Source organism: Pseudomonas sp. ES1 (assembly GCF_050586605.1).
GTDB classification, from domain to species: domain Bacteria; phylum Pseudomonadota; class Gammaproteobacteria; order Pseudomonadales; family Pseudomonadaceae; genus Aquipseudomonas; species Aquipseudomonas sichuanensis.
This window is the reverse complement of sequence record NZ_JBOBDM010000012.1, coordinates 54553-100033: the sequence shown is the minus strand read 5'-3', so window position 1 is coordinate 100033 and position 45481 is coordinate 54553. Positions and strand designations below refer to the sequence as shown.

Here is a 45481-nt window from a genome sequence, read left to right as displayed (position 1 = left end):
CGTTGCCCGACAACTTCAAGCGCGCCGCCTGGGTGAAATCAAGCATGCGGTTGAGCGGCTTGATCGCCTTGGGGATCAGCGCCGGCTCGACGAAGATTTCGTTGCTGCCAGTGCGCAGGCAATCCAGCACACGCTCAAGGGTATTCATGGCCATCCACGGGCAGTGCGCGCAGCTGCGGCAGGCCGCGCCGTTGCCGGCGGTGGGGGCTTCGACGAATTCCTTGTCCGGGCACAACTGCTGCATCTTGTAGAAGATGCCGCGGTCGGTCGCGACAATGAAGGTCTTGTTCGGCAGGGTCTGCGCAGCCTTGATCAGCTGGCTGGTGGAACCCACCGCGTCGGCCAGCTCGATCACCGCTTCCGGCGACTCCGGGTGAACCAGGATCGCCGCGTCCGGGTACAGCGCCTTCATGTCGGCCAGTTGGCGCGACTTGAATTCTTCGTGGACGATGCAAGCACCGTCCCACAGCAGCATGTCGGCGCCGGTCTGCTTCTGGATGTAGCGACCCAGGTGCTGGTCCGGGCCCCAGATGATGGTCTCGCCGTTGTCCATCAGGCTTTCGACGATTTCCAGTGCGCAACTGGAGGTCACTACCCAGTCGGCCCGCGCCTTTACTGCGGCGGAAGTGTTGGCGTACACCACCACGGTGCGCTCGGGGTGCTGGTCGCAGAAGTCCGAGAACTCCTTGACCGGGCAACCCAGGTCGAGCGAGCAGGTGGCTTCCAGGGTCGGCATCAGCACGCGCTTTTCCGGGGTGAGGATCTTCGCCGTCTCGCCCATGAAGCGCACCCCGGCCACGATCACCGTGTCAGCGGGGTGGTTCTTGCCGAAGCGGGCCATTTCCAGCGAGTCGGACACGCAACCGCCGGTCTCCTCGGCCAGGGCCTGGATCACCGGATCGCAATAGTAGTGGGCGACCAGCACGGCATTCTGCTTCTTCAGCTCGGCGGCGATGGCCGCACGGTACTCGGCCTCCTGCGCGGGCGTCAGCGGGTGGGGCTGCTTGGCGTCGAGGTGGGCCTGTACCAACAGGCGTTCGGAAATCTGGGTCATGATCGCAGGACCTGCAGGGCGCGTACGCGCGTCAATCGAGTGTATCACCCGGCCCTGACAGATCGGCTAGCGGTGCCGGACGGCCAGCTGGGCAGGCCCTCGCGGCCCCTCTGCGGGCGCGGATTATTATCGGACGGCGAAGGCTACAGGCAATCGCAGCGATGCAAAAGGGGTTTTTGCGTGGCGGGGCTGAATGCAATCGCGGGGCAACCCCGCTCCCACGCTGCGATCAACGTGGGAGCGGGGTTGCCCCGCGAATTGGGCCTTGAAGCCGCGATCAGCCCTGAGGCTGCAGTGCCTCCAGGTGCCCGCTGATCAGCATGGCGAACTCTTCGACGGTCATCTTCTTGCCGTTGAAGTCGACCATGCCATCGGCATACTTCAGGCTCGAAACCACGTCAGTGCCCTGCACCGTGGCCATACCGCTTTGCACCGCCATCATGCCGACCATTTCACCGGCCTGGCTGGATTGCTGGGCGATGGCCTGGGCGTCGGTCTCGCCACCCAGCAGTGCCTGCAGGGTGGCCAGGTCACCGACCATCGGCTTGGACACGCTCAGCTTGCTGTGCAGGCTGCTGACCAACTGCTTGCCCAACTGGTCAGGCGGCAGGTCGAACGAGGTCGGGTTGGCGAAGTCCATGGCCAGGCTGAAGTGGCTCTCGCCGTTGGCAGTCTTGAACGACAGCTTTTCCAGCGCCAACTGCGGCTTGCCGGCCAGCATCTTTTGCAGATCGCCCTGGACTTTGGCCTGTTCTTCAGGGGTCATGTCGAGCGACGGCAGCGCCTGCCCTTCGGCGGCAGCCTGCTGAACCTGCGGCATCTTGGTCTGGTACCACTCCAGCAGTGCCTGCATGGCCTGGATGTCGATGGACTTCATGGTGAAGACCATCTCGCCGCTGCCCACCTTGCGCCCGGCATAGCTGATGTCGGCCACCTTGTACTCCAGGCGCCCGGACAGCTTGTCCTTGGCTTCGCCTTCGGCGCTGTACAGGTTGTTCTGCTGCAGCCCCTTGAGCACCAGCACTTGCTGATCGGCACCGCTGGTGATCTGCGTATCAGCCAGGGCCAGGTCGATGTTGCCGAGGTAGATCATGTCATGGGCGGACTGACTGAGCTTGCCACCGACCTTGAAGCCGCTGAGCAGGATCTTCACCGGCGTCTCTTGCGCATCGGCGAAATTCAGCTCCAGGCGGTCGGCATTGGCGTGAATTTCGGCAGCCTTGCCCTCGCGGTCACCGCTCACCAGCAATTGCATGCCGGAGAAGTCCAGAACCTTTTTGCCATCCTCCTCGAGCTTGACCGGCGCCAGGCGGATATCGCTTTCGACCGTGCCGCCATAGCCCAGGCTGACTTGGCCGGTGACGGGCGCTTTGTCACCCGCCGCAGCGAACCACGACGCGGTGAAATCGTCCTTTTCCAGTGCGCTGTTGCTGGTGGCCATCACCGGCATCAGCTTGAATGCCTTGACCCGCGACCAGGGGAAGGGGCCGTGCTCGATCTGGTCGACCACGCCGACGTCGAAGTTCAGCTTCTCGACCTCGCCCAGTTGAATGTCCTTGGCTTTTAGGCGGTAGTGCGCCGTGCTGGTGAAGAAATGCTGCTCCAGCGAAGCCAGTTCGATGGTCATGCTGCCGCCAGTGCCGACCAGGGCTTTCTTCAGCTCTTCGTTACCCTGGGTGATGGAGCGCTCCAGCTCCGCCGGCAATTGTTTGCCGGTGTACCAGGCGCCAGCGGTGGCTGCGACGGCAATGGCGACGGCCAGGCCGGAAAGGATGCTTACTGATTTCTTCATGAATAGAACCGATTGCTGTCCATAAGGGGCTGCGCGTGGAGGTACGCGAGGACGCGCAGAATACCACTGTCAGGGTGAGCGCATGGCATAGCAGCAGCACACACGCAGGCGAGGCACCGTACCACCGCCCGCCAAATCGTAAATATTTATAGACACGAAAATCCGCACAAAACAGGTAAAGCGCCAAGAAAAGGCCGAAAACCCCTTTCAATGTAGATAAAAAACAACATGACCAGGCAGTCTGTCATGTTTAACTTGACACCCTAATGACCATCGTTTTTTATTTCACCCACCTTGCAAGCGCCCATTCCACGAAGAAGAACAATCGCGCCGCCATCATGCCCAAACGCCCCTGCCCACACGCGCCGCCTTCCTCGTCCCGGCGCTTGAAGCCCTGACACCCGCGCCCTCTCCGCGCACTTCGCAGCTCCAACATAAAAGGTGAACAACATGGAGCCCACCCGCTCGACCTTGCCGTGCCCGCCGCACGCCGTGCCTGCCGTCCAACGCCAGGAGTACCACGCGCATGCAGCCTGACCACCGCGCCACCGGCAACGGCCAGTTCCGTAAATCCCTGCGCCTCTGGCACGTGGTGATCATTGGCCTGGCCTACCTCACCCCGATGACCGTGTTCGACACCTTCGGCATCGTCTCCGGCATCACTGCCGGGCACGTGCCCAGCGCCTATATCCTGGCGCTGGCGGGCATCCTGTTCACCGCTGTGAGTTATGGCACCCTGGTGCGGCGTTTCCCGCAGTCCGGTTCGGCCTACACCTACACCCAACGCGCGATCAACCCGCACGTGGGCTTCCTGGTGGGCTGGTCGTCGCTGCTGGACTACCTGCTGCTGCCGATGGTCAACGCGCTGCTGGCCAAGCTGTACCTGTCGGCGATGTTCCCCGAGGTACCGGCCTGGATGTGGGTGGCCGGCTTCGTCACCGTGATCAGCCTGATCAACATGCGCAGCATCAACCTGGTGGCGCATTTCAACCTGCTGTTCGTGCTCGTCCAGGTGGCGATCATGAGCGTGTTCGTCTACCTCTGCGTGCGTGGCCTGGATCAAGGAGAGGGCCTTGGCACCGCGTGGAGCCTGGTGCCGTTCGGCGACGAGCAGACCCAGTTCGCCGCCTTGGCCGCGGGTGCGACCATCCTGTGCTTCTCGTTCCTGGGCTTCGACGCGGTTACCTGCCTGTCGGAAGAAACCCGTAATCCAGGCAAGACCATCCCGCTGGCGATCTTCCTCACCGCACTGATCGGCGGCGTGGTGTTCATCGGCGTGTCGTACTTCATCCAGGCCTACTTCCCGACCATGCAGCGCTTCCACGACCAGGAAGCGGCGCTGCCGGAAATAGCCCTGTATGTCGGCGGCAAGCTGTTCCAGTCGGTGTTCATCGCCTGCACGGTGATCAACACCATCGCCTCGGGCCTGGCGTCGCAGACCAGCGTGTCGCGCCTGCTGTACGTGATGGGCCGCGACAAGGTGATCCCGGCCAGCGTGTTCGCCCGCCTGCACTCGCGCTACAAGACCCCGGTGCTGAACATCGCGATTGTCGGCCTGGTGGCGCTGTCGGCGATCTTCTTCGACCTGGTCACCGCCACGTCGATCATCAACTTCGGCGCGCTGGTGGCGTTCAGCTTCGTCAACCTCTCGGTGATCAACCACTGCTACCTGCGCGAGGGCAACCGCCAGGGGCTGGCCAACAAGATGAAGTACCTGGTGCTGCCGACCATCGGCTTCTGCATCATCGTTTCGCTGTGGCTGGACCTGAATGAACACTCATTGCTGTTCGGCGGCGTCTGGGCGGCACTTGGCGTGCTGTACCTGGGCTGGCTGACCAAAGCCTTCCGGGTTGCGCCACCGAACTACATCGCTGAATGAACCACACCCGACGCCCGCCTGACCGCGGGCGTTCTGTTTTGATCGAGAAGGAAAAGCCCATGTCGCTGCGCCGCCTCTCCATCCAGTGGAAGATCACCCTGCTCGCCGGCCTGTGCCTGCTGGCCATCGTCGCCCTGCTGGTGGCCACCTCGCTCACCCAGGCCCGGCGCAACGCCGAGCAGGTGTTCCAGGCCAACACCGAGCTGCTCGACCGCAGTGCCCGCCTGCGCCTGCAGGCCCACGGCGAAACCCAGGCGCTGCGCATCCAGCGCTACTTCATGGACGCCTACCAGTACGGCAACGGCTTCGCCCGCCTGGTGCAGGCGCTCAAGGCCCGCGGCGGCGCCGACCTGCGCAACCAGCTCAACCACGAAGCCCGCGCCGCACTGGCCGGCAACCCCGACCTGATCGGCCTGTACCTGGTGTTCCAGCCCAATGCCCTGGACCAGCGCGACGCCCAGTTCGTCGGCCAGGCCGATGCCGGCAGCAACGACAGCGGGCGCTTCTCGCTGTACTGGTCGCAAAGCAGCCCCGGCGCGCTGGAAACCGAGGCCATGCCCGAGTCGATGCTCGCCGACGCCAGCATCGGCGCCAACGGCTCACCCTACAACCGCTGGCTGACCTGCCCGCTGGAAACCGCCAAGGCTTGCGTGCTCGACCCGTACTTCGACGAGATCAACGGTCATAAGGTGCTGATGACCAGCATTGCCCTGCCGCTGCTCGAAGGCGGCAAGGTAGTTGGCGTGATCGGCCTGGACATCGGCCTGGACAACCTGCAGCAGCTGGCCCTGGCCGGGCGCCAGGAACTGTTCGACGGCCAGGGCCAGGTGAGCATCGTCAGCCCGGTCGGGCTGTTGGCCGGGCATAGCCAGGACGCCCGGCAACTGAGCCAGACCGTGGAACAGGCCTTCGGCAGCGCCGCCAGCGCCTTTACCGCCCCCCTGCGCGCCGGCCAGCCGGTCGAGCGCCTGGATGGCGGCATGATGCGCATCTCGCGCCCCTTCACCCCGATCCCTGGCGCCGCGCCCTGGCAGGTGCTGCTGGAGCTGCCGGAGAGTGTGCTGCAAGCACCGGCGGTAGCCCTCAACCAACGCCTGGACGATCACAACCAGCGCGCCAACCTGACCAGCCTGCTGATCGGCCTGGGCGCCGCCGTGCTGGGCCTGCTGCTGGTGTGGCTGACCGCCCGCGGCGTGACTCGGCCGATCCTGGCGGTGGCCGCGCGCCTGAAAGACATCGCCAGCGGCGAAGGCGACCTGACCCGGCGCCTGGACTACGCCCGCGACGATGAGCTGGGGCAATTGACCGGCTGGTTCAACCGCTTCCTGGACAAGCTGCAGCCGGTGATCGCCCAGCTCAAAGGCTCGGTGCAGGAGGCCCGTGGCACCGCCGACCAGTCATCGCTGATCGCCAGCCAGACCAGCACCGGCATGCAGCAGCAACACCGGGAAATCGAACAGGTGGCCACCGCCGCCAACGAAATGAGCGCCACCGCCCAGGACGTCGCCCATAACGCCGCGCAAGCCGCCCAGGCCGCACGCGGCGCCGACCAGGCCACCCGCGAAGGCCTGGCCCTGGTCGCGGCCACTCGCCAGGCCATCGACCAGTTGGCCGGCGGCATGGATGCAGCCATGGAGCAGGCACGCTCGCTGGAAAGCCGTGGCGAGCAGATTGGCTCGGTGCTTGAGGTGATCCGCGCCATTGCCGAGCAGACCAACCTGCTGGCACTCAATGCCGCGATCGAGGCCGCCCGCGCCGGCGAGGCCGGGCGTGGCTTCGCGGTGGTCGCCGACGAAGTGCGCAGCCTGGCCCAGCGCACCCAGGTCTCGGTGGAGGAAATTCGCCAGGTGATCGAAGGCCTGCAGCAGGGCACCCAGGATGTCGTTGGCGCCATGCACGGTGGCCAGCGCCAGGCCCGCGAGAGCGCCGCGCAGATGGAACAGACCCTGCCCGCGCTGCAACGCATCGACCAGGCGGTAACGGTGATCACCGACATGAACCTGCAGATCGCCTCCGCCGCCGAGCAGCAGAGCGCGGTGGCCGAGGAAGTGAATCGCAATGTCGCGGGGATTCGCGATGTGACCGAATCGCTGGCCGGGCAGGCCGATGAATCGGCACGGATCAGCCAGGCGCTCAACCGGCTGGCCAACCAGCAACAGGGTTTGATGGAGCAGTTCCGCGTTTAGGAACGGCTGTGCACTAGAACTTTGAGGGCCGCTCAGCGGCCCAGACAACGTTTCTCGATGCTTTCATTTCCTGTTGACGATCTTTTCACTTCACCTGCTCTAGCGTCGCCTCCTTTATGCAGCCGCCAGCCTGATGGCGGCTATCTGGCTCCTGAGGCGCACGTGACCACCCCATCCCCCTCCGCTAAAAAAACCATGGACTGGGCAGGCCTCGGCTGGCTCCTGCTGTTTTTCTGGTATTTCTCCGGCGTCACCCAGGCGCTGTTGCTGTTCAGCGGCACCACCGGTTTCGCCGGGTTTCGCGACGCCTTTATCCTCAGCAGCCTGTGGCTGGCGCCGGTACTGTTGCTGCCACGCCTGACCCGCGGGCTTGCGGCCGTCATCGGCCTGGTGTTGTGGGCCAGCTCGCTGGTGGGCCTGAGTTACTTCGGCATCTACCATCAGGAGTTCTCGCAGAGCGTGATCTTCGTGATGTTCGAGTCGAACACCGCCGAGGCCAGCGAGTACTTCAGCCAGTACTTCAGTGTTTCGCTGTGCCTGGCGCTGCTGCTGTACACGGCGGTTGCAGTGCTGCTGTGGACCCGCATTCGCCCGGTTACCCTGCCTCTGCGCAGCCGCATCCCCGTGGTGGCCTTGCTGCTGGTGTCGCTGCTGGTCCTGCCGTTCTACAAACAGCTCGTCACCCAGCAACGCACCTTTGCCGAAGCCCGGGAGAAGGTCGAACAGCGCATGGAGCCGGCGGTCCCCTGGCAGTTGGTGGTCGGCTACCGGCAATACCGCCAGCAGCTCGACAACATGCAGGAACTGCTGCAACAGAACGCCGCCCTGCCGCCGCTGCAGAACCTTGCCGACAGCAGCGGCGACACGCCGCGCACCCTGGTGCTGGTGCTGGGTGAGTCCACCACCCGCGAGCACATGCACCTGTATGGCTACAACCGTGACACCACGCCGAACCTCGACGCCCTGGCCGCCAGCGACAAGGGCCTGACGGTGTTCCGCAACGTGGTGTCGCCGCGCCCCTACACCATCGAAGTGATGCAGCAGATCCTCACCTTCGGTGACGAACAGCACCCGGACCGCTTCCTGACCGATCCGTCGCTGATCAACCTGATGAAGCAGGCGGGTTACAAGACCTTCTGGATCACCAACCAGCAGACCATGACCAAGCGCAACACCATGCTCACCACCTTCTCCCAGCAGACGGACGAGCAGGTCTACCTGAACAACCAGCGCAATCAGAACGCCAGCCAGTACGACGATGTGGTACTCGCCCCCTTCGAAAAAGCGCTGCAGGACCCGACGCAGAAGAAGTTCATCATCATCCACCTGCTCGGCACCCACATGGATTACCGCTACCGCTATCCAGCAGACTACGAGCATTTCAAGGACAATGCCGGCGCCCCGGCGGCGCTGTCGCCAGACAAGGTGCAAACCTACAACTTCTATGACAACGCGGTGCGCTACAACGACTACGTGGTATCGAGCCTGATCAAACGGTACGCGGCCACCACGCCGAACGGCTTCTTGCTGTACCTCTCCGACCATGGCGAGGATGTCTACAGCTCCGGCCAGCACGATCGCCTGGGGCGCAACGAAGGCGACCCGACCCGACCGATGTACACCATCCCGTTCCTGCTCTGGACCTCGCCGAGCTGGCAGGCCAGCCACCCACGAGACCTGCAGGCGATGGCCTCGCGCCCTTACAGCAGCTCGCACCTGATCCACACCCTGTCCGACCTGGCCGGGCTGAGCTACGACCGCTACGAGCCCGCCAAGAGCCTGGTGAGCACGCAGTTCAGCCCCAGCCCACGCTGGATCGGCAACCCTTACGTGAAGAACGGCCTGCGCGAGTTCGACCAACTGCCCGACAGCAAGGCGCAACACGAGCAAAGCACCGCATCCAGCAACGAGGTGAAGCCTGGCAAAGGCTGATAGAGACAACGCCCATCAAAAAGCCGATACCCAAACAATCAGATATCGGCTTTTTTGTTGTTGCCAGAGCGATAGGGAGAACATTCTCCCAGCAGCGGAAACGAAAAAGCCCGCCATGAAGGCGGGCTTTTCGTACTGCAATATGGTGGGTCGTGTAGGATTCGAACCTACGACCAATTGGTTAAAAGCCAACTGCTCTACCAACTGAGCTAACGACCCGTTGGATGGCGCGTATATTACTGATTTCTCAGGAGAAATCAACACCCCATACGCATTTTTTTAAAAATAACGGGTCGGATCCGCTACACCGGCTGCACTGAAGCCATCGGCCCGCAGGCGGCAGCTGTCGCACTTGCCGCAGGCGCGCCCATCATCATCGGCCTGATAGCAGGACACGGTCAGGCTGTAATCCACGCCACGAGCGATACCGGCCTGGACAATCTGCGCCTTGCTCAGGTTCTGCAGCGGCGCCTGGATGCGGAAGCCCTGCCCTTCGACCCCGGCCTTGGTGGCCAGGTTGGCCATGCGCTCGAAGGCCTCGACGAACTCGGGGCGGCAGTCCGGGTAACCGGAATAGTCCACCGCATTGACACCAATGAAGATGTCACGCGCCTGAAGCACTTCGGCCCAGCCGAGCGCCAACGAGAGGAACACGGTGTTGCGCGCCGGCACGTAAGTCACCGGGATGCCTTCGCTTGGCGCTTCCGGCACGTCGATGCTGCTGTCGGTCAGGGCCGAGCCGCCGATGCCGTTCAGGTTCAGGCCAATCACCTTGTGCTCGACCACGCCCAGGTCACGGGCAACCCGCGCCGCGGCCTCGAGCTCGGCACGATGGCGCTGGCCATAGTCGAAGCTCATGGTGTAGCAGGCGTAGCCTTCAGCCTTGGCCATGGCCACCACGGTGGCCGAATCGAGGCCACCAGAAAGCAGGATTACCGCGCGTTTTTCAGTCATGTCTTTTCTCTCAGCGTCCAGGTTCGTCATTCCACAGCAGCTTGTGCAACTGCAGTTGGAAACGCACGGGCAGGTTGTCGGCGACGATCCAGTCAGCCAGGTCGGAGGCGCTCACCTGATGGTGGCTGGGCGAGAACAGCACCTCGCCGGCACGCTCGGTCAGGTTGTACTGGATCAGCTTGGAGACCGCCCAGTCGTAGTCTTCGCGCGAGCAGATAACGAACTTGACCTGATCGTTGCGGGTCAGCAGCTCGATGTTCTCGTAGCGGTTACGGTGCGACTCTTCGGAGCCTGGCGTCTTCAGGTCGACCACGCGGCTGACCCGGGTATCGACGCCGCTGATATCGAGAGCGCCGCTGGTTTCCAGCGAAACCTCGTAACCGGCATCGCACAGGCTGCGCAGCAGCGGCAGCGCGTTAGGCTGGGCCAAAGGCTCGCCGCCGGTGACACAGACATAGCGCGGCTTGAAGCCGGCCACCTGCTCGAGGATCGAATCGAGGCTACGCAAAGTGCCGCCGCTGAAGGCATAGGCACTGTCGCAGTACTGGCAACGCAGGGGGCAACCGGTCAGGCGCACGAATACCGTGGGCAGCCCAGCCGTTCGCGTTTCACCCTGCAACGAGTAAAAGACTTCGGTGATGCGTAATGTGTCTTGCATGATCGCCACGGGCGTGACAGCTGAACAGGCTGTCCGCCTCCGTCAGGCACTGTCGCGGACTCGACATGGCGTTATCCGCAGCAGCGTGTTTACGAAAAAAGGGCAGTGATTCTAACGAAAAAACCCGCGACAGGCGCGGGTTTCTTCATGAAGCATTGACTCAGAGCTTTTGCAGGTCACGCTCAGCCAGTTTGGCGGCAGTGGTTTTAGGGTAGTCAGTGACCACCTTCTGCAAAATCCCTTTGACCTTGTCGGTGTGGCCCAGGCGGCGCTCGACGTCGGCCAGCTTGTAGAGCGAATCCGGCACCTTATTGTGCTGCGGATACAGCTGGCTGACCTTGGCAAAGGCCTGGCTGGCACCCTGCAGGTCGCCTTTGGCGAGGTTCACTTCGCCCAGCCAGTATTGCGCGTTACCGGCGTACTGGCTGTTGGGGTACTTGCGCAGGAAGGCGTTGAAGGCCTGGCTGGCCTTGTCGAAGTCCTTCTGCTTGATCAGGTCGAAAGCGGCGTCGTAATAGAGCTTTTCTTTCGCCGGATCACCCGGCTCGCTGCTGGCGGCCGGTGGCTGCGCGGCGCTGGCGCCGGCGGCGGCGGCACCCGTGGCTGCGTTGTTCGCACCACCGGTGGAGGAATTATCGGGAGTCGCGGCAGGTGCCGTTCCGCTGCCAATGCGGCGGTCCAGTTCCTGATAGCGCTCAAGGTTTTCCTGCTTCATGCGCGACACATCGTTCTGCAGCTCTTCGATGATGCCTTGCTGGCGGGAAATCTGGTCCTGCATCTGCTGCAGCTGCATGAACAGCTGGCCGTTTGCAGAAGCAGGGGCCGAAGCCCCTGCTCCGGCATAGGCGCCGCTCGTGCCATAACCCGCGGGTGGCAAACCACCCGCGTTGTCATCTACTACGGGAACCGCAGCCCACGCCGAAAGGGGCAGGCTGAGTGCGAGGACGGTTACTACACGGCGGCACATACGCATAGGAACTTACTTACGCAGTTCTACGCGACGGTTCTGAGCCCAGGACTGCTCGTCGTTGCCGGTGGCAACTGGACGCTCTTCGCCGTAGGAGACCAGTTCCAGCTGAGCAGGGGAAACGCCCTGCAGAACCAGGTAGCGCTGAACGGCCTTGGCACGACGCTCACCCAGAGCCATGTTGTACTCGCGGGTGCCGCGCTCGTCGGTGTTGCCTTCCAGGACAACGCGGTTGCCGTTGGACTTCAGGTCCTTGGCGTGAACGTCCAGAGCGCGCATGGCTTCTGGCTTCAGGTCCGAGCTGTCGTATTCGAAGTAGAAGGTGGTGATTGCGCGCAGGGCGGCTTCTTCGCTCAGGGAGCCGTCAACAGCGCCAGTGTTGGCACCGTAGCCAGCGTTCGGATCAACAGCGCCTTCACCAGCGTTGTCGCCGCCTTTCGAGGAGCAACCTACAGCTACGGCCATGGCCAGAGCCAGCGCAGCGAATTTACCAAACTTCAGCATTTCCATCTTGAAACTCCTAATGAAACCCCAATGTGTTAAGCAAAACGTGTTACGCCGCAATCAGTTCAGGTAAGGGGACCAGGACGGTTCTCTGACTTCGCCTTGAGCGGTAGGAAGTGGGAGCCTCACGCGGCCGTTAAGCGACACGAGCATCAAGACTCCCCGGCCCTGCTGGCGGGTGGCGTAGATTAGCATGGTGCCGTTTGGCGCAACAGTGGGAGACTCATCAAGACTGGTCTCGGTGAGAATCTTTACACTTCCGCGTTGCAGATCCTGGGCAGCCACTTTGAAGTTGGTGAAACCTTGTTGGCGATGGATCATCACCAGGGTCTTTTCATCCGCCGACAGTTTCGGGTTGGCGTTGTAGTTGCCCACGAAAGTTACCCGCTCGGCACCACCGCCACTCACCGACTGTTTGTAGATCTGCGGCTTGCCGCCACGGTCGGAAGTGAAATAAAGGGTGTTGCCATCCTTGCCCCAGAACGGCTCGGTATTGATACCGGGGCCGGCAGTGACACGGCTGATCTGACGCGAGGCGACGTTCATCACGTAGATGTCCGGGTTGCCGTCCTTCGACAACACGAACGCCAGGCGAGTACCGTCGGGCGACCAAGCGGGTGCGCCGTTCAGGCCTTCGAAGTTGGTGACCTGCTCGCGGCGACCGGTGTCGATGTGCTGAACGAAGATGCGCGGACGCTTCTGCTCGAACGACACGTAGGCGATGCGTTTGCCATCCGGGGCGAAGCGCGGCGACAGGATCGGCTCGCGCGACTGCAGCAGGGTCACCGCGCGGGCGCCGTCGTAGTCCGAACGCTGCAGGGTGTAACGGGTGTTGTTGGTCGAGAAACGCTCGGCGGTCACGTACAGCATGCGGGTGGAGAACGCACCCTTGATGCCGGTGAGCTTCTCGAACGACTGGTCGGCGATGTAGTGGGACATGTCACGCAGCTGATCGACACCGCCCGCGACGCTACCGGTCAGCACTTGCTGCTCGGTGGCGACGTTGAACAGCGCATAGCTGACCTGCAGGCGGCCACCGGCAGGCACGATGCTGCCGACCATGACGTACTGCGCGCCCAGTGCTTTCCAGTCACGGAAGATGACTTCGCTGGCCTGGGTAGGCTGGCTGATCATGTTCTGCTTCGGAATCGGCGAATAGTAGCCGGAGTTACGCAGGTCATTGCCAATGATATCGGCCATGTCCTCCGGCAGCACGCTGCCGCCCTGCACGCCGAAGGGCACTACCGCAATTGGGGTTGCCCGGTCGCTACCGCTGGTGACCAGGATGTTCTTTTCCTCCGCCATGGCCATGCCTGCCACGCAGCAGAGCAAGACCAGGAGTCCTCTCAGACGTTTAATCACAACGCTAGATCCTCAGGTGTAAATGTCATCTTGAATGAACGATACGGATTGAATTCGTTCGGCTTCAAGCCCTGCATCTCGGTCAACCGACCAATGTTCTTCACCGCGGCCACGGCCGAGCTGTCGAACGGACCGTCGCCGCTGGATTTGGCCACGCTCACGTTGGTGAGGGTACCGTCCGGCAACATGTTGATCTGCAGAACTACCGTCATGCCCTTGCGCGCAGAGGGCGGACGCGCCCAGCCTTCGGCTGCTCGCATACGGATCAGGTCGTCGAAATCGCCGGCTACCTGGTCACCCTGCTCATCGGCCAGCGCCTGCTGGCGCTCGGTGGTGTCGGACAACAGCTCGGCAAGTGCCTGAGCCTTCTTGTCTTCCGCCGATTTGCGGGCCGCTTCCTGTGCTTTTTTCTTCTGGGCGTCTGCAGCGGCCTTTTTCTTGGCCTCTTCAGCTGCCTTTTTCTTCGCTTCCTCGGCCGCCGTTTTCTTCTTGGCGTCCTCGGCTGCTTTTTTCTTCGCGTCTTCGGCGGCTTTCTTCTTCGCCTCTTCCGCTGCCTGTTTCTTGGCCTCTTCTTCGGCCTGCTTCTTCGCCTCTTCTTCAGCCTTCTTCTTGGCGATGTCGGCCTGCTGCTTTTCAGCCGCTTTCTTCGCCTCTTCGGCCTTCTTGGCTTCTGCGGCTTTCTTCTGCTCGGTCGCCTTGGCGGCCTCTTCGGCTTTCTTGGCCTCGGCGGCTTCGCGGGCTTCCTCAGCTTTTTGAGCTGCGTCGGCTTTCTTTTGTTCCGCAGCCTTCACGGCTTCCTGCTCGACCTTCTTCTGCTCCAGCTGCTCGACCTCGGTCTGACGCGACGCGGTCTTCTTCGCTTCCCCGGCAATCTTCTGATTGGTCTGGGTGGTCGCCTGGCTCTTGGACTTGAGCTGGTAGAGCGTGGCCTGGACGATCGGCTTGGAAGGTGGCAGCTCAGGCGTCATGGCAAAACTGACGAACAGCATGCCGAACACCAGCACATGCAGGCCGATGGCCCAGACACTGGGCCAGAAGTAGCTTTCCGAGGCGGATGGCTCTCGCTGCTGCATCAGGGCGCCTCGGTAATCAGGCCAACGTTACCGACACCGGCCTTCTGCAACCCGCCCATGGCACCCATGACCGCGCCGTAGTCGACGGACTTGTCGCCACGAATGAAGACCTGGGTCTGCTTGCCCTGGTCGCGACCGGCGGCAATGATCTTGGTCACCGCGCTGGTCATTTCCGGCAAGGTCATGGCCTTGTCCATCTGCTTGTCGGTGTCGACTTCGCTGCCGAGGTTCCAGAAGTAAGTCTTGTCGGCCTTGATCGAGATGGTCAGGATCTGCACATTGTTGTCCTGCGGCAGGGCCTCGCTGGACACCTTGGGCAGGTCTACTTTCACGCCCTGGTTGAGCATGGGGGCGGTCACCATGAAGATGACCAGCAGCACCAGCATCACGTCGATGTAGGGCACCACGTTCATCTCGGCGACCGGCTTGCGTTTGTGGCGAACTCGGGCCATGGGTTTCTACCTGATCACTCTTCGCTGGTGTGTACTTTGCGGTGCAGGATCGCCTGGAACTCATCGGCGAAGGTGTAGTAACGACCAATCAGTACTTCACTGCGTGCGGCAAAGCGGTTGTAGGCGATAACCGCCGGGATCGCGGCGAACAGGCCGATCGCGGTGGCAATCAGGGCCTCGGCGATACCGGGAGCCACGGTGGCGAGGGTCGCCTGCTGGGCGCTGGCCAGGCCGCGGAACGAGTTCATGATGCCCCAGACGGTACCGAACAGGCCGATATACGGGCTGGTGGAGCCGACGGTGGCGAGGAACGGCAGGCTCTGCTCGAGCTTCTCTTCCTCACGGGAGATGGCAACGCGCATCGCACGGCCAACACCTTCCATCACAGCGTCCGGGTCGACACCCGGCTGCTGGCGCAGGCGCGAGAATTCCTTGAAGCCGGCACGGAATACCTGCTCGACACCCGAGTCCGGGTCCGGGTTGCTGCCGGCCTGGCGGTACAGCTTGGACAGGTCGATACCCGACCAGAAGCGCTCCTCGAAGGCATCCAGGGCACGACGACCGGCACGCAGCATGGTGCTGCGCTGGAAGATCATGACCCAGGACATGACCGAAGCGGCCACCAGGGTGAGCATTACCAGCTGAACCACGACGCTGGCATTGGCGACCAGGCTCCACATGGAGGTATGGTCGACGACGTTTGCTTCCACGCTTATTCTCCTGCGTTGGATTGAGTACCCGTACCGTCCGCCAGGAACGCATCGCGCAGTTCTGGGGGAATGGCCCGGGGCTTGAAAGTGTCGGCACGCACGGCGGCCACAAGGAACTGCCCCTCGCAGAGCAGCACTTCATCCTTTATTCGCCATACCTGCTGCACGAAGCGCAGGCTGGCGCGATTCAATTCAAGCACTTGCGCGGTTACCCGCAATTCGTCGTCCAGCCGCGCCGGCGCGTGGTAGCGCGCTTCGCTGGAGTGCACGACGAACAGAAGATTGTCACCCGCCAGTTGCGCCTGGGAAAAACCCAGGTGACGCAGGCGCTCGGTACGCGCTCGCTCCATGAACTTGAGGTAGTTGACGTAGTACACCACCCCACCCGCGTCGGTATCCTCGTAGTAGACGCGACAGCGGTGTGCGAACGGTTCCAGCCCATTTTGCGCGCGCATACTCTAGTGCTTACTCCTGAACTTGCCAATCCGCCCAGGCAACTGTTTTTGCCGGGTTAATGTCGTATTGCCAGCGTTTGGTGGGCATGCCTGCGGTAGGACCACGAAATCGCCGGTTCGATCTGTCATTCGTCGTCCTGTGCGGAATATTCCCCGCCTTCACAGAAACGCCCGGGAATGTTCAGGCCGAAATGCAGGTAGGCGTGGCGAGTCACCACGCGGCCTCGCGGGGTGCGCATGATATAGCCTTGCTGGATGAGGTACGGTTCCAGCACGTCTTCGATGGTATGGCGCTCTTCGCTAATCGCTGCGGCCAGGTTGTCCACGCCCACCGGGCCACCGTCGAACTTCTCGATCATGGTCAGCAGCAGGCGTCGGTCGGAATGGTCGAAACCGCGCTCGTCGACGTCCAGCAGGTTGAGCGCCATGTCTGCCACGGCCTTGGTGATTTCGCCCTTGCCGCGCACCTCGGCGTAGTCACGCACGCGGCGCAGCAGGCGGTTGGCAATACGCGGGGTACCGCGCGCACGGCGGGCAATCTCGAACGCACCGGTATCCTCGATCGACAACCCGAGAATGCCGGCCGAACGGCTGACGATGGTCGCCAGGTCCCGATCGCTGTAGAACTCCAGGCGCTGGACGATACCGAAACGGTCACGCAGGGGGTTGGTCAGCATGCCTGCGCGGGTGGTGGCGCCGACCAGGGTGAAGGGTGGCAGATCGAGCTTGATCGAGCGCGCAGCCGGCCCCTCTCCGATCATGATGTCCAGCTGGAAGTCTTCCATTGCTGGATACAGCACTTCCTCGACCACCGGCGACAAGCGGTGAATTTCGTCAATGAACAGCACATCGTGCGGTTCCAGATTGGTGAGCATCGCCGCCAGATCGCCCGGGCGTTCAAGGATCGGCCCCGAGGTGCTCTTGACCGAAACGCCCATTTCATGGGCGATGATATTGGCCAGCGTGGTCTTGCCCAGGCCGGGCGGGCCGAAGATCAAGGTATGGTCGAGGGACTCGTTGCGACCGCGCGCAGCCTGGATGAACAGCGCCATCTGCTCGCGCACCACCGGCTGGCCGATGTATTCCTCCAGGCGTAGTGGACGGATTGCGCGGTCCTGGACCTCTTCGCGGTCGCGTCCGGAGGCGGCAATCAGGCGGTCGGTCTCGATCACTTGGTAATCATCCCTTTGAGGCTGCGGCGGATCAGTTCTTCACTGCTGAGGTTGGCCTTGCCTTCGATGGCGGAAATCGCCTTGCTGGCCTCCTGCGGCTTGTAGCCCAGCGACACCAGCGCACTGACTGCGTCTGCCTCGGCCGTGTTGACGCTGGCCACCGGTAGCGGGCCATCGGACACCAGGGCGAACATCGCCGGCGAGGTTTCCCAGGCCTTGAAGCGATCCTTGAGCTCGACCAGCAGGCGCTCGGCGGTCTTCTTGCCGACGCCCGGCACGCGCACCAGCACGGCGGCGTCCTGCGCCTGCACACAGCGCACCAGATCGTCGACTTCAAGCCCGGACATCAACGCCAGCGCCAGCTTCGGGCCAACGCCATTGAGCCGGATCAGCTCGCGGAACAGTTCACGCTCGCGCTTTTCAGCGAAGCCATACAGCAGGTGGGCATCTTCACGCACCACCTGGTGGGTATGCAGGGTCACGACCTCCCCCACCTTTGGCAGGCGATAGAGGGTGGTCATCGGCACTTCGAGCTCGTAGCCCAGGCCATTGACGTCGACAATCAGGTGCGGCGGCTGTTTTTCCGCCAGGGTGCCGCGCAAACGTCCAATCACGTTCCGATCCTTTCTCTGGGGCGCCGGTCAGAAACCGCACAACCCTATCAGCAAATGCTTCGGGCGAACGGGTCACCCGGACAAAATATGTATCAGCGCATGAAGCGATTACAGACGCAAGCGCCCGCCGCGCCGCCGCGCCGTGGTCAACCCATGGGGAATCAGGCTGGACCGGGTATGGGCATGGCACAGGGCGATGGCCAGGGCATCGGAGGCATCGACTTGCGGTTTCTGGGTGAGCTTGAGCAGGTGCATGACCATCAACATCACCTGATCCTTGTTGGCCCCACCGGTGCCCGCCACCGCCTGTTTGACCTGGCTGGCGGTATATTCGGCGATCTCCAGACCCGCTTCTGCGGCGGCCACGATCGCGGCACCACGCGCCTGCCCCAGCTTGAGCGCCGAATCGGCATTGCGTGCCATGAACACCCGCTCGATACCCATGGTCACCGGGCCGTGCTGGCGAATGATCTCGCTGACACCGCGAAAGACGACGAGCAGCCGATCGTGCAGTTCGCCATCACCGGTGCGAATACAGCCCGAGGTGACGTACTCGCAGCCGCGCGCAGTCTGCCGGACCACACCGAAGCCGGTGATGCGCGAGCCGGGGTCGATACCAAGAATCAGAGTCATAACGCCTACAGATATTTACGAATTTGCCGGCCCTATCGCCGGACAAGCCCGCTCCCACAGCGCGCATGCAAAAGCCACGTGGGAGCGGCGGTGCGCCGATGCGACTTGCCCCGCGATAGCGCCTGTCGCCGAACCTATCAGCCCAGTGCTTCCATGATCTCGTCGGAGATCTGTGCATTGGAGTAGACGTTCTGCACGTCGTCCAGGTCCTCGAGCATGTCGATCAGCTTGAGTACCTTCTCGGCGCCCTCCTGATCCAGCTCGGCACTGGTGGTCGGCTGCATCACGATTTCGGCATCCGAGGCCTTGAAGCCTGCCTCCTCCAGCGCATTACGCACCGCGTAGAAGCTGTTGAACGAGGTGAACACATCGAAGGAGCCGTCGTCGTTGACCACCACGTCGTCGGCATCGGCCTCCATTGCGGCTTCCATCAGCGCATCTTCGTCAACGGCCAGCTCTGCGGCGAAGCTGATCTGCCCCTTGCGCTCGAACAGGTAGGCCACCGAACCGTCGGTGCCCAGGTTGCCGCCGCACTTGGTGAAGGCATGGCGCACGGCCGCGGCGGTCCGGTTGCGGTTGTCGGTCATGGCTTCAACCATGATCGCCACGCCACCCGGGCCGTAACCTTCATAGCTGAGCTCTTCGACGTTGTCGCTTTCGTTGGTGCCGGCACCCCGGGCCACGGCGCGATCGATGATGTCGCGGCTCATGTTGGCACCCAGGGCCTTGTCCAGCGCCAGGCGCAGACGCGGGTTGGAAGCCGGATCACCACCGCCTTGCTTGGCGGCGACGGTCAGCTCGCGGATCCACTTGGTGAAGATCTTGCCCCTTTTGGCATCCTGGCGCTCTTTGCGGTGCTTGATGTTCGCCCACTTGGAATGACCAGCCATAACGACTCCAAATCCTTGAAACAGAAACAGGTTCCGCCCCGAAGGGCGGAACGCGTGGAATATGTGGGCGCAGCGCTACCGATGCGCCCTAGGTCGCAATTACTCGACCTTGGTCTGCTCGCGCAGACGGATGTGCAGCTCGCGCAGGGCCTTGGCGTCGACCAGGCCAGGGGCCTGGGTCATCACGCACGCGGCGCTCTGGGTTTTCGGGAAGGCGATCACTTCACGGATCGACTGGGCGCCAGTCATCAGCATGACCAGGCGGTCCAGACCGAAGGCCAGGCCACCGTGGGGCGGCGCACCGAATTTCAGGGCGTCGAGCAGGAAGCCGAACTTCTCTTCCTGTTCCGCCGCCTCGATACCCAGCAGACGGAAGACCGCCTGTTGCATTTCTTTACGGTGGATACGGATCGAACCGCCACCCAGTTCGGTGCCGTTGAGCACCATGTCGTAGGCGCGGGACAGTGCGGTGGCCGGGTTGGCCTCCAGCTCTTCCGGGGTGCATTTCGGTGCGGTGAACGGGTGGTGCAGTGCGGTGAAGCTGCCGTCTTCGTTCTCTTCGAACATCGGGAAGTCGACGACCCACATTGGCGCCCACTCGCAGGTCAGCAGTTCGAAATCGTGGCCCAGGCGGATACGCAGTGCGCCCAGGGCTTCGCTGACGACTTTGAACTTGTCGGCGCCGAAGAACACGATATCGCCGTCGACCGCACCCACGCGATCGAGGATGTTGTTGAGGTTGGCCTCGGGGATGTTCTTGACGATCGGCGACTGCAGGCCTTCGACACCCTTGGCGCGCTCGTTGACCTTGATGTAAGCCAGGCCCTTGGCACCGTAGATGCCGACGAACTTGGTGTACTCGTCGATCTTGCTGCGCGGCATGCTCGCGCCGCCTGGCACACGCAGGGCGGTAACACGGCATTTAGGATCGTTTGCCGGGCCGGCGAACACCTTGAAGTCGACGTCCTTCAGCTGGTCGGCAACGTCAACCAGTTCCAGCGGGTTGCGCAGGTCGGGCTTGTCGGAACCGTAGCGACGCATGGCCTCTTCGAAGGTCATGTGCGGGAATTCACCGAACTCCAGATCCAGCACTTCCTTGAACAGCTTGCGGATCATGCTCTCGGTGAGGCCCATGATCTCGGATTCGTCGAGGAAGCTGGTCTCGATGTCGATCTGGGTGAATTCCGGCTGGCGGTCGGCACGCAGGTCTTCGTCACGGAAGCACTTGGCGATCTGGTAGTAGCGGTCGAAGCCCGCGACCATCAGCAGCTGCTTGAACAGCTGCGGCGACTGCGGCAAGGCGAAGAAGCTGCCAGCGTGGGTGCGGCTCGGCACCAGGTAGTCGCGGGCGCCTTCCGGGGTGGCGCGGGTCAGGATCGGCGTTTCGACGTCAAGGAAGCCATTTTCGTCGAGGAAGCGGCGGATGCTGGTGGTGATGCGCGAACGCAGGCGCAGCTTCTCGGCCATCTCCGGACGACGCAGGTCGATGAAGCGGTAACGCAGACGGGTTTCCTCGCCAACGTCGGAGTATTCGTTCAGCGGGAACGGCGGCGTTTCGGCTTCGTTGAGCACGGTCAGCTGGTAGCCGAGGATTTCGATGGCGCCGGAGGCCATGTTGGCGTTTACCGCGCCTTCCGGACGCTTGCGCACCTTGCCGGTGATCTGCACCACGTATTCGCTGCGCACGCGGTCGGCGGCGGCGAAGGTTTCGGCGCGATCCGGGTCGAATACGACCTGGGCCATGCCTTCGCGGTCACGGATATCGAGGAAGATCACCCCGCCGTGGTCGCGACGACGATGGACCCAGCCGCAAAGGGTGACTTCCTGGCCGTCCAGGCTCTCGTTCAGTTGGCCGCAATAATGGCTGCGCATCATGGTCGTGGTTTCGCTTCTCGTGATTCGTGTATTCGGTGGAGGTCTTCGCCGCCCAAGGGGCTAATACTGCAAGACCCGGTCGGTGCAATTCAACTCAGCCGGCCTTGTCGCCGCCTGCCAGATTCTTTTTTGCCCCGGTCTTGAAGTCGGTCTCGTACCAGCCGTTGCCACTCAGGCGAAAGCCGGGGACCGACAGCAGCTTCTTCAATGCCGGGGCCTGACACGCCGGGCAATCGGTCAGCGGCGCGGCACTGATCTTCTGCAACACCTCCATGCGGTGTTCGCAGGATGCACATTGATAGTCGTAAAGGGGCATGGTGTCTCTCGTCAACCACATTGCAGGCTGCCCACGGCAGCAAAGAGCGGGATTATATATGGTTAACCGGAGCAGTGCAGCCCGCCCGGCGATCAGTGTGAATCCGGCGCATCCTGCAGCCATGCCACGCAGATCACCCGGATCAGGCCACTGAAGTTCCTCACCCCGCCATGGCGCAGGTGCACCTCACGGTCCACATAGGACAGCACAGCGCTCACCGAACACCGATTGGCCTGGGCAATCCGTTCAAGGATCCGCCAGTAGACCGCCTCCAGGCGCAGGCAGGTTGCAAAGCCATTGAGCCGCACCGAACGCGACACCGGCCCGGCCTGCTGCATGTCGAAATCCACCTTGAACGGGTCAATGCGCGGCCGACCACTCCCCTGCCCCTGCCTGCTCCCAGCATTCACTCCTTGCGTAACACCGTACATCGCTTCGCTCCATCGTCACGAACCATCCCCGTCCGTCGCTCCGGACGAGGCCCATGACTTCAATGAAGCGCCGCCACGCATGCCGATAGCAGCAGCAAAGCCTTCCCCCCAAGCGAACAGGGCACGGCACCCTCTCTGGCGCCGCCCCTGCCTTCAATGCTTGCGCAAGGGTCAAGCAGCAATTACTTCCCGTCGAGCAAAACCCGCAGCATCCACGCCGTTTTCTCATGCACCTGCATGCGCTGGGTGAGCAAGTCGGCGGTTGGCTCGTCGCTGACCTTGTCCACCACCGGGAAAATGCTGCGCGCGGTGCGCACCACCGCCTCCTGGCCCTGCACCAGTTGCCGGATCATTTCATCGGCGACGGGCACACCCTCTTCCTCCTTGATCGACGAATGGCGCGCATAAAAGGCATAGGAACCCGGCGCGGGGAAACCCAGCGCACGGATGCGCTCGGCAATGGAGTCCACCGCCAGTGCCAACTCGTTGTACTGCTCCTCGAACATCAGGTGCAGGGTGCGAAACGACGGCCCGGTGACGTTCCAGTGGAAATTGTGGGTCTTCAGGTACAGCACATAGGTATCCGACAGCAATCGGGACAACCCTTCGACAATGGACTTGCGATCCTCTTCACTGATACCGATATCGATTGCCATGACGTTCCCCTCTCCTTTTAGGCCTGGTTGATCAGGCGGGCGCCAGTCACTGCGAAACGTGCCTGCGCGACAACCCTACAAACCCTAGCAAGAGATTCCTTGCCACGCTGGCCGCAACGGCCAGCCGGCGCACGCGGTTTGAGATGCCTGCGCCTTTGCTGTTAAATAGGCAGCGTGCCACCCGTGCGGATTGTTATTGCCGGGTGCATAGGCTGGCCTGTCACGTTTTTGCGCTTACACCTCACGCGCACCGTGCAGCCAGCTCATCCTGTGATCGGCCTTATCAATGCGAGCCAAATCAAATGTTCAAGATCGTCCATCTGGTGACGGGCGTGGCTGCCTTGCTGCTATCGCTCATACCCAGCCTCAGAACCGACGCCACACCCCTGCTGCAACAACCCGAGGCCGTATACCTGGCCTTGCTCGGGCTGCTCAACCTGATCCTGGTCCCGGCCCTGCCGCTGTATTACAACGGCATGCGTCAGCAATTGCAGCGCGCGACCAGCATCCTGCTGGTACTGGCCGTAGCCCTGCAGACGCTCACGTTGCTGGCACGCCCGGAACTGGGCAGCCTGCCCGCACTGGCCTGCGCCATCCTCGCCAGCGCCTTGCACCTGGCGGCAGGTTTTGCCCGCACGCCACGCAAAGCCCGCAGCCAGGGCGTAGCGCAAGACGCGGGCCTGCGCGATACCGGTACGGTGAAGTGGTTCAATACCTCGAAGGGCTTCGGCTTCATCTCCCGCGACACCGGTGACGATATCTTCGTGCACTTTCGCGCCATCCGTGGCGAAGGCCACCGCGTCCTGGTCGAAGGCCAGCGCGTGGAGTTCTCGGTGATGCACCGTGACAAGGGCCTGCAGGCCGAAGACGTGGTCGCGGTCTCGCGCCGCTGACCACAGACTCCGCCGCCCTCAATAATGAGGCGGCGGAGCCTCCTCTCCCTCGCTGCCGTACTGGCCGACCATCTCTTCGTAACGCTTGATCAACTCGGCCACCTGCAATTGCAGGCGCTCGATCACCCGCCCCTGCTCGACCACCACGTCATTCAGCGCCTGGATGGTGTCATCCTGGAACGCCTGTCGGGTTTGGAGCTCGACGATCTGCATTTCCAGCGACATGCCTCAGGCCTCCTTGAAGCTTTCACCGAGCAGCGCACGCACACGCTGGCGAATACCCTCTACCTGTTCCGGCGCATAGTCGATGGCCGGGACCTTGCCCCACACCGGCGCAGGCCAGGCGGCATCGCCGTGGCGACGGACGATGACATGCATGTGCAACTGGCTGACAACGTTACCGAGCGTGGCGACGTTCATCTTGTCGCCAGCAAAGGCATCCTTCAACGCTTCGGCCAAGGCATTGGTTTCCTGCCAGAGCTGCTGCTGATCAACCTCCTCGAGGTCGAAAAGCTCGCTGATGTCGGCACGACGCGGCACCAGGATGAACCAGGGGTAGTTGGCATCCTTGCTCAACAGCAAGCGGCATAGCGGCAGATCGCCCAGCACCAGGGAATCCTGCTGCAGGCGCGAATCGAGAGTGAACACGGCGTACCTCCTGAAAACAATGACGCCCCACAGGGCGAAAACAGGGGCGAAGGATACCCTGCTTCCACTTTTGCCACATCAGCGAGGATGCGCACCCAACAGGCATGCGCACCCGTTTGAGCCGGCGGCGGTAACACCACGCTACTTTTCGCACCAAAATGATGCCAATCGTCACCGCACCACCACACTTTCTTCACACAAAACACGCAGGATCAACAGTTACGGGTAACACCTTGACTTTGAAGGCAACTGTTGCAAACAAGCAGGACATTGATCCATGGCACACCATAAGACAGGCGTCGCCCCGTGTTTACGGTGATTTCCACCCTGGCGCTTTGGCAACTGTGAAAATTTCATCAAGCGTTCGTGATTTTGAGCACGCTTGTTGCATTCGTTTGACGCCAAGTCGGCACGACACCTGCATCGTCGGGTGGACGCGACAAATAACAACAGCGGCATCGGATCCACCAGGGAGTTTGCAGGCCACAACTTTGTGATTACGCATTCTTGATGGCTTGACAACAGCGCTGGCGTTGTACGCCCAACTAAACAGGGCGTGATTTGCGACATGGAAATAACTGTACGCGACACGACCATAAACTTATCGAAAGGTTGTTTTTGCCCGTATCGCCAAGAATAGTCAGCGTGATATACATTTTCGCCGACATAACAAGAAAGAGCTGCCCCTATAACTAAAACACCAGGGCGCAGCGGTACTCTTCCTAAAAACCAAAGGAGCAAATCACGATGCGCGTGATGAAGTGGAGCATGATCGCCCTGGCAGTAGCAGCAGGGACCTCGCAGTTTGCTGTCGCCTCTTCGCAGGATGAGTCCAAGGGCTTCCTCGAAGACAGCAAGCTCAACGTCAAGACCCGGATGCTGTATTTCAGCCGTGACTTCCGCAACAACGATCGTGACAAAGACGGCAACCGTCAGAGCCGCGTTGAAGAAACCGGCCTGGGCTTCCTCGGCACCTACGAGTCCGGCTTCACCCAAGGCACCGTCGGTGTCGGCGTCGACGCCATCGGCATGCTGGGCCTGAAACTGGACAGCGGCAAAGGCCGCGCCGGCACTGGCCTGTTCCCGACCGGCTCCGATGGCCGCTCGCAGGACGATTACTCCGAAGGCGGCGCCGCCTTGAAGTTCCGTGTCTCCGACACCGTGCTCAAAGTCGGCAACCAGTTCACCGCCTTGCCAGTGTTTGCCACCGACGACAGCCGCTTGCTGCCGGAAGTTGCAGAAGGCGCCCTGATCACCAGCAACGATATCAAGAACCTGACCCTGCACGCCGGCCGCTTCACTGGCCTGAACGCCCAGGCGCAGACCTTCCGCGATAGCCTGCACCTGAAGGAAGCCGACGTATTCGGTGGCACTTACGCCTTCACCGACTCTCTGTCGACCAGCGTTTACTACTCCAAGGTCGAAGACTACTGGCGCAAGTACTACGCCAACGTCAACTGGGCGCTGCCAATTTCCGACAAGCAAGGCCTGGTGTTCGACTTCAACATTTACGACACCAAGAGCGATGGCAAAGGCCTGGTGCGTGCCGACAAGGACAAGACCACCAAGCTCGATAACCGTGCGTTCAGCCTGTCCGGCGCCTATAACATCGGCGCCCACACTTTCACCCTGGCCTTCCAGCGCGTAACGGGTGACGGCCAGTACGGCTACGGCGTCGACGGTGGCGGTACCATTTTCCTCGCCAACTCGATCGCCCGCTCCGACTTCAACGCTGAAGACGAGAAGTCCTGGCAGGCACGCTACGACCTGAACTTCGCCGAATACGGCATTCCAGGCCTGACCTTCATGACCCGTTACGCTCGCGGTACTGGTGCCAACACCGACGTGACCAACAACGGCAAGGAATGGGAACGCGACATCGACGTCAAGTACGTGCTTCAGGAAGGCCCCGCCAAGGACCTGAGCTTCCGTGTCCGTCAGGCCACCTACCGCTCCTCGGACAACGTCTACGGTTCGCCGTCCCTGGACGAACTGCGCCTGATCGTCGAGTACCCGCTGAGCATCCTGTAAGCCTGTGCTTGCAACGCTCTGCGAATGAAGGAGCCCGGCCTTGGCCGGGCTTTTTCATGGCTGACACAAATGCACGCGTGCTGCATTCTGTACGCTTTCGTCTCGCCCCCGTACAATGCGGGGTCATTTCACATTCAGGCAATCGACACGGCTCACCATGCGCACCAGTCAATATTTGCTCGCCACCCAAAAAGAAACCCCGGCAGATGCCGTGGTCATCAGCCACCAGCTCATGCTGCGCGCCGGCATGATCCGCAAGCTGGCCTCCGGCCTCTATACCTGGCTGCCGATGGGCCTGCGGGTGATGCGCAAGGTCGAGGCCGTGGTCCGCGAGGAAATGAACGCCGCCGGTGCCCTCGAAGTGCTGATGCCAAGCATCCAGCCCGCCGAGCTGTGGCAGGAATCCGGCCGCTGGGAACAGTACGGCCCGGAACTGCTGCGCCTGAAGGACCGCCACAACCGCGACTTCTGCGTCGGCCCGACCCACGAGGAAGTCATCACCGACCTCGCGCGCAACGAGCTGTCGAGCTACAAGCAGCTGCCGCTGAACATGTACCAGATCCAGACCAAGTTCCGTGACGAGATCCGTCCGCGCTTCGGCCTGATGCGCGGCCGCGAGTTCATCATGAAGGACGCCTACTCCTTCCATGCCGACCAGGCTTCCCTGCAGGAAACCTACGACCGCATGCACCTGGCCTACAGCAACATCTTTACCCGCCTGGGCCTGGACTTCCGCCCGGTGCAGGCAGACACCGGCTCCATCGGTGGCAGCTACTCCCACGAATTCCACGTGCTCGCCTCTTCCGGTGAGGACGACGTGATCTTCAGCGACAGCTCCGACTACGCCGCCAACATCGAGAAGGCCGAGGCCATCCCGCGCGAAACCGTGCGCCCGGCCCCAACCGAAGAACTGCGCCTGGTCGACACCCCAGACGCCAAAACCATTGCGCAGCTGGTGGAAAACTTCGGCCTGGCGATCGAGAAGACCGTCAAGACCCTGATCGTGCATGGCGCCGAAGAAGGCAAGCTGATCGCCCTGATCGTCCGTGGCGACCACGAGCTCAACGAAATCAAGGCCACCAAGCTGGAACAGGTTGCCGAGCCACTGGTCATGGCCAGCGAAGCCGAACTGCGCGACGCCATTGGTGCCGGCGCCGGCTCCCTCGGCCCGCTGAACCTGCCGCTGGAATGCATCATCGACCGTTCGGTCGCCCTGATGAGCGACTTCGGCATCGGTGCCAACATCGACGACAAGCACTACTTCGGCGTGAACTGGGAGCGAGACCTGCCGGTTCCACAAGTCGCCGACCTGCGCAACGTCGTCGAAGGCGACCCAAGCCCGGACGGCCAAGGCACCCTGGTCATCAAGCGCGGCATCGAAGTCGGCCACATCTTCCAGCTCGGCACCAAGTACAGCGAGGCACTCAAGTGCCAGGTACTGGGTGAGAACGGCAAGCCGGTGGTGCTGTCGATGGGTTGCTACGGCATCGGTGTATCCCGCGTGGTCGCCGCCGCCATCGAGCAGAGCTACGACGACAAGGGCATCATCTGGAACGACGCCCTGGCACCCTTCCAGATCGCCCTGGTACCGCTGCGCTACGAAACAGACGTGGTACGCGAAGCCACCGACAAGCTGTACGCCGAACTGACCGCTGCCGGTTTCGAAGTGCTGCTGGACGACCGCGACAAGAAGACCAGCCCCGGCATCAAGTTCGCCGACATGGAGCTGATCGGCATCCCGCACCGCATCGTCGTCAGCGATCGCGGCCTGGCTGAAGGCAACCTGGAATACAAGCACCGCACCGAGCAAGACGCCCAGGCGTTGCCGCTCAATGAAGTGCTGAGCTTCCTGCAGGCCCGTATCCGCCGCTGATAAACCGTTGCGCGAGTGATCATGTCCAAGCGAAGTACCTACACCCTGGGGGGCGCCGCACTGTGCGGCGCCCTGCTCCTCAGCGGTTGCGCCAACCAGATGCCCCAGCGCAGCGACCATGAAGAGCGCGTCGAGCGCAAGCTGCTCGAACACAGTCTGCAGATCGATGTCGGCGAGCCCAAGGTCATGGAGCTTCCGCAACGGCGCGTGCGCATTCACGAACAGCAGCGCTTCGAGGTCACCGAATTCGAGGTGACCCGCCGCTACGACCGCTACACGCCCTACCAGCCCTGGCGGGAGATCTACGAGATCCCGCTGGGTGCGGTTGCGGTGGTTGCCGGTATCGGTGCCAACGTGGCCAACGTGTTCGCCCTGGGCAACCTGCCCGAGAGCATGACCCACGACTGGCTCAGCTATGGCGTGGCCGGGCTCAACCCTTTCATGAACACGCCGTCCAACGGCCGGGCGCAACAGAACCTGGCCGGTATCAGCGAAGTCGAGAAGGGCAAGCGCGAAGAGTTCACCAGCGTGCCCTGGAACGAGCGCCTGGTCGAGGTCAAGGCCGGCAAGATGACCCACGAGCTGACCACCGACAAGAACGGTGTTCTACGCCTGAACCTGCTCGACAGCCCGTTCTCCGAGCAGAACCTCAAGCACGTAGGCACCCTGCACTTGCAGGTGGTCGACGAGGACAACGGCGTGCGTGGCGATGCCAGCCTGCTGGTAAGCGGCAACCTGCGTGGCAAGCTGCTGGAAGCGCACGAGCTGATCTTCGATGACCTCGAAGACGACGATGTCGGCCAGTGGGTACATCGGGTCAAGCGCCTCTCGGAGCTGGGCCTGGAAGAAGAAGCCAGCGAGCTGGAGCAGAGCCTGATCGAGCTGACTCGCAACGATCCGGAACTGCAGCAGGACTTCCTCAAAACGCTGACCAAGGAAACCGGCCGCCTGGTCGCCGACCCTGGCGCGCAATGAATGGCTTGACGCAATAACAGCAAGGGGCGCACATCGCGCCCCTTCTTTATTTGCTCTCGAACAACTCCAATTGCTCATGGGCGCCGCGCAAATCACGCAACCTCACCCCTACACCCAGTAAACGCACGGGCTTACCCCCGCGTGCGAACGCCTGGCTGAGCAACTGCCGGTAACTCTCAAGGTCACGCCCTGCCCCTGCCTGCTCCAGGGTGGTTTGGCTGAAGTCATGGAACTTCACCTTGACGAAAGGCTTGTCGGGCCGATAGCTGCTGTCCATCCGGGCAATACGCTCGTTCAGGCTGGCCAGCAGGTCGGGGAGCTTTTCCAGGCAACTGGCCAGGTCCGGCAGATCATGATCGTAGGTGTTTTCCACGCTGACCGACTGGCGACGACTGTCATTTTGCACCGCACGCTCATCGATACCCCGCGCCAGCCCCCACAAGCGCTCACCGAAACTGCCGAATTCACGGACCAATGCCAGGCGCGGCCAATCACGCAAGGAAAGGCAGGTATCAATGCCCAGCCGCGACAGCTTGTCCGCCGTGACTTTACCCACCCCGTGCAGACGAGCGACCGGCAGCGCGGCGACGAACGCCTCCACCTGATCCGGGGTAATCACGAACAGGCCGTTGGGCTTGCGCCAGTCACTGGCAATCTTGGCCAGGAACTTGTTAGGCGCCACCCCGGCAGAAACCGTGATGTGCAACTGCTGCGCGACACGCCTGCGGATATCTTCGGCAATGCGCGTGGCGCTGCCGGCAAACCACTGGCTGTCACTGACATCCAGATAAGCCTCGTCCAGCGACAAGGGCTCGATCAGCTCGGTGTAGTCACGGAAAATCGCGTGTATCTCCCGCGACGCTTCACGGTAGGCCTCGAAGCGAGGCTTGACGATCTGCAGGTCTGGGCACAGCTTCATGGCATGCCCCGAGGACATCGCCGAGCGCACGCCATAGGCCCGCGCCTCATAGTTGCAGGTGGCAATCACCCCACGCTGCCCTGGCTGCCCACCCACTGCCATGGGGCGCCCCACCAGGCGCGGGTCATCACGCATCTCGATGGCGGCGTAGAAGCAGTCACAGTCGACATGAATGATCTTGCGCAAGGACATGGACGACAGCCAGTACTGTAAATTCATACAGATATTACCCCAAGCCCCATGAGCGGAGACAGGGTGTACACGACAATCGGCCTGGAACCCCCGTCAACACTGGGTCAGCCACCGATCTGGCACGCTAAGAGTCTGAACGGGAAAGGTTTTTTTGATTTAAAACTTGACATCGGGAAGGAATTCCGTAGAATTCGATCTCACAGGCGCGGGATGGAGCAGCCTGGTAGCTCGTCGGGCTCATAACCCGAAGGTCGTCGGTTCAAATCCGGCTCCCGCAACCAGATTAAAGAAAAGGCCACTGTTTCGACAGTGGCCTTTTTTATTGATCCCTGAAAAGCATTTCGGATAACCCTTGAAGACTATTGAGCATTAAAGCTTGACAGCATTCGGATAATCCGTAGAATGCGCCCCTCTGACGCGGGATGGAGCAGCCTGGTAGCTCGTCGGGCTCATAACCCGAAGGTCGTCGGTTCAAATCCGGCTCCCGCAACCAGATTCTAGAAAGGCCACTGTTTTTACAGTGGCCTTTTTTATTGCCCGTGCCCGGACATTTAGAAAAAACCAAATAAATCAAGCATTTGTGCTTGACAGCCATTCACTAATCGGTAGAATGCGCACCACTGACGCGGGATGGAGCAGCCTGGTAGCTCGTCGGGCTCATAACCCGAAGGTCGTCGGTTCAAATCCGGCTCCCGCAACCATATCGTCAGAACAAGCCCCGCCTATCGAAAGATAGTGCGGGGCTTGTTGCATTCCGGCCCATCGCATTGGGCCACGCAGACCAGGCGCAGTGCACCTCCCGCCTCGCCCCCGCGGCTGATCCACATAGCTGAATGAACTATCTTTAACTATCCTGAAACAGATTAACTACATGGGCCGGAGTAATATCTGGACACGTTTTTCCAAAGGGATTTTCACTTGGCCGTAGCTCGCTTGCACCTCGCGCTGATCGCACGGGGTAACCCATGACCGCCCCCACCCCCGAAACCCAGGCACCGCTGACTGCGGCCTTGCCTACGGCTGCACAACGCCTGCCCTGGCTGGAACGCCTGAGCAAGTACCGCCAACCCCTGAGCCTCGCGCTGACCCTGGTGCTGTTCGCCATGGGCCTGATTGCCTGCCGTCACCTGTTGAGCGAGTTGGACATCTACGCGCTGCATGACGCCATGCTCAGCGTGCCGTCCAACGCTTTGCTGGGGGCACTGCTGGCTACCGCAGTCGGCTTCCTGATCCTGCTGGGCTACGAATGGTCGGCCAGCCGTTTCGCGGCGGTACAGTTACCGCCGCGAACCTTGGTGCTAGGTGGTTTCAGCGCCTTCGCAATCGGTAATGCCATCGGCCTGTCGATGCTCTCAGGTGGTTCGGTACGTTATCGCCTGTATGCCCGCCAGGGGCTCAGCGCTGCGGAAGTCGCACGCATGACCGTGTTCGCCAGCCTGTCGCTGGGCTGCGCGCTGCCGCCGCTGGCGGCCCTGGCCACTCTCAGCAATCTGCCGGCCGCTGCCACTGCACTGCGCCTGCCCGCGCCGCTGCTGGGTGGGATTGCCGTGGCAGTACTGGTCATGACCGCTGCGTTGGTAATGGGCCTGTACCGTCGCCGCCTGGCAGAGCAACCGCTCAAGGACAGCCTGCTGGTTCAGTTCGGTCGCCGCACCCTGCGCCTGCCAAGCGCTCGCCTGGCCGGCCTGCAACTGCTGATCACCGCGCTGGACGTAGCCGCCGCCGCCACCGTGCTGTACCTGCTGCTGCCGGAAGCACCGCCATTCGGTGCCTTTGTACTGGTCTACCTGCTGGCACTGGCTGCCGGTGTGCTGAGCCACGTACCCGGCGGTGTCGGTGTATTCGAGGCGATCCTGCTGGCCGCCTTTGCCAACCAGCTGGGCGCCGCACCACTGGCCGCCGCACTGCTGCTGTACCGGCTTATCTACGTTGTGCTGCCGCTGCTTGTGGCGTGCGTACTGCTGCTGGCCAACGAAGCGCGCCGCCTGCTGTTCGCCCAACAAGCCATCCGCGCGGCTTCCGGGCTGGCTGCACCGGTACTGGCAATCCTGGTGTTCCTCTCCGGTGTGGTGCTGCTGTTCTCCGGCGCCACCCCCGAGATCGACAGCCGTCTGGAACACATGGGTTTCCTGATTCCGCACCGGCTGATCGATGCGTCGCACTTCGGCGCCAGCCTCATCGGCGTGCTGTGCCTGCTGTTGGCCCAGGGCCTGCGCCGCCGTCTGTCAGCCGCCTGGCTACTGACCACCGTGCTGCTGCTGGCAGGCGCAGTCCTGTCGCTGCTCAAGGGCTTCGACTGGGAAGAGGCCACGCTCATGTGCCTCACCGCTGCCCTGCTGGCACTGTTTCGCCGTTCGTTCTATCGCCCCAGCAGGCTGCTTGAGCTGCCGTTCTCGCCGGTGTACCTGGTGGCCAGCGCCTGCGTGGTCGGTGCGTCGATCTGGCTGCTGCTGTTCGCCTATCAGGACGTACCCTACACCCACAAACTGTGGTGGCAGTTCACCCTTGATGCCGATGCCCCACGCGGCCTGCGCGCGGCCATGGGCAGCGCCGTACTGCTGGTGATCGTCTCCCTGACCTGGCTGCTGCGCACCGCGCGCCCGGTGATCCACCTGCCCACCGAAGACGAACTGCAACGCGCCAACCGCATCCTGCTGGCCTCCGACCAGCCCGACGGTGGCCTGGCACTGACCGGTGACAAGGCCCTGCTGTTCCATCCCAGCGACAATGCCTTCCTCATGTACGCCCGCCGTGGTCGCAGCCTGGTGGCTTTGTACGACCCTATCGGGCCGGCCCAGGAGCGCGCCGAGATGATCTGGCAGTTCCGCGACCTGTGCGACCTGCACCACGCCCGCCCGGTGTTCTACCAGGTGCGCGCGGAGAACCTGCCGTTCTACATGGACATCGGCCTGACCGCGATCAAGCTGGGCGAAGAAGCCCGGGTCGACCTGCGCCGCTTCGACCTCGAAGCCAAAGGCAAGGAAATGAAGGACCTGCGTTACACCTGGAACCGCGGTGGGCGCGACGGCCTGAGCCTTGAGGTGCACGAGCCCGGCCAAGCGCCGCTGGCCGAGCTCAAGGAAATCTCCGACGCCTGGCTCGAAGGCAAGAACGTGCGCGAGAAAGGCTTCTCGCTCGGCCGCTTCAGCCCTGAATACCTGCAGCACTTTCGTATCGCGCTGATTCGTTTCCAGGGCCGCCCGGTGGCCTTTGCCAACCTGCTGGAGACCCACAGCAACGAGCTGGCCAGCCTGGACCTGATGCGCGCCCACCCGGAGGCGCCGAAGCTGACCATGGAATTCATGATGGTTGGCCTGATCCTCCACTACAAGAGCCATGACTATGGCCGTTTCAGCCTGGGGATGGTCCCCCTTTCCGGCTTGCAGCCGCGGCGCGGCGCACCCTTGACCCAACGCCTGGGTTCGATGGTGTTCCAGCGTGGCGAGCAGCTGTACAACTTCCAGGGCCTGCGGCGCTTCAAGGACAAGTTCCAGCCGGACTGGGAACCCCGTTACATGGCCGTGCCGGCCGGGCTCGACCCGCTGGTGGCACTGGCTGATACCGCCGCCCTGATCGCTGGTGGCCTGACTGGATTGGTGAAACGTTGATGATCCGACGCTATTGGCTGTACGTACTGATTCCCCTGCTACTGGCCGCCCTGGCCGGCGGTGCAGCCTTCTGGCTGTGGACCCGACCTGCCCCAGAAGCGCGCCTGGACCACCTGACCCTGGGCGACGGCAGCAGCCTGACCCGAGCCACCCCTGGCGTACATGCCAAGGCCCGGGTAGCCATCGGCGTGCCGCAGGAACAGGCCTTGAGCGACAAGCAACTGCTGGACCTGAGCCAGGCCGGCGAAGCTCAACTGGTGCAGGTGATCCTGCCACCGGCCGACTGCGGCAAACAGCAGGCAGCCATGAATGAGGCACTGGCGCAGTTGTCCGACAAACCCACCGTGGTCGCCGGCATCGGCCCCGGCGCCGCCCAGGCCTGGCGCTGGCTGGCCACACAGAGCGATGACAAGGCCCGCGCCATCTCGGTGGACTTCACCCTTGAACAACCAGACTGCCAGGTTGAATTGCCCAAATCCGCCGCCCACGGCCACTGGAACGTGGCTTGGAACGACAACCCGGACGATGCCAGTGCCGCCTTCGTGCGCGACCAGGCCAACGCCGAGACCAGCATTGCCGACTACGACATCCACCTGCCCCAGGTACTCAAGGCCCAGCTCACCCAAGCCCTGGTCGGCCAGGACGGCAACGCCCTGGCGATCCCGGTGGTCGAAGTCCCGGCCGGGCAGACCACCGACACCGTCACCCTGTTCCTCTCGGGCGACGGTGGCTGGCGCGACCTGGACCGCGACGTCGCCGGCGAGATGGCCAAGCTCGGCTTCCCGGTGGTGGGTATCGACACCCTGCGCTACTACTGGCAGCACAAGACGCCGGAGCAAAGCGCCGCCGACCTGTCCGAACTGATGCAGCACTACCGCCAGAAATGGGGCACCAAACGTTTCGTGCTGACCGGCTACTCGTTCGGCGCCGACGTACTGCCAGCCATCTACAACCGCCTGCCCGAAGAAGACCAGAAGCGCGTCGATGCGGTGATCCTGCTGGCCTTCGCCCGCAGCGGCAGCTTCGAGATCGAGGTCGAGGGCTGGTTGGGCAAGGAAGGCCAGGAAGCCCCGACCGGGCTGGAGATGGCCAAGCTGCCCGCCGCCAAGGTGGTCTGCGTGTATGGTGTCGAGGAAACCGACGAAAGCGGCTGCACCGACAAGACTGCCGTGGGTGAACGCATGAAGCTGCCCGGCGGCCACCACTTCGACGAGAACTACCCGGCACTGGCCAAGCGCCTGATCAACGAGATCGAGACCCGCCAGGGGAAGTCCAGCGTCGCTGAAAAATGATGTGAAAAGGGGCCGCTATGCGGCCCCTAACTGTTTCTAGATCTCGACCTGGGTTCCCAGCTCGATCACCCGATTCAACGGCAGGTTGAAGAAGCGCAGGTTACCGTTGGCGTTCTTGAGCAGGAATGCGAACAGGTTGCTGCGCCAACGCGACATCCCCTCCAGTCGCGATGCAATCACCGTCTCGCGGCTGAGGAAATACGTGGTGCGCATCGGGCTGAAATCCAGCTGGTCCAGATGGCACAGTTTCAAGGCCGCCGGCACGTCGGGCTCATCCATGAAACCGAAGTGCAGCAGCACCCGGAAGAACCCGTCGCCATAGGCTTCCACTTCGAAACGCTCGCTCTCCGGCACCCGCGGCTGGTCCTCGCTGACTACCGTCAACAGCACCACCTGGCTGTGCAGCACCTGGTTGTGCAGCATGTTGTGCAACAGCGCGTGGGGCACGGCGTCCGATCGCGCGGTGAGGAACACCGCTGTGCCCTCGACCCGGTGCGGTGGTTGCACACGGATGCTGGCGATGAACAGCGGCAGCGGCAACGCGCCTTCGTCGATGCGCTCGACCAGGATCTGCTTGCCACGCTTCCAGGTGCTCATCAGCACGAACAGCACGATCCCCGCCAATACCGGGAAAGCACCGCCCTGGACTATCTTCGGCACGTTGGCGGCAAAGAACAGCCCGTCGACCAACAGGAAGCCCACCAGAATCGGCACCGCCAGTACCGGTGGCCACTTCCACAACAGCAGCATCACCGCCGACACCAGGATGGTGGTCATCAACATGGTGCCGGTCACCGCCACCCCATAGGCCGCAGCCAGGGCGCCGGACGACTCGAAGCCGATCACCAGCAGCACCACGCCGACCATCAGCGTCCAGTTCACCGCACCGATGTAGATCTGCCCCTGCTCGTCGCTGGAGGTGTGCTGGATCTGCATGCGCGGGATGTAGCCGAGCTGGATGGCCTGGCGGGTCAGGGAAAAGGCACCCGAGATGACCGCCTGCGAGGCGATCACCGTGGCCATGGTAGCCAGGCCCACCAACGGCAGCAGTGCCCAGCTCGGTGCCAGCAGGTAGAAGGGGTTACGGGCGGCTTCGGGGTTCTGCAACAGCATCGCCCCCTGGCCAAAGTAGTTGAGCACCAGCGCCGGCAGCACCAGGATGAACCAGGCACGGGCGATCGGCTTGCGGCCGAAGTGGCCCATGTCGGCATACAGCGCCTCGGCACCGGTCAGCGCCAGCACCACGGCGCCGAGGATCGCCACGCCCATGCCCGGATGAACGATGAAGAAATTCAACGCCCAGCCCGGGTTGAAGGCCTTGAGCACTTCCGGGCTCTGCGAGATGCCATGCACGCCGAGTGCCCCCAGCACCAGGAACCAGGTGACCATGATCGGGCCGAACAGCTTGCCGATCGTCTCGGTGCCGTGCTTCTGCACCAGGAACAGCGCCACCAGCACCACCAGCGAGATGGGCACCACCCAGTGGTCGATGCCATCGAACGCCAGGCCCATGCCCTCCACCGCCGACAGCACCGACACCGCCGGGGTGATCATGCTGTCGCCATAGAACAGCGAGGCGCCGATCAGGCCGCAGATGACCATCAGCGCACGCAGCTTCGGATGGCTGGCCGTGGCCCGCCGCGCCAGCGCCGTCAGCGCCATGGTGCCGCCCTCGCCCTGGTTGTCGGCGCGCAGGATGAACATCACGTACTTGAACGACACCACCCACAGCAGCGACCAGAGGATCAGCGACAGGATGCCCAGCACCCCATCGTGGTTGACCGGTACTCCATAACCGCCGCTGAAGACCTCTTTGAGGGTGTACAGCGGGCTGGTGCCGATATCGCCATAGACCACCCCAACAGCTGCCACGAGCAGGCCCAGCGACCGCGTCGCACCCTGCTTACCCTCGTGCCCGCCCGCGGCGTGACTGCTTGCCTGAACCATCGACCACTCCCGCAGAAGGCCTGTTAGACCGATTGAATTCCCATCCGCGTCGGGGCATCCCGTAGGCCCCCGCGCAACGGCGCGAAGCATAGCGCAGCGTTCGTCGTATTTCTGCTGGTCAAGCGACCTTGCGCTCGCTAGAATTGCGCACTTTTTGATCAGAGGCGCGAAAAGCGCCCGCCAGGATCGCCCCCGTTACCGGCCGGGCGACCTGTATTCAATACCGAGGTTAGCCATGTCCACCACTCCCGCCACCCCTAAGGTCGGCTTCGTTTCCCTGGGTTGCCCCAAGGCCCTGGTCGATTCCGAGCGCATCCTGACCCAGCTGCGCATGGAAGGCTATGAAGTCGTGCCGACCTACGAGGACGCCGACGTGGTGGTGGTCAACACCTGCGGCTTCATCGACAGCGCCAAGGCCGAGTCGCTGGAAGTGATCGGCGAAGCCATCAAGGAAAACGGCAAGGTCATCGTCACCGGCTGCATGGGCGTCGAAGAGGGCAGCATCCGTGACGTGCACCCGAGCGTGCTTTCTGTCACCGGCCCCCAGCAGTACGAGCAGGTGGTCAACGCCGTGCACGAAGTGGTGCCGCCACGCCAGGACCACAACCCGCTGATCGACCTGGTGCCGCCTCAAGGCGTGAAGCTGACGCCGCGCCACTACGCCTACCTGAAGATTTCCGAAGGCTGCAACCACAGCTGCAGCTTCTGCATCATTCCATCGATGCGCGGCAAGCTGGTCAGCCGCCCGGTCGGTGAAGTGCTGAGCGAGGCCGAGCGCCTGGTCAAGGCCGGCGTCAAGGAAATCCTGGTGATTTCCCAGGACACCAGCGCCTACGGCGTCGACGTCAAGTACAAGACCGACTTCTGGAACGGCCGCCCGGTCAAGACTCGCATGCTCGAGCTGTGCGAAGCGCTGAGCAGCCTGGGCGCCTGGGTGCGCCTGCACTACGTCTACCCGTACCCGAACGTGGACGACGTGATCCCGCTGATGGCCGCCGGCAAGATCCTGCCGTACCTGGACATCCCGTTCCAGCACGCCAGCCCCAAAGTGCTCAAGTCGATGAAGCGCCCGGCCTTCGAAGACCGCACCCTGGCCCGTATCAAGAACTGGCGCGAGCAGTGCCCCGAGCTGGTGATCCGTTCGACCTTCATCGTCGGTTTCCCTGGCGAGACCGAGGAAGACTTCCAGTACCTGCTGGACTGGCTGACCGAAGCCCAGCTCGACCGCGTCGGCTGCTTCCAGTACTCGCCGGTAGAGGGCGCCCCGGCCAACGACCTGGGCCTGGACGAGGTACCGGATGACGTCAAGCAGGAACGTTGGGACCGCTTCATGGCCCACCAGCAGGCCATCAGCACCGCCCGCCTGCAACTGCGCATCGGCAAGGAAATCGAAGTGCTGATCGACGAAGTCGAAGAGCAGGGTTCGGTAGGCCGTAGCTTCTTCGACGCGCCGGAAATCGACGGCAGCGTGTTCATCGATGGCGACCACGGCTTCAAGCCAGGCGACAAAGTGCGTTGCCGCATCGTCGATGCGGATGAATACGACATGTGGGCAGAGCCAGTCTGACACCCCGCTGCACTGAAAATACCCCGCCCACTGGCGGGGTATTTTTTTGCATCTATGTTTGTGCAGAGGCCAACGCACACCGGAGCCGCCGAGGATGAAGCCGACGCTGACCCTGCACACCCCCCGCTATGCCGACTACCCGGAACTGGTGCGGATCTGGGAGGCGTCGGTACGGGCCACCCATGACTTCCTCCCCGACGCCTACATCCAACTGTTGCGCGAGCATGTGCTGTCCCAGTACCTGGACGCAGTGATGCTGGTCTGCTGCAAGGACCGCGACCGGCGGATCCTTGGCTTTGCCGGCGTGGCCAATGGTCGCGTCGACCTGCTGTTCGTCGCTCCCGAACATTTCGGCCAGGGCGTCGGCCAACGCTTGCTGCGTCACGCAGTGGCAGAGCTGAATGCCGAACGCCTGGATGTCAACGAACAGAACCCCCAGGCCCTTGGCTTCTACTTGCACGAAGGCTTCGAGATCATTGGCCGCTCGGCAACGGACGGCCTGGGTCAGCCGTATCCACTGCTGCACATGCAACGGGGCCGTACAACGCCGTGAGGCGCTGCCTACGAGGTAGCGGTTGTTTGCCGAAATGGCGCAAATGACACCAATTTGCAGCCCCAAACCTACCGGGGCAGGTACAATGAGCGCTTTCCCTGCCCTGCGAACTCATTGTCCATGTCCGAGCCTATCCGCCTGTCCAAACGCCTCATCGAACAGCTTGGCTGCTCGCGCCGAGAGGCCGAGCTGTACATCGAAGGAGGCTGGGTCACGGTCGATGGCGAAGTGGTCGAGCAGCCGCAATTCAAGATCCTCGACCAGCGCGTGGAACTGCTGCCTGGTGCCCGCGCCGAAACCCTGGAACCTGTGACCTTGCTGCTCAATCAGCAAGCTGGCCAGAACGTGACAATCGCCCAGGCAGGCATGTCCATGGCCACCCTCAGCGAAGCCCACCGCGAAGGCCTGCGCCCGCTGCACGGCCACTTCACCCGCCAGGACTGCATCGCCCCACTGCTGCCGGGCGCCAGCGGGCTGCAGGTGTTCACCCAGGACTGGCGCGTCAGCCGCAAGATCGACGCCGACCTGCGTCGCCTCGAGCAGGAATACATCGTCCAGGTCAGCGGCGAGGCCAAACCTGGTGCACTGGAACGCCTGGCCCGCGGCGTGGAGCGCAAGGGTGTGGAGCTCCCCAAGGCCAAGGCCAGCTGGCAGAACGAACAGCATCTGCGCATGGTGCTGAAGAACCCGCAACGCGGGCAGATCGAGGCGCTGTGCGAAACAGCAGGCCTTAAGGTGCTGGGCATGCGCCGCATCCGCCTGGGCGGCGTGTCGATGGGCAAGCTGCCAGCCGGGCAATGGCGCTATGTCGCCGCCACCGAACGTTTCTAGCATTACTGCCGCGCGGACTGGTGCGGCTCTTGAACAGGATTTGCTGCAATGAACCACAACGACGTCATGCGTAGCCTGCGCTACATGATCAAAGCCAACGACCAGAAAATGGCCGAGATCATCGGCCTGGCCGGCCTGCAGGTCACCGCAGAGGCGATTGCCGGCTATGTGAAGAAAGAAGAAGAGCCCGGCTTCGTACAGTGCCCGGACAAGGTCATGGCCTATTTTCTCGACGGCCTGGTGATCCACCGCCGCGGTCGCGACGACAGCCGCCCGCCACAACCTGTCGAATTGCCGGTGACTAACAACACCATTCTCAAGAAGCTGCGAGTGGCCTTCGAGCTGAAGGAGGACGACCTGCACGCGGTGCTCAAGGCGGTCAACTTCCCGGTGTCCAAGCCCGAACTGAGCGCGCTGTTCCGCAAGGTCGGCCATGACAACTACCGCCCTTGCGGCGACCAGTTGCTGCGCAACTTCCTCAAGGGCCTCACCCAGCGCGTGCGTGGCTGATGCAACACACCGTCTCGCCGGTCGGCATCGTCCGCTCCTGCTTCAAGGAGAAGTTCGCCATCCCGCGCCAGCCGCAACTGGCGCCAGCTGCGCGAGGCGTGCTCGAACTGCTGCCGCCGTTCGACCAGGGGGACGCGGTAGAGGGGTTGGAGCAGGTCAGCCACGTTTGGCTGTTGTTCCTGTTCCACGAAGCCCTGGAGGACAAGCCACGCCTGAAAGTGCGCCCGCCGCGCCTGGGCGGCAACAAGAGCATGGGGGTGTTCGCCACCCGCGCCACCCATCGCCCCAACGGCATCGGTCAGTCAGTGGTGCGCCTGGAAGGCGTCGAGCCTGGGCGCCTGCTGCTTTCAGGCATCGACCTGCTCGACGGCACGCCGGTGCTGGATATCAAACCCTACGTGCCTTATGCCGATAGCATCCTGGAGGCGACCAACCAGATGGCTGGCGCGGCACCAGCGCCTATCGCCGTACAGTGGAGTGAAAGCGCCCTGCCCCAGGCTCGCGAGCATGCGCTGCGCCTGGATGAGCCACTGGTGGCGTTGATCGAGCAGTGTTTGGCACAGGACCCGCGGCCTGCCTATCAGGTACCGCCCGTCGAGCGGGTTTACGGGGTGAAGTTCTGGGATGTGCAGGTGCGCTGGCACTATCCTCAGCCTGACCAGATCCGGGTGCTGGAGGTCGTACGCGATTGTTGAGCCTGCACCGGCCTTGCTGAATCCAGGCATAAAAAAACGCAGGCCAAGGCCTGCGTTTTTCGTTAACCGCGCTCGCCTTACTTCTCGACGAAGGCGCGCTCGATCAGGTAATCACCCGGCTCGCGCATGCGCGCAGAGATCTTCAGGCCGAAGCTGTCCAGCACTTCGCTGGTCTCGTCGAGCATGCTCGGGCTGCCGCAGATCATCGCGCGGTCGTCCTGCGGGTTGATCGGTGGCAGGCCGATATCGCTGAACAGCTTGCCGCTGCGCATCAGGTCGGTCAGACGGCCCTGGTTCTCGAACGGCTCGCGGGTCACGGTCGGGTAGTAGATCAGCTTGTCACGCACGGACTCGCCGAAGAACTCGTTCTGCGGCAGGTGCTCGGTGATGAATTCGCGGTAGGCGACTTCGTTCACGTAGCGCACGCCGTGGACCAGGATCACCTTCTCGAAACGCTCGTAGGTCTCGGGGTCCTGGATGACGCTCATGAATGGCGCCAGGCCAGTGCCGGTGCTCAGCAGGTACAGGTGCTTGCCCGGGTTCAGGTCGTCAAGTACCAACGTGCCGGTAGGCTTCTTGCTGATGATGATCTCGTCGCCTTCCTTCAGGTGTTGCAGCTGCGAGGTCAACGGACCATCCGGCACCTTGATGCTGAAGAATTCCAGGTGCTCTTCCCAGTTCGGCGACGCGATGGAGTAGGCGCGCATGAGCGGGCGGCCGCTTTCCTGCTGCAGGCCGATCATCACGAACTGACCGTTCTCGAAGCGCAGGCCCGGATCGCGGGTGCACTTGAAGCTGAACAGGGTGTCGTTCCAGTGGTGAACACTGAGGACACGTTCGTGGTTCATGTTGCTCATCGATGGGGCTCCTGAAGAAAAACGCAGCGCGCACAAGGCGCACAGTTGCGCGATAGTTTAGGGGCAGCGACAATATCTGTTAACTGAATTATCAAGATATGTGTTATCGGTTATATAGATATGCGATTTACACTTCGTCAACTTCAGGTCTTCGTCGCCGTCGCCCAGCACCAGAGCGTGTCCCGGGCCGCGGGCGTGCTGGCCCTGTCGCAGTCAGCCGCCAGCACCTCGATCACCGAACTGGAGCGCCAATCCAGTTGCCAACTGTTCGACCGCGCCGGCAAGCGCCTGAGCCTCAACGCCCTGGGCCATCAGTTACTGCCCCAGGCAGTGGCCCTGCTCGACCAGGCCAAAGAGATCGAGGACCTGCTCAATGGCAAGTCCGGCTTCGGCTCGTTGGCGGTCGGAGCCACCCTGACCATCGGCAACTACCTGGCCACCCTGCTGATCGGCAGTTTCATGCAGGTACACCCGGAGAGCCAGGTCAAGCTGCACGTGCAGAACACTGCGCATATCGTGCAACAGGTCGCCCACTATGAAATTGATTTGGGTCTAATCGAAGGTGATTGCAACCACCCTGACCTGGAAGTACAGCCCTGGGTGGAAGATGAACTGGTGGTGTTCTGCGCCCCACAGCACCCGCTGGCCAAAGTCGGCCACGCCAGCATCGAGCAGCTCTCCCATGAGGCCTGGATTTTGCGCGAACAGGGTTCTGGGACACGCCTGACCTTCGACCAAGCCATGCGCCACCACCGCGCCAACCTCAATATTCGCCTTGAGCTGGAACACACCGAAGCGATCAAGCGCGCGGTGGAGTCAGGCCTGGGGATCGGCTGCATCTCGCGCCTGGCCCTGCGCGACGCCTTCCGCCGCGGCAGCCTGGTGCCGGTGGAAACCCCGGCCCTGGACCTGGCGCGGCAGTTCTATTTCATCTGGCACAAACAGAAATACCAGACCTCGGCCATGCGCGAGTTCCTCGAACTGTGTCGCAGCTTCACCGCAGGCGTGCAGCGTAGCGACGAAATCGTCCTGCCGCCGATCGCCTGAAGGTCAGCCCAGCAGGATCACGCCCCACACCACCGCCACCATGGACATCGCCACCAGTTGCGCGGCGCTGCCCATGTCCTTGGCGTTCTTCGACAGTGGGTGGCGCTCCAGCGAAATACGATCGATGGCCGCCTCCACCGCCGAGTTGAGCAGTTCGACGATCAGCCCCAGCAGGCACACGGCAATCAGGATCGCCCGCTCGACACGGCTCACCGGCAGCCAGAAAGCCGTCGGGATCAGCAGCACATTGAGCAACACCAACTGGCGGAAAGCGGCTTCGCCCTTGAAGGCGGTCCGCAGGCCGTCCAGCGAGTAGCCGGCAGCATTGAAAATCCGTTTGAGGCCGGTCTGGCCCTTGAATGGCGACATGTGTCACTCACTTCATCGATGAAAGCCTGGCAGGCTAATCCGACACTGGTCAAAAAAGCGTGAAGGCGCAGGGACTTAGCTGGCGGAAACCGATTCAAGTTGTTGCAGCAGTAGCGCGGCCTGTGTGCGTGTGCGCACCCCGAGCTTGCGGAAGATTGCAGTCACATGGGCCTTGATGGTCGCTTCCGACACGCTCAGCTCATAGGCGATCTGTTTGTTCAGCAGGCCTTCACAGACCATGGTCAGCACCCGGAACTGCTGGGGTGTGAGGCTTGCGAGCCCCTCGCTGGCGGCCTTGGCCTCAGCCGATACATCGACCTTCTCGAACGCCTGGGGTGGCCACCAGACATCGCCATCGAGCACGTTGCGTACCGCTTCCTGGATCTTGCTCAGCTCGCTGGACTTGGGAATGAAACCACTGGCACCGAATTCACGGGATTTCACCACGACCGCCGCTTCTTCCTGCGCCGACACCATCACCACCGGGATTTGCGGGTACTGCCCACGCAACAGGACCAGGCCAGAGAAGCCATAGGCACCGGGCATGTTCAAGTCCAGCAGGACCAGGTCCCAATCGGACTTTTCCGTCAGGCTGGCTTCCAGTTCGGCGATGCTCGCCACCTCAACCAGCCGCACGTCCGGCCCGAGGCCGAGGGTAACGGCCTGGCGCAGTGCGCTGCGAAACAACGGGTGGTCATCGGCAATCAGGATTTCGTATGTGGCCATCGATCTATGGATCCTGTTCTGTGCCAGGCGCGGGGATACGGGATACGCCTGGCAGGCAACTCAAGGCGCGAACGGCAGGGCCGCCGGCCGGGACGGCACGGCGAAGTCCGGGGTAACAGCAGCTTCGTCGTGCCCGAATCGGCGCCAAGGATGACGAGCACGCACCGAGTGGTCAAGCCAATTGCCCGGTCGAACCCACCTCCCTGGCTGCCAGCCCCGTCAGTATGAACCAATCCGCAGCGCCCGCCCCTTGGACTATAGGAAGGTATGCAAACGCCGGTGTACCTCATCCTGCTCATCGAGCGGCAGGCGCCGCTTGCCACTGAGGTAATGCAGGCTGAACACATCCAGATAGGCATCCAGGGCCTGCGAAGCCTGGCTGTCGCCGGCCAGGTCCAGGCACATGGCCGCCACTTCCGCCGTGCAGAAATGGTCGTCGCGCTTGGAACGACGCAGGCGATAGCGCGACATCTGTTCGGCCTGCAGGCTCAGTACCGGGAACTTGTCGAGGTACGGGCTCTTGCGGAACATCTTGCGCGCTTCGGTCCAGGTGGCATCCAGCAGGATGAACAGCGGGCGTTTGCCCGGTGCGCAGGCGACCTCGCTGACCACCCGCTCCTGGGCAACGAACTCACCGGGGAAGACGATATAGGGCTGCCACTGCGGATGTTCCAGCAGCGCCAGCAAACCCTCGTCCACCGACGTGCGCAGCCAGCCGAAGGCCGAGGTGTCCTCGATCAGGTCGGCGATCAGCCAGCCAGTATTGGTGGGTTTGAGTGGCTCGGTGTCATGCATCAGCAGGCACATGCCGGACTCGGCCTGCACCCTGGGCTTCCAGGCACACAGGCAATGCGTGGCGATGACCCGGCACTGCGGGCAGCGTTCGGCACGCGAGCCGCGGGCGACGAAAGGTTTGATGCTGCGGGCCAGGCGCTCGGCGCGCAGCCGCGCTACCGCATGGCTCATGGCTGCAGGCCTTGGCGTTGAGAAGGGACGAACACAAAAAACGACTCTACGGATGACAAGGCGCCAGTCTACCAGAGGCCGCGTCATTTGCCGTGCAGCCCCGCCTGCGGCTCCTTTATAATCGCCGGTTGTGGCGGCCGGAAACACCGAGTTTCAGGGAACGCCGCCTGCCGGCGCAGGTCAAAGCGCCAGTCATCGAACCAGGAGAGATCCATGCTGCGTCTAATTGCCCCGACCCTGAGCCTGCTGCTCGCCCTGCCCCTGGCTGCCCAGGCCGCCTCCAAGCAGGAGTACGAGCTGAAACAGACGCTGGAGAAGGTCGCCAAGGAAAGCAGCGTCGGCACCCCACGCGCCATCAACGAAGATATCCTCGACCAAGGCTACACCGTCGAAAAAGGCAAGGCGCTGGTCAACCAC

43 protein-coding genes, 4 tRNA genes and 1 pseudogene (1 of these 48 cut by a window edge) are annotated in these 45481 nt (G+C 62.5%); 20 read left to right on the top strand and 28 right to left on the bottom strand.

Annotation, left to right across the window (positions count from 1 at the left end):
- Positions 1-1054, bottom strand: a 1054-nt coding sequence (nadA, locus tag ACQ4N9_RS07585) for a quinolinate synthase NadA (protein ID WP_430932565.1), incomplete at its 3' end; no start/stop codon positions are given.
- 277 nt (positions 1055-1331) lie between these two features.
- Positions 1332-2846, bottom strand: a complete 1515-nt coding sequence (locus ACQ4N9_RS07580) for a YdgA family protein (RefSeq protein ID WP_390967972.1) — start codon at positions 2844-2846, stop codon at positions 1332-1334.
- A gap of 526 nt (positions 2847-3372) precedes the next feature.
- On the opposite strand from ACQ4N9_RS07580, the gene ACQ4N9_RS07575 reads away from it, so the two are divergent.
- The 4 genes and pseudogenes from ACQ4N9_RS07575 (at position 3373) to ACQ4N9_RS07560 (ending at position 8843) form a co-directional block, all read left to right on the top strand.
- Positions 3373-4725, top strand: a complete 1353-nt coding sequence (locus ACQ4N9_RS07575) for an APC family permease (protein ID WP_110992332.1) — start codon at positions 3373-3375, stop codon at positions 4723-4725.
- Positions 4722-6053: pseudogene (locus tag ACQ4N9_RS07570) on the top strand (HAMP domain-containing protein); the annotation flags it as partial. The gene ACQ4N9_RS07575 and the pseudogene ACQ4N9_RS07570, both read left to right, overlap by 4 nt.
- 102 nt (positions 6054-6155) lie before the next feature.
- Positions 6156-6911 (top strand): methyl-accepting chemotaxis protein, encoded by a 756-nt coding sequence (locus ACQ4N9_RS07565; protein WP_409201993.1) that lies wholly within the window; start codon positions 6156-6158, stop codon positions 6909-6911.
- Between the two features lie 162 nt (positions 6912-7073).
- Positions 7074-8843, top strand: coding sequence for a phosphoethanolamine transferase CptA (locus ACQ4N9_RS07560; protein WP_390967973.1), 1770 nt, complete (start codon positions 7074-7076; stop codon positions 8841-8843).
- Positions 8844-8986: 143 nt separating this feature from the next.
- Here ACQ4N9_RS07560 and ACQ4N9_RS07555 read toward each other — a convergent pair.
- The 18 genes from ACQ4N9_RS07555 to ACQ4N9_RS07470 form a co-directional block, all read right to left on the bottom strand.
- Positions 8987-9062: transfer RNA gene (locus tag ACQ4N9_RS07555), tRNA-Lys, on the bottom strand.
- Between the two features lie 60 nt (positions 9063-9122).
- A complete protein-coding gene (gene queC / locus ACQ4N9_RS07550; protein WP_390967974.1) occupies positions 9123-9797 on the bottom strand; it encodes a 7-cyano-7-deazaguanine synthase QueC in 675 nt (224 codons plus the stop codon).
- A gap of 10 nt (positions 9798-9807) precedes the next feature.
- Entirely contained in the window at positions 9808-10455 is a 648-nt protein-coding gene (queE, locus tag ACQ4N9_RS07545; RefSeq protein ID WP_390967975.1) for a 7-carboxy-7-deazaguanine synthase QueE, read from the bottom strand.
- A gap of 160 nt (positions 10456-10615) precedes the next feature.
- The gene (ybgF, locus tag ACQ4N9_RS07540) at positions 10616-11428 is read right to left on the bottom strand and encodes a tol-pal system protein YbgF (RefSeq protein ID WP_390967976.1); all 813 of its coding nucleotides are present in this window, start codon (positions 11426-11428) and stop codon (positions 10616-10618) included.
- A gap of 6 nt (positions 11429-11434) precedes the next feature.
- Positions 11435-11932 carry a peptidoglycan-associated lipoprotein Pal gene (pal, locus tag ACQ4N9_RS07535; protein WP_008090230.1) on the bottom strand — a complete coding sequence of 166 codons (498 nt, stop codon included), beginning with the start codon at positions 11930-11932 and terminating at the stop codon, positions 11435-11437.
- A gap of 54 nt (positions 11933-11986) precedes the next feature.
- On the bottom strand, positions 11987-13237 hold the full coding sequence (gene tolB / locus ACQ4N9_RS07530; protein WP_218575553.1) for a Tol-Pal system beta propeller repeat protein TolB: 1251 nt from the start codon (positions 13235-13237) through the stop codon (positions 11987-11989).
- Between the two features lie 47 nt (positions 13238-13284).
- Complete coding sequence (gene tolA / locus ACQ4N9_RS07525; RefSeq protein ID WP_390967977.1) at positions 13285-14361, bottom strand: cell envelope integrity protein TolA; 1077 nt, start codon at positions 14359-14361, stop codon at positions 13285-13287.
- Positions 14361-14813: a protein TolR gene (tolR, locus tag ACQ4N9_RS07520; RefSeq protein ID WP_110992339.1), complete on the bottom strand. Its 453-nt coding sequence runs from the start codon at positions 14811-14813 to the stop codon at positions 14361-14363. Before tolR ends, tolA begins: the two co-directional genes overlap by 1 nt.
- Positions 14814-14827: 14 nt before the next feature.
- On the bottom strand, positions 14828-15523 hold the full coding sequence (gene tolQ, locus ACQ4N9_RS07515; RefSeq protein WP_125465142.1) for a protein TolQ: 696 nt from the start codon (positions 15521-15523) through the stop codon (positions 14828-14830).
- Between the two features lie 2 nt (positions 15524-15525).
- Positions 15526-15978 (bottom strand): tol-pal system-associated acyl-CoA thioesterase, encoded by a 453-nt coding sequence (gene ybgC / locus ACQ4N9_RS07510; protein WP_110992341.1) that lies wholly within the window; start codon positions 15976-15978, stop codon positions 15526-15528.
- A 125-nt stretch (positions 15979-16103) separates the two neighbouring features.
- Positions 16104-17150 carry a Holliday junction branch migration DNA helicase RuvB gene (gene ruvB, locus ACQ4N9_RS07505; protein WP_110992342.1) on the bottom strand — a complete coding sequence of 349 codons (1047 nt, stop codon included), beginning with the start codon at positions 17148-17150 and terminating at the stop codon, positions 16104-16106.
- Positions 17147-17764 carry a Holliday junction branch migration protein RuvA gene (gene ruvA / locus ACQ4N9_RS07500; RefSeq protein WP_110992343.1) on the bottom strand — a complete coding sequence of 206 codons (618 nt, stop codon included), beginning with the start codon at positions 17762-17764 and terminating at the stop codon, positions 17147-17149. The genes ruvB and ruvA overlap by 4 nt, the downstream gene beginning before the upstream one ends.
- A 108-nt stretch (positions 17765-17872) precedes the next feature.
- Positions 17873-18397 (bottom strand): crossover junction endodeoxyribonuclease RuvC, encoded by a 525-nt coding sequence (gene ruvC, locus ACQ4N9_RS07495; protein WP_125465144.1) that lies wholly within the window; start codon positions 18395-18397, stop codon positions 17873-17875.
- Between the two features lie 137 nt (positions 18398-18534).
- Positions 18535-19287, bottom strand: a complete 753-nt coding sequence (locus ACQ4N9_RS07490) for a YebC/PmpR family DNA-binding transcriptional regulator (RefSeq protein WP_125465145.1) — start codon at positions 19285-19287, stop codon at positions 18535-18537.
- A 99-nt stretch (positions 19288-19386) separates the two neighbouring features.
- Positions 19387-21162 (bottom strand): aspartate--tRNA ligase, encoded by a 1776-nt coding sequence (gene aspS / locus ACQ4N9_RS07485; protein ID WP_125465146.1) that lies wholly within the window; start codon positions 21160-21162, stop codon positions 19387-19389.
- Positions 21163-21256: 94 nt separating this feature from the next.
- Positions 21257-21478: an FmdB family zinc ribbon protein gene (locus ACQ4N9_RS07480; RefSeq protein WP_390967978.1), complete on the bottom strand. Its 222-nt coding sequence runs from the start codon at positions 21476-21478 to the stop codon at positions 21257-21259.
- A 92-nt stretch (positions 21479-21570) separates the two neighbouring features.
- A complete protein-coding gene (locus ACQ4N9_RS07475; protein WP_323830200.1) occupies positions 21571-21909 on the bottom strand; it encodes a ribbon-helix-helix domain-containing protein in 339 nt (112 codons plus the stop codon).
- 182 nt (positions 21910-22091) lie between these two features.
- A complete protein-coding gene (locus ACQ4N9_RS07470; protein WP_016392255.1) occupies positions 22092-22565 on the bottom strand; it encodes a Dps family protein in 474 nt (157 codons plus the stop codon).
- 302 nt (positions 22566-22867) lie between these two features.
- On the opposite strand from ACQ4N9_RS07470, the gene ACQ4N9_RS07465 reads away from it, so the two are divergent.
- Positions 22868-23458 (top strand): cold-shock protein, encoded by a 591-nt coding sequence (locus ACQ4N9_RS07465; RefSeq protein ID WP_390967979.1) that lies wholly within the window; start codon positions 22868-22870, stop codon positions 23456-23458.
- Positions 23459-23476: 18 nt separating this feature from the next.
- Here ACQ4N9_RS07465 and ACQ4N9_RS07460 read toward each other — a convergent pair whose 3' ends face one another.
- The gene (locus tag ACQ4N9_RS07460; RefSeq protein ID WP_258642829.1) at positions 23477-23683 is read right to left on the bottom strand and encodes a SlyX family protein; all 207 of its coding nucleotides are present in this window, start codon (positions 23681-23683) and stop codon (positions 23477-23479) included.
- Positions 23684-23686: 3 nt separating this feature from the next.
- A complete protein-coding gene (locus ACQ4N9_RS07455) occupies positions 23687-24106 on the bottom strand; it encodes an HIT family protein (protein WP_390967980.1) in 420 nt (139 codons plus the stop codon).
- A gap of 747 nt (positions 24107-24853) precedes the next feature.
- Here ACQ4N9_RS07455 and ACQ4N9_RS07450 point away from each other — a divergent pair.
- The 3 genes from ACQ4N9_RS07450 (at position 24854) to ACQ4N9_RS07440 (ending at position 28985) form a co-directional block, all read left to right on the top strand.
- A complete protein-coding gene (locus ACQ4N9_RS07450; RefSeq protein ID WP_390967981.1) occupies positions 24854-26137 on the top strand; it encodes an OprD family porin in 1284 nt (427 codons plus the stop codon).
- Between the two features lie 157 nt (positions 26138-26294).
- Complete coding sequence (locus ACQ4N9_RS07445; protein WP_232880555.1) at positions 26295-28010, top strand: proline--tRNA ligase; 1716 nt, start codon at positions 26295-26297, stop codon at positions 28008-28010.
- Between the two features lie 21 nt (positions 28011-28031).
- A complete protein-coding gene (locus tag ACQ4N9_RS07440; RefSeq protein ID WP_125465153.1) occupies positions 28032-28985 on the top strand; it encodes a hypothetical protein in 954 nt (317 codons plus the stop codon).
- 46 nt (positions 28986-29031) lie between these two features.
- Here the strand turns inward: ACQ4N9_RS07440 and dinB are convergent, their stop codons facing one another.
- Positions 29032-30090: a DNA polymerase IV gene (gene dinB, locus ACQ4N9_RS07435; protein ID WP_390968086.1), complete on the bottom strand. Its 1059-nt coding sequence runs from the start codon at positions 30088-30090 to the stop codon at positions 29032-29034.
- A gap of 210 nt (positions 30091-30300) precedes the next feature.
- On the opposite strand from dinB, the gene ACQ4N9_RS07430 reads away from it, so the two are divergent.
- The 5 genes from ACQ4N9_RS07430 (at position 30301) to ACQ4N9_RS07410 (ending at position 34996) form a co-directional block, all read left to right on the top strand.
- Positions 30301-30377 (top strand) — tRNA-Met (locus ACQ4N9_RS07430).
- Positions 30378-30512: 135 nt separating this feature from the next.
- Positions 30513-30589: transfer RNA gene (locus ACQ4N9_RS07425), tRNA-Met, on the top strand.
- A gap of 131 nt (positions 30590-30720) precedes the next feature.
- Positions 30721-30797: transfer RNA gene (locus ACQ4N9_RS07420), tRNA-Met, on the top strand.
- A 264-nt stretch (positions 30798-31061) separates the two neighbouring features.
- Positions 31062-33704, top strand: coding sequence for a bifunctional lysylphosphatidylglycerol flippase/synthetase MprF (mprF, locus tag ACQ4N9_RS07415; protein WP_390967982.1), 2643 nt, complete (start codon positions 31062-31064; stop codon positions 33702-33704).
- Complete coding sequence (locus ACQ4N9_RS07410) at positions 33704-34996, top strand: virulence factor family protein (protein WP_390967983.1); 1293 nt, start codon at positions 33704-33706, stop codon at positions 34994-34996. The genes mprF and ACQ4N9_RS07410 overlap by 1 nt, the downstream gene beginning before the upstream one ends.
- A gap of 36 nt (positions 34997-35032) precedes the next feature.
- Here the strand turns inward: ACQ4N9_RS07410 and ACQ4N9_RS07405 are convergent, their stop codons facing one another.
- Positions 35033-36943: a potassium transporter Kup gene (locus tag ACQ4N9_RS07405; RefSeq protein WP_390967984.1), complete on the bottom strand. Its 1911-nt coding sequence runs from the start codon at positions 36941-36943 to the stop codon at positions 35033-35035.
- Positions 36944-37178: 235 nt separating this feature from the next.
- On the opposite strand from ACQ4N9_RS07405, the gene rimO reads away from it, so the two are divergent.
- The 5 genes from rimO to tsaA all read left to right on the top strand — a co-directional run bounded on the left by rimO (position 37179) and on the right by tsaA (position 41099).
- Positions 37179-38510, top strand: a complete 1332-nt coding sequence (rimO, locus tag ACQ4N9_RS07400; RefSeq protein ID WP_153787620.1) for a 30S ribosomal protein S12 methylthiotransferase RimO — start codon at positions 37179-37181, stop codon at positions 38508-38510.
- Positions 38511-38604: 94 nt separating this feature from the next.
- Positions 38605-39063 carry a GNAT family N-acetyltransferase gene (locus ACQ4N9_RS07395; protein ID WP_390967985.1) on the top strand — a complete coding sequence of 153 codons (459 nt, stop codon included), beginning with the start codon at positions 38605-38607 and terminating at the stop codon, positions 39061-39063.
- Positions 39064-39183: 120 nt separating this feature from the next.
- Complete coding sequence (locus ACQ4N9_RS07390) at positions 39184-39894, top strand: rRNA pseudouridine synthase (RefSeq protein WP_390967986.1); 711 nt, start codon at positions 39184-39186, stop codon at positions 39892-39894.
- Positions 39895-39942: 48 nt separating this feature from the next.
- The gene (locus ACQ4N9_RS07385) at positions 39943-40404 is read left to right on the top strand and encodes a DUF1456 family protein (RefSeq protein ID WP_153787617.1); all 462 of its coding nucleotides are present in this window, start codon (positions 39943-39945) and stop codon (positions 40402-40404) included.
- Complete coding sequence (gene tsaA / locus ACQ4N9_RS07380; protein ID WP_125465162.1) at positions 40404-41099, top strand: tRNA (N6-threonylcarbamoyladenosine(37)-N6)-methyltransferase TrmO; 696 nt, start codon at positions 40404-40406, stop codon at positions 41097-41099. The genes ACQ4N9_RS07385 and tsaA overlap by 1 nt, the downstream gene beginning before the upstream one ends.
- A gap of 77 nt (positions 41100-41176) precedes the next feature.
- Here the strand turns inward: tsaA and fpr are convergent, their stop codons facing one another.
- Positions 41177-41956 carry a ferredoxin-NADP reductase gene (gene fpr / locus ACQ4N9_RS07375; RefSeq protein WP_110738446.1) on the bottom strand — a complete coding sequence of 260 codons (780 nt, stop codon included), beginning with the start codon at positions 41954-41956 and terminating at the stop codon, positions 41177-41179.
- Between the two features lie 120 nt (positions 41957-42076).
- On the opposite strand from fpr, the gene finR reads away from it, so the two are divergent.
- Positions 42077-43003: a LysR family transcriptional regulator FinR gene (gene finR / locus ACQ4N9_RS07370; protein ID WP_110992362.1), complete on the top strand. Its 927-nt coding sequence runs from the start codon at positions 42077-42079 to the stop codon at positions 43001-43003.
- A gap of 3 nt (positions 43004-43006) precedes the next feature.
- Here the strand turns inward: finR and ACQ4N9_RS07365 are convergent, their stop codons facing one another.
- The 3 genes from ACQ4N9_RS07365 to ACQ4N9_RS07355 form a co-directional block, all read right to left on the bottom strand.
- Positions 43007-43372, bottom strand: coding sequence for a diacylglycerol kinase (locus ACQ4N9_RS07365; protein ID WP_011535182.1), 366 nt, complete (start codon positions 43370-43372; stop codon positions 43007-43009).
- Positions 43373-43447: 75 nt separating this feature from the next.
- A complete protein-coding gene (gene erdR, locus ACQ4N9_RS07360; RefSeq protein ID WP_125465164.1) occupies positions 43448-44098 on the bottom strand; it encodes a response regulator transcription factor ErdR in 651 nt (216 codons plus the stop codon).
- A 255-nt stretch (positions 44099-44353) separates the two neighbouring features.
- Entirely contained in the window at positions 44354-45064 is a 711-nt protein-coding gene (locus tag ACQ4N9_RS07355; protein ID WP_125465165.1) for a tRNA-uridine aminocarboxypropyltransferase, read from the bottom strand.
- Between the two features lie 213 nt (positions 45065-45277).
- Between ACQ4N9_RS07355 and ACQ4N9_RS07350 the strand changes: the two genes are divergently transcribed.
- Positions 45278-45481 carry the 5' end (the start) of a quorum-sensing-regulated virulence factor family protein gene (locus ACQ4N9_RS07350; protein ID WP_110992365.1) on the top strand. 219 nt of this gene lie beyond the right edge of the window, so 204 of the gene's 423 nt are visible here — the first part of the coding sequence; it begins with the start codon at positions 45278-45280; its stop codon lies beyond the right edge, outside the window.

What these genes read in the sequence shown, in the direction of transcription:
- ACQ4N9_RS07580 (WP_390967972.1), bottom strand. Translation starts at nt 2,846, where the DNA reads ATGAAGAAATCAGTAAGCATCCTTTCCGGCCTGGCCGTCGCCATTGCC.
- ACQ4N9_RS07575 (WP_110992332.1), top strand. Translation starts at nt 3,373, where the DNA reads ATGCAGCCTGACCACCGCGCCACCGGCAACGGCCAGTTCCGTAAATCC.
- ACQ4N9_RS07565 (WP_409201993.1), top strand. Translation starts at nt 6,156, where the DNA reads ATGCAGCAGCAACACCGGGAAATCGAACAGGTGGCCACCGCCGCCAAC.
- queC (WP_390967974.1), bottom strand. Translation starts at nt 9,797, where the DNA reads ATGACTGAAAAACGCGCGGTAATCCTGCTTTCTGGTGGCCTCGATTCG.
- queE (WP_390967975.1), bottom strand. Translation starts at nt 10,455, where the DNA reads ATGCAAGACACATTACGCATCACCGAAGTCTTTTACTCGTTGCAGGGT.
- ybgF (WP_390967976.1), bottom strand. Translation starts at nt 11,428, where the DNA reads ATGCGTATGTGCCGCCGTGTAGTAACCGTCCTCGCACTCAGCCTGCCC.
- pal (WP_008090230.1), bottom strand. Translation starts at nt 11,932, where the DNA reads ATGGAAATGCTGAAGTTTGGTAAATTCGCTGCGCTGGCTCTGGCCATG.
- tolB (WP_218575553.1), bottom strand. Translation starts at nt 13,237, where the DNA reads ATGGCCATGGCGGAGGAAAAGAACATCCTGGTCACCAGCGGTAGCGAC.
- tolA (WP_390967977.1), bottom strand. Translation starts at nt 14,361, where the DNA reads ATGCAGCAGCGAGAGCCATCCGCCTCGGAAAGCTACTTCTGGCCCAGT.
- tolR (WP_110992339.1), bottom strand. Translation starts at nt 14,813, where the DNA reads ATGGCCCGAGTTCGCCACAAACGCAAGCCGGTCGCCGAGATGAACGTG.
- ybgC (WP_110992341.1), bottom strand. Translation starts at nt 15,978, where the DNA reads ATGCGCGCGCAAAATGGGCTGGAACCGTTCGCACACCGCTGTCGCGTC.
- ruvC (WP_125465144.1), bottom strand. Translation starts at nt 18,397, where the DNA reads ATGACTCTGATTCTTGGTATCGACCCCGGCTCGCGCATCACCGGCTTC.
- ACQ4N9_RS07490 (WP_125465145.1), bottom strand. Translation starts at nt 19,287, where the DNA reads ATGGCTGGTCATTCCAAGTGGGCGAACATCAAGCACCGCAAAGAGCGC.
- aspS (WP_125465146.1), bottom strand. Translation starts at nt 21,162, where the DNA reads ATGATGCGCAGCCATTATTGCGGCCAACTGAACGAGAGCCTGGACGGC.
- ACQ4N9_RS07480 (WP_390967978.1), bottom strand. Translation starts at nt 21,478, where the DNA reads ATGCCCCTTTACGACTATCAATGTGCATCCTGCGAACACCGCATGGAG.
- ACQ4N9_RS07475 (WP_323830200.1), bottom strand. Translation starts at nt 21,909, where the DNA reads ATGTACGGTGTTACGCAAGGAGTGAATGCTGGGAGCAGGCAGGGGCAG.
- ACQ4N9_RS07470 (WP_016392255.1), bottom strand. Translation starts at nt 22,565, where the DNA reads ATGGCAATCGATATCGGTATCAGTGAAGAGGATCGCAAGTCCATTGTC.
- ACQ4N9_RS07465 (WP_390967979.1), top strand. Translation starts at nt 22,868, where the DNA reads ATGTTCAAGATCGTCCATCTGGTGACGGGCGTGGCTGCCTTGCTGCTA.
- ACQ4N9_RS07460 (WP_258642829.1), bottom strand. Translation starts at nt 23,683, where the DNA reads ATGTCGCTGGAAATGCAGATCGTCGAGCTCCAAACCCGACAGGCGTTC.
- ACQ4N9_RS07450 (WP_390967981.1), top strand. Translation starts at nt 24,854, where the DNA reads ATGCGCGTGATGAAGTGGAGCATGATCGCCCTGGCAGTAGCAGCAGGG.
- ACQ4N9_RS07445 (WP_232880555.1), top strand. Translation starts at nt 26,295, where the DNA reads ATGCGCACCAGTCAATATTTGCTCGCCACCCAAAAAGAAACCCCGGCA.
- ACQ4N9_RS07440 (WP_125465153.1), top strand. Translation starts at nt 28,032, where the DNA reads ATGTCCAAGCGAAGTACCTACACCCTGGGGGGCGCCGCACTGTGCGGC.
- mprF (WP_390967982.1), top strand. Translation starts at nt 31,062, where the DNA reads ATGACCGCCCCCACCCCCGAAACCCAGGCACCGCTGACTGCGGCCTTG.
- ACQ4N9_RS07410 (WP_390967983.1), top strand. Translation starts at nt 33,704, where the DNA reads ATGATCCGACGCTATTGGCTGTACGTACTGATTCCCCTGCTACTGGCC.
- ACQ4N9_RS07405 (WP_390967984.1), bottom strand. Translation starts at nt 36,943, where the DNA reads ATGGTTCAGGCAAGCAGTCACGCCGCGGGCGGGCACGAGGGTAAGCAG.
- rimO (WP_153787620.1), top strand. Translation starts at nt 37,179, where the DNA reads ATGTCCACCACTCCCGCCACCCCTAAGGTCGGCTTCGTTTCCCTGGGT.
- ACQ4N9_RS07395 (WP_390967985.1), top strand. Translation starts at nt 38,605, where the DNA reads ATGAAGCCGACGCTGACCCTGCACACCCCCCGCTATGCCGACTACCCG.
- ACQ4N9_RS07390 (WP_390967986.1), top strand. Translation starts at nt 39,184, where the DNA reads ATGTCCGAGCCTATCCGCCTGTCCAAACGCCTCATCGAACAGCTTGGC.
- ACQ4N9_RS07385 (WP_153787617.1), top strand. Translation starts at nt 39,943, where the DNA reads ATGAACCACAACGACGTCATGCGTAGCCTGCGCTACATGATCAAAGCC.
- tsaA (WP_125465162.1), top strand. Translation starts at nt 40,404, where the DNA reads ATGCAACACACCGTCTCGCCGGTCGGCATCGTCCGCTCCTGCTTCAAG.
- fpr (WP_110738446.1), bottom strand. Translation starts at nt 41,956, where the DNA reads ATGAGCAACATGAACCACGAACGTGTCCTCAGTGTTCACCACTGGAAC.
- finR (WP_110992362.1), top strand. Translation starts at nt 42,077, where the DNA reads ATGCGATTTACACTTCGTCAACTTCAGGTCTTCGTCGCCGTCGCCCAG.
- ACQ4N9_RS07365 (WP_011535182.1), bottom strand. Translation starts at nt 43,372, where the DNA reads ATGTCGCCATTCAAGGGCCAGACCGGCCTCAAACGGATTTTCAATGCT.
- erdR (WP_125465164.1), bottom strand. Translation starts at nt 44,098, where the DNA reads ATGGCCACATACGAAATCCTGATTGCCGATGACCACCCGTTGTTTCGC.
- ACQ4N9_RS07355 (WP_125465165.1), bottom strand. Translation starts at nt 45,064, where the DNA reads ATGAGCCATGCGGTAGCGCGGCTGCGCGCCGAGCGCCTGGCCCGCAGC.